Source organism: Streptomyces sp. V2I9 (assembly GCF_030817475.1).
Classification (GTDB): Bacteria; Actinomycetota; Actinomycetes; order Streptomycetales; family Streptomycetaceae; genus Streptomyces.
Window position 1 is genome coordinate 1 of the sequence record NZ_JAUSZJ010000003.1, and the last position, 57,671, is coordinate 57,671.

The window sequence follows — 57,671 nt, forward strand, 5'->3', positions numbered from 1 at the left end:
GCGCGCGGTCCGCTCCGCGGACACGACGCGCCGCCGCTACGCGGCGGGAGCCAGCGCTCCGCGCTGGCCGGCCACTCCGTGGCCGAGCGGACAACTCCGTTGTCCGCAGCTGGAATTCGCTCCGCGAACCCCAGCGTGAAATCCGCTCCGCGGCTTTCACCAAAGACGGCAGCAACAGGGTGGGGGCTTGATTCGGCCGTCAGATCTAATCCAGGGAAAGGAATTGATAATGCATCGATTCTACGCGGCAAATCCAACCGCTGAAACATACTCGTACTGACCCCACTGGGACCCCAGATCCGTAATGATATTCACCCATGCATCGTCCAGAGCTCCCCCGTCCCCCACTGCCCACGCGCGCACCAGAGCATCCCACTGACGGACATTCAAGTTCCGGTATTCCAGAACCCGTTGAAACCTGCGATCGACCTGGGACTGACTGAATGGGTGGATTTCTACCCGCGTGCCGCCCCCACCGTTGAGACGGCGCAGCAGGTAGCGGGCCACGTTCTGCCGGCGCACTGTGTGGTAGGCGGTTTCGATCTGCTGGAGACTTGCTCGGGAGGGGTGGCGTTTTCCTGTCAGCCAGGCCTTGATGGTGCGGTCGGTAACGGTCAGGCCGGCTTCGCGTGCGGCTTGACGGGCGGGTTCCGACTTCGTCAGGTAGTTGAGACGTGCCATGAGGCCACGTTTGGTGGTGATGGGGGTGGTGATGTAGTCGACGAGCTGATCGAGTTGCCGGGCGACGGCTTCGCTGCCTTTGATTCCTCGGGCTCCGTAGTGACCGAAGTCGTATGTTCTTTTCGGCACTTGTGGAAACCTCTTCTGTTCGATCGTCTCAGCTGTTCCAATATTACCTCAATTCAATTGGCAATTCTGAGAGTTGCCCAATCAATGCCATCCGATCCCACTGAGGAAGTCCCGTAAAATCAGGCGTAGCAAGGTTGAGGAGGGCGTTGAACGTGGGTTATTCAGCTCGGCCAGAGCATGGAAGAGGTCTCATCCGATCTCGGTGTCGTGGGCCACGCTCATGCCGAAGTCCGTTGCGCGGTAGCGGCCAACGAGGTGACGCCACCACAGGTCCTGGTCATGGGGATGTCACCGGCTGCTCCACGGACGGGGGTGGCTCGTGGTCAAGGGGTTGGGTTGCTGAGTGGCCCGTGCAGGTGTGTGGGAGGGCATGGTCTCTGTTCGAGGCTGCGGACGAGGGATGTGTCGTAAGTGGTGAAAACTCTGGAGAATCTGAGTTTCAGTCCTGGTCTTCTGTGCGGGGCCGTTGGCTGGGTGGGTCGGGCAGGACGATCTCGGACAGCAATCGTTCTTGCTCGTCCGTGAGTCGGCCGTCGTTCCGCTTGGCCCGGGTCCTGCGGAGCTACGCCCCGATCTCGACGCGCGCGCCGTCGGCCTCGATCCACTCCCGTGCTCCGGGCGTTCGGTTGTGGCGTTCGATGAACGCTCTCAGTAGTTCAGTGTTCTGTTCGAAGGAGCGGCGGGCGTGCATGCCGGCTGAGAGTCGGAGGCGGGCGGGGTCGGCGCCGATCTGAAGCAGCAGCGCGCGTTGGGTGGGCTTGAGGGTTGTGAAGGTGGTGAGTTGGCGCTGTAGCCAGCTCCCGATGTTCATGCCGTCGATGACCGTGTCTCGGCGCAGTGTTGCGAGGTCGTGGCCGGCTTCGATGTGGCGGCGCAGGGTGTGATATTTGCGGTGCCAGTCGGCTCCGTGTGGGAGGAGCCAGTCGGGGTCGAGGGCCGTGAGTTGAGCTTCGCGGTCGGGTGCGAGGCGGCCTTTGCGGGCGGCGGCGCGTTGATCGATGAGGAATTGGCCGCTGGGTCCGGTGGTGGGGATGGCGAGGTGGCCGTGCTGTTTGTACCCCGCCCCATGACCAGCCCGACGACCGCCCCACCACATAGGGCACGGTCTTACAGCGGCTAACACAATGAGGTGGTTCGGTCCTCTTGGCCGTGTCCGCGTCAGGAGTTGAGCGTTGGGCGGATATGGGGACTTCGCCGTGGATCGTGTCGGATGACCTGTGGAAGCGGATAGAGCCGTTGCTTCCGTGCAGGGAACGCCGGTTTCGGCACCCTGGACGGAAGCCGCTGCCGGACCGGCAGGTGCTGTGCGGCATCCTCTTCGTGTTGCACACCGGCATCCAGTGGGAGTACCTGCCCAAGGAGTTGGGCTTCGGGTCGGGCATGACGTGCTGGCGGAGGTTGCGGGACTGGAACGAGGCCGGCGTCTGGCAGCAGCTGCACGAAGTACTGCTGGCCGAACTCAACGCGGCGGCCCGCCTCGACCGGTCGCGTGCAGTGGTCGACTCCAGCCACGTGCGCGCCATAAAAGGGGGAGCCACACGGGACCGAGTCCGGTCGACCGTGGCCGAACCGGATCGAAACACCACCTGATCACCGACGGAAACGGCACACCGCCCGCCGTAATCCTCACCGGCGGCAACCGCAACGACGTCACCCAGCTCATGCCCCTCATCGACGCCATCCCACCCATCAGAGGCAGGATCGGACACCCGCGACGCAAGCCGGACTCACTCTTCGCCGACCGCGGATACGACCACGACATCTACCGCGAACAGGTCCGCCAACGCCGCATCGTCCCGGCCATCGCCCGCCGCGGCACCCTCCACGGCACCGGACTGGGAACCTACCGCTGGGTCGTCGAACGCAGCTCCGCCTGGCTCCACGGCTTCAAACGCCTCCGCATCCGCTGGGAACGGAGAGCCGACATCCACGAAGCCTTCCTCAAACTCGCCCGCTGCCTCATCACCCACCGACAGATCAACTCATTGTGTTAGCCGCTGTTAGTTCAAAGAACTAGGGTGTTGCAACTAGACAGGTAACTGCCAGCCGGGAGCTCGGCCGTCGTCAGGCTGCCCCGTCCTGGTGCCGGGAGTGGCCTCCGGTCGTGTCCACCTCTGCGAGATGTTCGGAGAGCCAGGTGTGGACGGCGATGGCGGTCGTGCTGGAATGATCCTCCAGAACGGTGAAGTGGTCACCGGGCACGGTGATCTCGGAGTGCGGCAGGCTCCATGCCTCGGCGGCCTCGATGCCCGGCAGGCGCTCTCCGGCCCGGACGAAGAGGGTGGGAGCCGCCAGTTCCGTCGGCTTCCAGCGGGCGTAGAGCTCCAGGTAGCCGGCCATCGCGGTGAGCCGGTCGGTCTCGGCCGAGGCGAACTGCGCGGAATTGTCCAGCATGCCCGCGGTCATCGCCGAGAGCGCGGACCCGTCACCGCGGTTGCCGCCGAGGCCGCTGTCCTCGCACGGATAGGTGTCGATCAGTACGACGGCGGACGGCGTCAGGCCCGTGCGCTCCAGCTCCTCGGCGACCGCGTGTGTCACCCATCCGCCTGCCGAGCGCCCCAGCAGGACGAACGGCTCGCCGCCCGCACACGCGCGCACGCCGGCGGCCTGTACCGCCACGAAGGCGTCCCGCGTGGCCGGCAGCGGTTCCCGTGGCAGGAAACCGGGGTTGGGCAGGACCGAAACCGGACGCCGGCCCTGGAGGGCCGCCCCGAAACGGGCGTATTCGTGCGGCCCTGACAGTGCGCTGAGGGCGGGGAAGCAGATCAGGCGGGGCCCGGAACCCCCTGTCGCGAGAGTGACGGCCGAAGGTGGCGAGCCGAGGGCCTCGGGGCCCTCGAACACCTCACGGAAACGTGACGCGATCGTCAGGAGGACCATCCCGTCCCACGCCTTGCCACGGGCGCACGCCGTACGGAAGAGCGCGGACAAGGAGTCGGCGTCCGCGCCCTTCGGAGCCGAGGCCCTTTCCGCGGCACCGCCCTGCCGCCGGGAGGAGGCCCCGCCCGGGGCGGTCCCGGCCGCACCGGGGCCGGTGGTGCCGGGAGCGGCCAGAGGTTCGAGCGCTTCAGGGGCGTCCTGTGACCAGCGTTCCGCCAGGTGGGCGGCGACCCCACGCGGCGTCGGGTAGTCGAACAGGAGCGTGGCCGGCAAGGCCAGTCCCGTGAGCTCCTGGAGCCGGTTGCGCAACTCGACCGCGGCCAGTGAGTCGAGGCCCAGTCCCGCCAGCGCGCGGTCCGCTTCGACCGCGGAATCCTCCGAGCCGTGGCCGAGTGCCAGGGCGGCCTCCGCTCGGACCTGCGCGAGGAGCAGAGCACCGCGTTCGTCCGGAGGCGTGGCGGCCAGCCGACGGCGAAGGGAGTCCTCGGCGTCGGTGCCGAGCCCGGTGAGCGATGCGGAGGTGCTCCGTACGGGCCCCCGGCCCGGTACCCGGGAGAGCGGCGCCCCAGGTGCCCCGGTTGCCGCCGGGTCGAGACGAGCTGCCACCAGGACGGAGTTCCGTCCTTCGACGGCGGTGTCGAAGAGCGAGAGGCCCTCCTCGGTCCGCAGCGAAACGAATCCGGAACGGGCCATCCGGCGCAGGTCCGCGTCCCGGAGCGCGGCCGTCATCCCACCGCTCTGCTGCCACGGCCCCCAGGCGAGAGAAGTGGCGGGCAACCCGAGCGCCCTGCGGTGCCGTGCCAGCGCGTCCAGGAACGAGTTCGCCGCCGCGTAGTTGCCCTGGCCGCCGGAGCCGAACACCCCGGCCACCGAGGAGAACAGGGCGAACACCGCCAGGTCGCTGCCCCGGGTCAGCTCGTGCAGGGCCAGGGCCGCGTCCACCTTCGGCCGCAGTACGCGGTCCAGCCGCTCCTGTGTGAGTGCCGGGATCACACCGTCGTCCAGGACCCCCGCGGTGTGCACCACGCCGGTCAGTGGGTGCGCCTCCGGCACGCCCGCGAGCAGAGCGGCGAGCGCCGTACGGTCGGCGACGTCACAGGCTGCCACCGTGACCTCCGCGCCCAGTCCTGTGAGTTCCGCGCACAGCTCGGCGGTGCCGGGCGCATCGGCTCCGCGACGCCCCACGAGCAGCAGGTGACGCACCCCATGCGCGACCACGAGGTGACGGGCGAACTCCCTGCCCAGCGAACCGGATCCCCCGGTGACCAGGACGGTGCCGTCCGAGCGCAGCCGACGCGACGCCCCATCGGCCGTCTCCGTTGCCGCTTGGGACGCGCGGACCAGTCTCGGTACGTACGCGACACCGTTGCGTACGGCCGTCTGCGGTTCGGGGCTCGTCAGGAGCCGTACCAAGGCCCCCGCGGAGGCGGGGTGGTCATCGACGTCGACCAGCGAGAAGCGGCCCGGGTTCTCGGTCTGCGCCGAGCGGAGCAGACCCCACACAGGTGCGTGGACGAGCGCGGCATCGTCGTCGCGGATGCTTCCGTCCCGCTCGGCTCCGGTGGCGACGACGCCCGAAGTGAGGACGACCAGACGTGAGCCGGCGAGCCGTTCCTCGGCGAGCCAGTCCTGTACGAGACGCAGCGCCCAGCCGGCCGTACGGTGTGCGGCCGACGCGCGGTCCGTTCGGTCGGCCCCGGTGAGCGGAGGGCAGGCGATCATGACGGCAGGTGCGTCTGTGGCCGCCGAGGCCGGATCCGGATAGGCCGTCGGCCCGATGCCCGCCCGCAGGAGTGCGTCGTCCAGCCACGGGCCGGGCTCGCCCAGGAGCCCGTACAGAGGCGGCTTCCCCGGCATCGGGACGGAGGAATCCGGCAGACGCGTCCAGTCCAGGAGGTACAGGCAGTCGCTGTGCGCGCGTACGCCGCTCAACTGCTCGCGGGAGAGCGGCCGCAGGACGAGCGAGTCCACCGTGGCGACAGGGGCTCCGGTCCCGTCGGCCAGCTCCAGCCGGGCTCTGTTCCCCTCCGCCCGGGACACCCGCACCCGCAGTGTGCGGGCGCCGGACGTGTACAGCCGCACACCGCTCCAGGCGAACGGGAGCGACAACAGTGCCCCGGTTCCGCTACCGGTGTCGCCGTCTTCACCGCCCGGGGCAGTCTGGTCCAGCATCAAGGTGTGCAGCGCCGAATCCAGCAGGGCCGGATGCAGGGTAAAGAGGTCGGCGTTTCCGTGTTCCCCCTCCGGGAGTTCGATCTCGGCGAGGAGGTCCTCGCCCAGGCGCCAGGCAGCCCGCAGGCCCTGGAAGGCCGGTCCGTAACGGAGCCCGCTGTGCGCGAGTCCCTCGTAGAAGCCGATACCTGCCTCGGTGCCGGGCGGCAGCGGGACAGCGCCCGCCGGCGGCCAGGGGGACGGCGCGTCCGCGGAGGTCCGCGGTTGCGGAAGGCCGGAGTCCGCAGGGGCCAGGACTCCGGAGGCATGGCGGTTCCAGGGGCCGTCGTCGTATCCGGGAGCGTGCGTCCGCGCGTGGAACACCACGGCCCGGCGCCCGTCCGCGTCCGCTCGCGCCACCTTCACCTGGAGTTCGACCGCCTCGTCGGAGGAGAGCGGAAGCGGCGCAGTCAGCGTCAGTTCCTCCAGTACGGAGGCGCCCACCCGGTCCCCGGCGCGGATCGCCATCTCGACGAAGGCCGTCGCCGGCAGGAGCGCCGTGCCCAACACCGTGTGGTCGGCGAGCCAGGGCTGGTCGCGCAGGGACAGCCGACCGCTCAGCAGCAGGCCGTCGTCGTCCGCCGTCGACGTCACCGCTCGCAGGAACGGGTGGGGCGCGGCGTCCGGCTCCGCCGCGGACCCCGGCGGGTCGGCGTCCAGCCAGTACCGCTCACGCTGGAACGCGTAGGTGGGCAGCGCCGCACGCCGTGCGCCACGCCCGGCGAAGACCGCCTGCCAGTCCACGTGCACACCGTGCGCGTGGAGCGCGGCCACCGTGGCGAGCAGCGCCCCGGCCTCAGGGCGCGGGCCACGAAGCGTCGGGACGGCCAAGGGCGCGGAGCTGTCCGCACGGCCGCCCGAGGTGGCCGTCGGGCCGGGGCTGGGGAAGGCGTCACGTGCCAGGCCCACGAGCACACTGTCCGGGCCGAGCTCCACGAAGTGCGTGGCCCCCCGCTCCCGCAGGTACCGCAGCGTGTCGGCGAAACGGACCGGCCGGCGAACATGGTCCACCCAGTACCGGGGTGAGCAGATCTCCTCGGTGGTCGCGGGCCGGTCCGCCACCGCGGTGACGAGGGGGAGTTCCGGTGGGGAGTAGACGATCCCCCGCGCGACCGCGCCGAAGGCCTCGAGCATGGGTTCCATGTGCGCGGAGTGGAACGCATGGCTCACCCGCAGAAGGGTGGCTCCACGTCCCTGTTCGCGCCAGTGCGCGATGACCTCCAGCACCGCGGGCTCGTTCCCGGAGACGACCACGGAGCGACCGTTCACGGCTGCGATGTCCACCTCCCGCAGTGTGTCCGCTCCGCCCGCCAGATACGCGGTGACCTCGCTCTCGTCTGCCTCTACGGAGGCCATCGCGCCGCCGGCGGGCAGCGCGTCCATCAGCCGGCCCCGCGCCGCGACCAGGGTGCAGGCGTCCGCGAGGGACAGCACACCGGCGACGTGCGCCGCCGCCAGTTCGCCGACCGAGTGACCGGCCACCATGTCGGGACGTACGCCCCAGGACTCCAGCAGCCGGAACAGCGAGACCTCCAGAGCGAAGAGTGCGGGCTGCGCGAAGCGCGTCGTGTGCAGGAGTCCGCCCGCTCGCGAGGCCTCGGTGCCCTTCCGGCCGCCTTCGGCGTTCTCGGTGGCGAACACCACGTCCCGCAGTGGCCGCGGCAGAAGCGGGTCCAGCAGTGCGCAGATCTTGTCGAAGGAACGGGCGTAGACGGGATGGGTCTCGTACAGTTCCCGGCCCATGCCCGCCTGCTGGCTGCCCTGCCCGGTGAACATGAAGGCCACCGGGCCCGCCGGGCGGGGACCGCTCGTGCTCAGGCCCGGCCGGTAGCGGCCTTCCGCCACCGCGTCGAGCGAGGCGAGCAGTTCGTCGCGGTCACCGGCCACCGCCACCGCGCGGTGCTCGAAGTGGGCGCGGGTGGTGGCCAGTGAGAAACCGAGGTCCAGCAGGTCCGCTCCGGGGCGTTCCCTCACGTGGGCGTGGAGTCGCCGGGCCTGCGCCCGCAGTCCCGAGGCGCTCTTCGCCGACACCGGGAATGGCACGGCCGAAACCGGTGCCCCGGCCGTCCGGGCGGCCGGGGATCCGCTGTCCGGGGTCCGCCTGTCCGGGCGGCCCGAGTCATCGGGCTCCTCCACAGGCGCCTGCTCGATCACCACATGTGCGTTGGTTCCGCTGATCCCGAAGGACGACACACCCGCCCGCCGGGGCCGCCCGGTCCGGGGCCAGGGCACCGAACGGGACAACAATGACACCGCACCCGACGACCAGTCCACGCCGGGGTTCGGCTCCTCGGCGTGGAGCGTACGCGGCAGTATGCCGTGCGCGATCGCCTGGACCATCTTCATCACAGCGGCCATGCCCGCCGCCGCCTGCGTATGCCCGATGTTCGACTTGACCGAGCCCAGCCACAGGGGGTGTTCCCGTGCACCGGCCTGCCCGTATGCCTCCAGGAACGCCTCCGCCTCGATGACGTCACCGAGTCGGGTGCCCGTGCCGTGTGCCTCCACTGCGTCGATCTCCGCGGGTTCCAGCCGCGCGTCGGCCAGAGCCTGGCGGATCACCCGTTGCTGCGCCGGTCCGTGCGGGGCGGTGAGGCCGTTGCTCGCACCGTCCTGGTTCACCGCGGAACCGCGCACCACGGCCAGGACCGGGTAACCCGCCCGCCGGGCCTCCGACAGCCGTGTCATCAGCAGCATTCCCGCGCCCTCGGCCCACCCGGTGCCGTCCGCCGCCGCCCCGAACGCCTTGCAGCGGCCGTCGGGAGCCAGCGCGCGTTGCCTGCTGAACTCGATGAAGGACTGGGGCGCCGACATCACCGTGACTCCGCCGGCCAGCGCCAGTGAGCACTCGCCCCTGCGTAGGGCCTGAGCCGCCAGGTGCAGGGCCACCAGCGACGACGAGCACGCCGTGTCCACCGTGACCGCCGGGCCTTCCAGGCCCAGGGTGTAGGCGATACGGCCGGAGGCGACGCTGCCCGCGTTACCGATGCCCAGGTAGCCCTCCACACGTTCCGGTGTGCGGGCGATACGGCCGGCATAGTCGCTGTACATGAGTCCGGCGTACACGCCGGTGGGCGTGGAGCGCACCGTACCGGGTTCGATCCCCGCGTGTTCGAAAGCCTCCCAGGCGACTTCGAGCAGCAACCGGTGCTGCGGATCCATGGCCAGGGCCTCGCGGGGCGAGATCCCGAAGAAGGCCGGGTCGAAGCGGTCGACACCGGACAGGAAGCCTCCCTCGCGTACGTAGGTGCGGCCGGCCCGTCCGGCATCCGGGTCGTAGAGCCCGTCCACGTCCCACCCCCGGTCAGTGGGGAAGGGGGTGATGGCGTCGACACCGTCCTCGACCAGCCGCCACAGGTCCTCGGGGTTCTCCACGCCGCCGGGGAAGCGGCACGCCATTCCTACGATGACCACGGGGTCCTCGTCCGTACCGGTGCCTTCCGGACGGCTGGGCGTGGCGGTCGTCGTCCGGCTGGTGAGCCGTGCCCGAAGATGTGCGGCGAGCTCGTCCGTGGTGGGGAAGTCGAAGGGCGCGGCCTCGGACAGCGGGAGACCGGTCGCCGCCGACAGACGGTTGCACAGCAGCGTCGACGTCAACGAGTCCAGCCCCAGGTCACGGAACGCGGTGCTCCGTTCCACCTCGTCCACGGCGCAGCCGAGCACGGCGGCGACCTCGGCCCGTACCAGAGCTGTCAGGTCCGCTTTCCCTGCCTCCGTCAGCGGGAGGCCCCCGGCCGGCAGAGGGCGCGCGGGCAGGCCGGCGAGCGCGTACCGTCTGACCTTGCCCGAGGCGGTGCGCGGGATCGCGTCCACCTCGTGGAGGGTTACGGGCACCTTGAACGGTGAGAGGTGATTCCGACAGGCGGCGAGGATCTTTCTCCTGTCGAGGACACCGGCCTTCGCCGGAACCAGGTAAGCGGCCGGGACCTCACCGAGTACGTCGTCCGGGACGCCCGCCACGGCGGCGTCCCTGATTCCCGGCAGGGCCAGCAGTACCGCCTCCACCTCGGAGGGATGGACGTTCTCCCCGGCCCGGATGATCAGCTCGCTGACCCGGCCCGTGAGGGTGAGTTCACCGCCAGGGCCGATTCGGGCCAGATCACCGGTTCGGTACCACCCGTCGCGCAGGACCTCGGCGGTGTCGTCGGGACGCTGGTGGTAGCCGGCCATGACACCGGGTCCGGAGACCCACAACTCGCCCTCGCCCGGAACCTCGGTGCCGCTGCTGTCGCCGATACGCGCCCGCATGCCCGGCAGCACACGGCCGCAGGAGCCGGTCGCCCGGGCGGTGCCCGGTGCCGTCATGGTGACGGGCCCCGCCTCGGTGCTTCCGTAGTGATCGAGGAACGGAACCCGGCAGGCTTCCTCGAAGGCCCGCTGGAAAGCGGGAGGCGCGGCCGCGCCTCCGCTGACGCAGCCACGCAGCGCGGGCGCCTCCAGCCCGTGGGTCCCCACGGCGTCGAGGAGTTGGCCGTACGTCGCCGGTACCCCGGCCAGGAGCGTGAAAGGGTCGTCGGTCCGGCGTAGTTCACCCAGCACATCCGCCACGGAGAATCGCGGCAGGAGCAGGGCGGAGGCTCCGGTCACGGTCACCCCGAGAACGCACAGGAGCTGCCCCATGGCGTGGTGCAGTGGGAGGGGCCAGAGCAGGCGGTCATCCGCCGACAGGCCGAGGACGGTGACGAAACCGGCCGCCACCGACGACAGCCGGTTGCGCTGAGTGGACAGCACCCCCTTGGGCAGACCGGTCGATCCGGAGGTGTAGAAGAGCCAGGCCACCTCGTCGAGCCCGAGATCATCAGGAGCCGGCGCGGGCGGCTCGGTGGCGGCCAGGGTCGTGTAACGGAACATGCCCGCTTCGTCGACCGAGTCGCCACTCGCCCTCGCCGCCGGGGATTCGCCTCGCGTCCCGGCATCCTGATCCTCGTCCTCGACGAGCACCACGCTCAGCCGGGGACGCTCCGGGAGCAGCGGCAGCAACTGGCCCAGGGAGGACCGGTCGGTGAAGACGACCCGGGCCCCGCTGTCGTCCAGCAGGTGCGCCAACTCGGCGGTGGTGCTCCGCGGGTCCATCGGCACACCGACCGCGCCCGCCCTGAGGACGGCGAGGACGCTCTCGACGGCCTCCACACGACTGCCCAGGAGGATCGCCGCGCGCTCCCCATGCCGCAGACCGAGGTTGACGAGATGCCCCGCCAGCCTGCCTGTTCGCTGTTCCAGCTGTTCGTAGGTGACACGGGAACGGTCGTCCTGGAAGGCGGTCTTGGTGCCGATAAGCCGGGCATGCTCCCGGAGCAGATCCGGCAGAGGACGGAGAGTGGCCATGTGCGCTGTCACAAGGACGAATACTTCCTCTGGACGGGAGCTGTCGATGATCACGATAGATGACCGGTCCGTCAGGGGGCGGTGCCCGGCGAACCTGCAACGGGTCGGACCACGCGTCGGGTTGCCGAGCCGTGCAGGATGAGAACCGTGTCCTATGTGGTCTCAGCTCATTGAGTCGTTCATGGGGAGGGGTACGTGGAGTTGGATTGTTCCGGACGGGTTGCGGGGGATCGCGGAGCCGCCGACTCCGCCGTCGAAGGTGCGGCCGCAGGGTGGTGGGATGCAGGACTCGCCTGATGAGACGCTGTTCGCCGCGATCATCTACGTCCTGTTCAGCGGATGCGCCTGGCGGGCGTTGCCGCCGTGTTTCGGGATATCGAAGTCGACGGCCCACCGCAGGTTCCTGCTCTGGTCAAGAGCCGGTGTCCGGGGGCGGCTCCACGAGGAGATCTTGCACCGCCTGGACGACGTCGGCCTGCTCGACCTGTTGCGGGCCGTGCTCGACTCCGCCCATGTGAGCGCTGAAGAGGGGGCGAACTCACAGGTCCGAGCCACGTGGACCGGGGTAGGCCGGGCTTTAAGGATGCACGTCCTGTCGGACGTGAACGGACTGCCCCTCCTTGTCGGGATCTCCGCTGCGAACATCCACGACAGCCTTGCGCTGAAGCCCACGGTTCAGGGCCACCAAACGAGACACGGCCCCCACCGCGGTCGCTCCTCCAAGCCCCAGCGCCTGCACGCGGACCATGCCTACGACGTTCCTCACCTGCGGAAATGGCTATGGGGCAAGCACATCGGCGTGCGCATCGCCCGCAAGGGAGTCGAGTCCGGCGAACGGTCGGGCCGCAGCAGACGGGTCATCGAGCGGACCGTGTCCTGGCTGACCGGCTACCGCAGACTCAACCACCGCTACGAACGCCACCCCCGCAACTACCTGGCCCTCCTCGGTCTTGCCGCGGCTACAAACGACTCGCCCGACTCGCCACAGAGGACACGGCCCAAGGCCAACCATGACCTCTACGAATCTCTCCGAGCCCGGTGCTACCGAGAGCGATCGGATCGAGGCGTGGTACCGGTTTGTGCCGCGCGAAGGGTGGCTCCCCTACGACGCTGAAGGGCTCTGGGCCACTCGCCTGAGCGAAGATACCGCCAGGGTGGAGAACGTCCCCTTCTTGCAGGACGGCGTGGCTGAGGGCGAGGTCGTACGGTTCGTGACGGACGCCGACGGACTCCGCCGGGCGAAGGAACGGGTGGAGGCATCAGGTAACCGCACGGTCCGGGTCTTGCCCGTTCCTTCCGGCCCACCGGGGAGAAGTGCTCGGGCTGCGCACGAGCGGCTGTCGCCGTTCGGCCTGGGTGGTGAGGTTTTCGGTGAGGGGTTCCCGTTGGTCGCCGTGAACGTGCCGGCCGAGGCAGACCTGGGTGGGATCAAGGAGTTGCTCGTCCGCGGCCAGGAGGATGGGTGGGGGCACTTCGAAGTGGGTTGTGCTACCGATGCATGGCGCAGCGCGTGGTCCGGTCGGCGAGATCGGCTCCGCTGAGGGCAGGGCGGGGCCGGGGCGCTGCGGCTGGTTCGTCGTGAGGGGCGGGTGCGGTGCCCTGCTCACACGGTTCGGAGGAGTTGTCGTTCTTCCTCGTCCCAGTCGATGCCCGCCATCTCGTGGCCGATCGGGACGGCGGTGAGCGTGCTGGTGAGCCAGTTGTGGACGGGGGCGCGGTGTACGGCGAGGAGGGCGTGGCGCTCCTGGAGGCCGAGGCGGAGGAACAGGGTGCTGTCGGTCGGGTTCTCGGTGGAGGGCCAGATCATCACTTCTCCTTGTCCTACGAGGTCGTTGAGGCCTGCGAGGAGGAGGTCGCGGGAGAAGCTCCACCGGGCCAGGGTGCCGGTGGGCCCGTGGAAGGTGAACTCCACGGCCAGGGGGTCTTCGCGTTCGTAGTGAAGTTCTATGAGGACGGGGATCCAGCCCTCCTCGCCGCCGTGGAGCGAGGCGGGGAGCCAGGCCGGAGGGGCTCCGGATGTGCGGGGGGTGTCGGCTGCCCGTCTTTCCGCAGGGGTTTCCGGTCGGTTTCGGTCTGGTCGGTCGGGGTTCGTCCGGAGTGCGGGGTGTGGCGGTGCTGGAGGGGTGAGCAGTGCGGCAATGCGCGCCAGTCGGCGGCGGAGCGCTGGCAGGAGGTGCATCGGGACTCCGGATGAGAGGGCGGAAGGACAGCCGCTTCCTGACCGTCGAGCTTTTCGCGGTTACCCCGTCTTCGTATGTCTCACTCGTTTCGTGGTGTTCCTCGTCCGTTCTGTTCGTTCCGGGGGTCGGTGTTCGGTGGGTGTTGTCCGTATCGGCCGTCCTGTTCGGGTGGCCGAAACGTTTCACTCCTGGTGGGAGGGGCACTGGGTGGAGCCGTCACCTGTGCGCGTCCGAGTGTGCGAGGGGGCGGGGCGCCGGTGGTCGTGGAGGTGCGATCAGTTGTATGAGGCCTGATTTTCCGTCTTGAAAGGATCCGAACCCATGCCGACAGGTCCTGTTGCGCCCGACGAGGTGGCGGCGGCCGCGAAAGGATTCGCCGAGACGGTCAGGCGTGTCGAGGAGGGGGGACTGAGCTTCCCGTTGCCGGGGTCGGGGCGTACCGCCGAGCGGTTGGCGGCGTTGCGTGCTGTTGCCGAGGCCGGTCTGAGTACGGCGCGTCTGGTCGAGGGGCATGTCGATGCCACCGCCATCCTGGCTGAGCTGGGGGCGCCGTCGCCGGTTCCTGGGGAGCGGTGGGGGGTGTGGGCGGCTGAGCCTCCGGGTGAGGGGCTCATCGCTGTCCGGCAGGGGGCGGGGTGGGTGGTGAGTGGGTTGAAGCGGTACTGCTCGGGTGCGCACAGTTGTACTCATGCTCTGGTGACTGCTCGGGCGGGTGGGTCGCGGAGGCTTTTCGCCGTGCGGGTGGCGGCGGAGGGGTGCAGGCCGGTCGAGGGCACTTGGAGTGCTGTGGGGATGGCGGGCAGTGACACCCCTGATGTGCGGTTCGCGGATGTACCGGCTTCTGCGGTGGGTGAGCCGGAGGCGTATGTGAGCAGGCCCGGGTTCTGGCACGGTGGTGTCGGTGTGGCGGCGTGCTGGTACGGCGGGGCGGTGGCGGTGTCCCGGGTTCTGCGGGAGGCGGCTGCGGATGGTGCCGATCCGCATATCGATGCTCATCTGGGGGCGGTGGATGTGCAGCTGTACGCGGCTGTGACGCTTCTGCGTCGGGCGGCGCGGGAGATCGATGCCGACCCGTATGACGAGCGGGGTGAGGCCCGGTTGCGGGCGATGCGGGTGCGTGCGTTCGTGGAGTCGGTCTGCCGGGAGGTGCTGGACCGGGTGGGGAGGGCGACCGGGGCGGGGCCGTTGTGCGGTGATGCCGGGCATGCCCGTGCTGTGGCCGATTTGGGCGTGTACATCCGCCAGCATCATGCGGAACGTGATCTGGCGGGGCTGGGTGCGTCCTTGGCGAGGCCGGGGGTGCGGCGGTGACGGGCGGTGTCGGGGAGGGTTACGCCGATCCCATTCAGGCGCCCGGTACCTCGGAAGCGGCTTGGCGGGCGTGGCCGGGTTGGGGTGATCTTCCGGAGGCTGTTCTGGGGGGTGTGGGCCGTGTGGTGGTGGTCGCGGCTCATCCGGATGACGAGGTGCTCGGGTTCGGCGGTGCGCTGGCGATGCTGGCGGGGGCGGGGGCGGAGGTGATCGTCGTGGCGGTCACGGATGGTGAGGGTTCTCACCCTGATAGTGGTGTCGTCACCGCGTCCGAGCTGGTTCGGATGCGTACGGCCGAGACGCGTGCCGCGTTGGCGGAGCTGGGTGCGGGGGATGCGACCGTGGTGCGCCTGCGGGTTCCCGATACGCGGGTGGGGGTGTTCGAGGACGAGGTCGTGGCTCGGATCGCGTCGCTGGCCGGCGGGGCGGATCTGGTGGTCGCGCCGTGGACCGGGGATGTGCATGGTGATCATGAGGCGGCCGGGCGGGCCGCTGTGCGGGCGGCGGCTTGTGTGGGTGTTCCGTGCTGGCTCTATCCGGTGTGGATGTGGCACTGGGCGGTGCCGGGCGATTCGCGGGTTCCCTGGGGGCGTGCGGCCGTCGTTCCGTTGTCCTCGGCGGTGTTGGAACGGAAGAGGGCGGCGGTGGGGCGGTTCGTCAGCCAGATCGCTCCGCTGGGGCCGGGGCCGGGTGACGCGGCGATCCTGCCTCCGGATGAGCTGGCACACCATCTGCGCGACCGGGAGGTGGTCTTCCGGTGAGCGGTGACCGCCCCGTGTCCGGGGTTTCCGGTGCTTCGGATGCGTCTGATGCGTCCCGGTCGCCGGATGTGTCGGGTGGGGCGGGGACTCCGGCCTCGTACTTCGAGGGCATGTATCGCGGTGCCCGGGACCCCTGGCACCTCGCCGAGCGGTGGTACGAGCGGCGCAAGTACGATCTCACGCTGGCGAGTCTGCCGTTGCCGCGTTACCGGCGTGCTTTCGAACCTGCTTGTTCTGTGGGTGAGTTGACGGTGCGTCTGGCGGAGCGGTGTGATCGGGTCGTGGCGTGCGACCGGGTGGAGTCCGCGGTCGCGACCGCGGGCGGGCGTACTTCCGCTCTGCCTCATGTGGACGTGTGCCGTATGGCCGTTCCCGAGCAGTGGCCTGCTGGGCGTTTCGACCTGATCGTCCTGTCCGAATTGCTCTACTATTTCGACGCGCCCGCCCTGCACCGTGTCCTGGATCTCGCTGTGGGTGCTCTGGAGCCCGGCGGCACCCTGGTCACGGTCCACTGGAACCATCCGGTTCCTGATCACCGGGGTACCGGCACCACACTGGCCCGTACGGTCGGTTCCCTCTCCGGGCTGTCTCTGACGGCCGACCACCGTGAGGACGACTTCGTGCTTCAGGTGTACGAGCGCACCGGCCCCGGTGGTGCGGCCGTTCCTTCTCCCGCGGCCCGTGAAGGACTCGTGTGAGCGCGCGGGGCGGTGTTGCCGCCGTGGCCGTCGTCGTCCCGGCCCGTGACGAGGAGGATCTGCTGCCGGCCGCGCTGGCTTCGGTGCGTGCGGCGGCGGAGCATCCCGGTGTCGGGGCGGTGCCTGTGCTCATCGTGGTCGTGGCCGACTCCTGTACGGATGCCACCGCCGCGGTCGCCCGGGCCGCGGGCGCTCTCGTCGTTCCGGTGGGTTTCCGGAGCGTCGGCCGTGCCCGGGCCGCCGGTGTCCGCGCGGCGCTCGGCGTCTTCGGCGACGTCCGGGACCGTGTGTGGGTCGCTTCCACGGATGCCGACAGCGCTGTGCGGCCGGACTGGCTGGCCCACCAGCTGGCCCGTGCCGCCGAAGGGTGGGACGCGGTCGTGGGTACGGTGATCGCGGGGTGCTGGCCGCCGGGCGAGCCTGATCTGGCCGTCCGCTACCACCGCCTGTACGAGGCGACCCGTCCGTCGGCCGGCCGGCCCTGGCGTCACCCTCATGTGCATGGTGCGAACCTGGGTGTCGGCAGCCGTGCCTATGCGGTGGCGGGTGGTTTTCCGCCTGAACCGCTCGACGAGGACCGGGGGCTGGTCGAGGCGTTGGAACGTACGGGCGCACGCATTCTGCGTACCGCCGATTGTCCTGTGGCCACGTCGACCCGTGCGACGCCTCGTGCTCGCGGGGGTTTCGGTGATCACCTGGCAGGGCTGGGGCGGCGGGCTCCGCTCGCCGCGGCGGGCGGGGAGGCCGCGGGTTGAGCGCGTCCCCGCACCTGTCCCGGAGCGTTCTCGGGGCGTTCTCGGGGTCGGCCAGACGCGGGTGGCCGGCCAGGTGCCCGGTAGGGGCTTGCGGGGGTGCCGTGACGCCCGCCGGTGACTCCGGTGGGTGAGGTCCTGGGTGGTGCGCTGGTCAGGTGGTGTCCCGGAGCGGTGGTTCAGGTCTGGTCGGGGTCGTCGAGCTGCGAGAGCCCGTCGCGCCACCGCCGGGTGCGGTCGCGGGCGGTCTGCTCCCACCATGGGTCGCCTCGCTCCCCGAGCGCGACCTTGGCCTGCTGGACCCGTTCGCGTGCCCGTCGCAGGGCGGCCTCGTCCGCGGTGCGTTTGGCTTCCCGTACCGCCCGGCGCGCCGCCATCAGGTGGGAGCGCAGCGCTGCGGCCGCTTCCTCGGGGATGTCCGGGTCGGTCGCCCGCCGGCGCCGGCCGTCGACGATCACGTACCGTCCGTCTTCCGTCCGCTCCGGGCCGCTGTGCTCCGATGGCATGCCCTCATGATGCGCCGCACGGCCGCGCGGGGCCCGTTTCGGCAGGGCTGCCCGGCCGGGGTGGGGGCGCGTGGCTCGTTCTTTCAGCTTGTTGTTCAACCTCGGCGTGAGATGAGACGAACGAGCGTCTCGGTGGGCCGGCAGAGCCATGCGAACAGGGAACTTGAACCGTTCCGGGTTCGGTAGAGACTTGATTCCGTGAAGGGTTGAGTCCTGGCGCGCCCCTCCTCCTGTCCCGTTGGGCTGCGCAAAACGAGCGGTACGTATGGTCGCCGAGGTCCGTGGTGACGATCCGAACGAGTCGGCCGCGCTGCGGGCGGGCCGCCGCGTACGACGCGGGCCCGCCGGAGGGCAGGCGCGCAGCGCGTCGGGCCCCGCCCGCCCAGGGCACCGCTCCCACGGCGGCCCGAGCTCTTGGTCGACCTCGACCCGCCCCGCGTCTTCTACACCGACTGGGACAGCCCGGTCGGCGCCATGGTGGGCGGCCATATGCGTGGGCGGACCGCGGACCGGTCCGTGCCCGGTCGTGTTCCGGTGCGGCCGGACCGCGGACGGCCCGGCCGCGTTCTGCCCGTCAGCGGTGGTGCTTGCGCGGTCGCGGCGCCTCGATCTTCTCGAAGCGGGGGCCGTCCCCGTCCACGACGCGCTGCCAGGCGCGCCGGTAGAGGTCGGCGGCGGGTTCGGTGGGGACGACGACGCCGAGGGGCGTGTTCTCGCCGTCGAGGAGGGGGTGGAGCGGCAGCTTCCATCGTTCGAGGGGGATGTGCGGCTTGGGGAGGGAGACCCATTCCCCCGGCAGGAACAGGGTGCGGGCTGCGCGGGTGCGTTTGCCTTCCACCACGAGGCCGGTCGCCGCGAGCCGGTCGCGGGCGGTGCGGAGCCGGGCCGTACCGCCTCGCTGCCTCGGCCAGCCGGTCCAGAGGGCGGTGTTGCGGTCGGTCGGGTCGGGCATGGCGAGCACCATCAGGTAGAGAACGGCGGCGTCCTCGTGGATGCCGTACTTCTCGGCCGCCTCGGCGACGAGGGCGGGGGCGGAATGACCGGGGTGCTGCGGCCACCACCGGCCGTCCTCGTCGCGTGCGCCGGCCCCCGGCTCTCCGGGATCGGCGAGCAGCGCCGCGAACCGCTCGTCGCCGAGCAGGCGGAGCGCGGTCTCCTCCGCTCCCCGGGGGCCGCTGCCGAAGAGGGCCTTCAGGAGCGGTTCGCCCTCGTCCTCGCCGGACACCACCGAGCGGAAGGACGCGTGCGGGTTGCGGGCCTCCTTGCCTACGACGACCGGGCCGTAGCGCACGGCGTGCTCGCCGACGTCCACGGGCTCCCCGAGCAGCCGCTGCAGCTTCTCCGTATCGGCGTCGCGGACCTTCAGCGCGATCATCACCTCGGGGTCGGCCACGCGGTCGCGTACCGCTGCCAGGGCTCCGGCGAGAGCCGTACGCACCGGATCACCGACGGGGAGCCGGTGGGCCAGACAGGCCGTCAGGGCCACCGTCCCCTTCAGCACCCCGATGTCCACGGCGGGCGTCCCCTGCAAGGCGCCGATGCCGTAGTACTCCTCATCGATCACAGCGCTGTGGAACCGCGGGTCGGTGTCCGCGTGGAGGAACGCGGGCACCGCGTCGTAGGGCCGCCACCAGCTCTCGCCCAGGGTCTCGGCCGCCAACCGGAGCGGCTCCTCGGGGACGGGAGTGCGTCGGCCGACCATGCGGTTCCAGACCTCCGCAGCCGCGACCGCGTCGGGGCCGTCCGTCCACAGCCGGGTCGGGTCGGTGGGCAGGAGCGCGTCCAGGACGGCCCGCCGGACGTCGGGGGCGGCCAGGGACCGCAGCAGGTCCTTGGCCAGGCGTACGTCGGCAGGCTGCACGCCGATGGTCTTGAGCGTCTCGGCGGGCATGGCCCGGTCGTCGTCGATACGCGGCATCCCGGCGACCAGGAGCCGGGCCATGGTCGGGGTGGCCCCGGTGAGCCGCGCGAAGGTCTCGGCGGCCTCGGGGAACCAGGGGGCGGGGCCGCGTTCGGCGAGTTCGGCGAGGAGCACGGCGCTCCAGCCGGGAGCGCGCTTCGGATCCGGCACGAACGGGCCGTCGGCCACCGGCAGGTAAGGGGTGGGCGTCTCGAACCGGCCCGCCGGATCGTGGTGGAGAGCTCTCCGGGCCTGCGACCGGCCCGAGGGGAGAGCCCACTGCGGGGCGTGCTCCCACGCCCTGCAGAAGAGGAGGAAGGCGCCGTCGCCCACGACGCGGACGGTCGGCGGGAACTCGGCAGCGTACAGCTCGCGGGGGTCTGTGAGCAGGGCCGTGTCCGCTTCCAACAGGACGACGCGCCAGTGTGCGGGATTCAGTTCGGAGAGCCCTCGGGCGGTCGCTTCGGCGAAGTACGCGTGCTGCGCCGCGCGGTCGACGTCCGGAGTGGCCGGGGAAGCGGCCCGCAGGGCGAGCGGGGCCGCCATCGAGGGCAGGTCGCGCCAGTTCAGGACGTCGATCGGGTCCAGGGACGCCGGCCTGTCGTCCGGCTCGGTCCCGATGGGCGTCCGGATCAGGTCGCCGATCAACCCCAGGGCTTCGAAGAGGTCGTGTTCGTATGAGCTGAGGTGACGGCCGGCGACCAGGTCGAGGCCGCCCACCGCCCTGGCGAGGGTCTCGTCGTCGGGAGGCTCGGGCAGGTCGCCCCGGGGGGCCGCGCCCACCGACTCCGCCCGCGGGCCGTTCGGCTCCGGTGCGCCTGGTCCGGAAGTGGCCGTCCGCGGTCCGCCCGTCTCCGGCACACCCGCCCGCGCGGCGTTCTCCGTCGGGTCGCATTCCGGACCGCCGCCCCCCTCGCCACGACCCGCCTCCCGGACGTCTTCCTCCCGCGCGTTCTCCTTGGCGTCCCCGGCGGCGAGGACGGCGGCGTCCAAACGGGCGCGCGCCGCGTTCAGGACGCTCTGGTACTCGGCTGCGTGCCGCACCATTCCGGCGATGCCCGTGCGCAGCGCGTGGTGGCCCACCTCCGGCAGCAGCGTGCTGATCAGGTCGACCAGCCGGCTCGGGCCGCACGTGCCGGACGCCTCGTCCCCGGCATCCTCCTGCCGCTCGGCGACGGCGGCGGCCAGCAGTTCCGCCACGGTCTCCTCGCCGATCCGGCGGAGCGCCGCGGAGCCCTGAGGGTCGCGGGGCCGCAGCAGGTGCCAGAAGTGCAGGGGTGGCAGAAGCCGGGTTCCGGCGGCGAAGCCGACGGCACCGCCCTCTCCCCGCGGAACCACGGCCACCACGCGGCCGTCGCCCTCGCCGTCGAGCACCTTGATGGTGCCGTACTCACAGGTCACCGCCAGCAAGCGGCCGGTTCCGGGGAACTCCAGCACATGCCGGGGAGGTTCCGCCCCCTTGGGCAGGACGACGGCGCGTCCGGCGAGGTCCTCGGCCCGCATGGAGCCGTCCGGCAGTTCCAGCACGCGCCAGCCGATCAGGCCGCCCACCGGCGCGCACAGCGGCCCCGGTCCGGCGGAGAAGGCCGGCAGCAACCGGGCCGCCAGCAACCGGCTCCCCGGCGGGGCGGCGCGCAGGCCCTCGCCGAACCAGTCCGGCATACCGGTCTCGCCCACCGTGTCGGTGACCGGATCGTACGTGTACCACCGGGGCTCCCGGTGCGGGTGGTCCCCGTCCCGTGCCAGTACCCAGAACGACGTCCCGTCGCTGAGCAGCTCCCGCTCGTACGGGAAGGCGGAATCCCCCGGACGCACCACGCCACCCCCGGTGGCCCGTCCTCCGCCGGGCAGCGGCAGGGTGCACACCCCTATGCCCTCGTCGCTCCAACGGATCTCGCTCATGCGGGGGATCGGGTACCCGGAGGGGGCCGGCTCCGGGGCACTGCGCGGCCAGTGGACGTACGCGCCGGACCCGTCCACCGGCTGCCAGTACACGCCCAGTTCACCGTCGACGTAGTGGCACTCGATGTGGGCGAGGCGAGGCGTCCCGGCCGGGACCTCCAGCGTGTGGGTGAGTACGGCGCCTTCTCCGCCGATCACCCTGATCTGCCTGTTCGCCCGGAGGACGAGGTGGGGCCAGGCGTCGGCGACCGTGATCGCCTCCAGCGGGTCCGGCGTCTCCAGCGCCGCGACCGCCTCGTCCCAGGCGGGCCAGCCCAGTTCGTCGAGTATTCCGGACCGCAGGGCGCGGGTGAGGGCGGGGGCGAGACCGGGGGCCAGGGCGGCCCGTACCTCCGCCTCGGCGACGGCCAGGATCTCTCCCGACAGCTCCCGCAGTCTGTACAGAGGGGTGGAGTACCGCGAGGAGAAGGCGCTCAACTCGGCGGGAAGGTACGCGCGGGCCGTCTGTGCCACCCAGTCGGCGAGCATCGGCCGCCCGCCGGGGGATGCGGCCAGCAAGGCGTGTTCCCTGCCGCCCACATACCGGTCGCAGCCCCTTCGGAAGGCCGGGCGGAAGCGGACGTCGGCCCGCAGGGCGAGGAGATCGCTCCGGTCGTCCTCCTGTGCCCACGCGTCCAACTGGATCTGCGCACAACAGCATCCCGGGGCGGACAGCGCTATGCCCAGGGCCAGGAGCCGGTCGAGGAGGACGGCGTCCATGGGTGCGGGGAGCGAGGCGTCGGTGGCGGCCAGTTCGGTGCGCAGGACGTCGGCCATCCGGTCGAAGAGCGGGTACAGATCGCGGGGCGGCACGGCCTCCAGCAGCCTGCTCGCCCAGCCGGCGGTGCCGTCGGGAGGGCGTACGTCCGAGGGGAGCGCGGGGTCGAACAGCCCGGCGAGAGCGCCGGTTTCCTCCAGCAACTCCGCCCAGTACGTGAGCTCGTGAGGCTTCCAGCCCGCGGGCATCATGCCCAGCAGGACGCCGCGGAAGGCGGGCTCCCGCCGGGTGAGTTCCAGCAGCGCCTTCCTGTTCGCCTTCCACCAGCTCGTGGGGGCCTTGGCCGTGCCCGGCTGCACCAGCATCTGCCGCAGATGGTCGACCTCCACGTCGAACGCGCCCTTGCCCGCGGCCGCTTTCGCCAGCCTGCGCAGATCGCCCACGGCGGGGCCCGAGGGGGCCGATCCGTGTGCCGCGAGCCGTACGAAGAGCCCGCGCACGTGCCGCAGCGCCCTGCCGGGCGTCAGCCGGGAGCGGGACGACAGTCCCTTCGCGTAGCTGGAGAGCATGGCCGGCTGCACGGCGTCGGCCAGGGAGAACTCGAGGAAGACCGTGTCCATGCGCTCCTCGTCGAACGGCAGCCCGTGCGCGGTCTCCGCCTTGCGCGCGTGGGAGAACATCATGGAGGCGTACGACTTCTCGTCGGCGTCCAGGAACACCCGGCCCGCCTGCTCGTAGAAGGTGGGGAGCACGTGCGGTACGGCGCCCGCGAGTTCCCGGCCGATCTCCTCGAAGGACGCGCGCGCCCGCTTCGGTCGGGACTTCGCCGTCCGCGAGATCTTCTCCATGCGTTCGAGGAGGGACATGGCGAGGTGGCCGTCCTCGGGGTGGTGGACGAGAACCCATTCCGGGAAGCCCAGCGCCCGCGGCTGTCCCACCCCGACCTCCACCGGCTCGCCCTCGGCCTGCAGGCCGAGGAATCCCGTACCGGGGTCGTCTCCTGGTTCCACGGATACCAGGCGTACGACGACCTGGTCGTCGGCGAGCGCGGGATGCCGGTAGGTCTGGGCGACCACGGGGACGGCCCGGGCGCCGCCTGTGGCGGTGCCCGGCGGCAGGACCGCGCCGGCCCGCAGCAGTTCCTCCACGCCCCTCGTGCCGCCCTCCGTGGGGGTGTCCGTCTTCGTGCTGTCCATGGTGTCGGTGCCTTCTTTCGTGGCTGTGCTGGGGCGTGCGAGGACCTGTGTCCCCGGGGCCCGCCCCGTCGGTGCTGGTCTCGTCCTGTGCGGCGGGCAGGGGCATCCTCGGGGCGCCCGTTCGCTCGCCCCCGGCGTCGCGTGCCGTTCAGCCGGCGGGGTGGTCCGCGGTCACCGTGCGTCCGGCGTGCAGGGCGGCGGCCATGCGCATCCCCTCGGACCAGGCGATGGGGCCGACGTCGGTGAGTGGCAGCGGGGAGCCGTGGGGGTCGCTCCAGACCACTTCGCCGGCCGTCGCCCCGTCGGCGTTGTTGTAGGCGTTGCCGATGTGGACCGCCGCGGTGAGGGTCCGTCCCGCTTCCTGGACGCGGACGGTGGCGTGGTCGCCGCCGACCTTGTGGCCGAGGGCGGTGGCCCGACCTGCCAGGCGGTACCAGGACGCGTAGTACGCGCCGGCGAACGTCGCGGCCTCGTCCGCGAGGGCGTCGGCCGCCTCCGGCTTGCGCCAGGTGGGCCGGTGGAGCTGCTCGACCCGTTGGGAGACACCGAACTCGGCTGCGTGAGACCGCAGTTCCTCCAACTGCGGAAGGAGGACCGGGTGCGGCAGGGCCACCGTGGGGGACGAGATGCGAAGGGTGTCACCGCCGGTCGTCACCACGAGCGGCAGCCCGCCGGCGTCCCCGGTCCTTTCGACGCCCCGCAGGAATCCGGTCTCTTCGGGGTCCCCGCCGACCACGACGAGATCGCGCAGCGTGTTGCGCCATGCCTCGTCGGGCCATACCTGCGCCAGCAGGGCGGTGGGCACGGGCAGCGAGGACACCATCCAGGTCTCCACCTGCTTCACGCACCCGGCCGCGTGCCACTCCATCCACTCGGCGAACCGCTGGAGTCCGATCACCGCCGGATCGTCCCGTATCTCTTCGGGCAGGCTGCTCGGCCGCCGGTCCGCAGCGGACCTCGCCACCACCCGCCCCTCCCTGAGCGCGATCTCGTATGTGTCACCCGCGGCCAGCCAGCCCATGTGCGTCTCCGTCTTTCCCTGTACCCGAATTCGGCACAGCGCCCCCCGGGGGCACCGCTCGCCTGTGACGATGCCCGAAGACTAGTCACGGGCGCCGACATCACCGCTTCGTCGAAATCCGGCGGGGCGTCACATCGGTGCGTGCCGGGCGGTGCAGCAGCCGCACGCCCGGGCGGGGCCTCCGTCTCCGCGCGTCAGCGCGGGGAACCGTCCGGTCGGTCGGTGGCGAAGTGGCGGCGGGCCGTTTCGATGTGGGCGAGATACTGGTGGGTCCAGGCGCACATGCCGTCGATCGTCACGCGCAGGGCCTGTCCCGCCTCGGTGAGGGTGTACTCGACGCGCGGGGGTACGACGGGATGGACCGTGCGGACGACCAGTCCGTTGCGCTCCAGCATGCGCAGGTTCTGGGTGAGCATCTTGTGGCTGATGCCCTCGACCCCGTCCCGCAGGGTGCCGAAGCGGGCGGTGCGGTCACCGATGGTCTCGATGATCAGCAGGGCCCACTTGTTGGCGATGTCCGAGAAGACCTCCCGCGCCAGGGAGTCGGCGCGGCTCAGGTCCGCCTGGTCGGGCGAGCCCGGGTAGGCCTTGGTCACCATCAGGTTCCTCCGTAACGAAAAAGTGCGTTCTTCCAGCTCAACGCTAAGTCTCCTATGGTTACCGAGTATCCACAAGAGACCGGGAGCGACCCGGTCCGGTGGGCTCGGGCCCACGAGCCCCACGCACGTACGGAGATTCGACGATCATGACCATCACCCTGGTGAACCCTGACGGACTGCCGAAGATCGACGCCTACCACCAGGTGTCCATCGCCACCGGCTCGCGGCTGGTCTCCGTCGCCGGACAGGTCTCCTGGGACGCCGAGATGCGCACCGTCGGCGCGGGCGATCTCGCCGCCCAGGTCGAGCAGAGCTACCTCAACGTCGCCACCGCCCTGGCCGGCGCCGGAGCCTCCTTCGCCGACGTGGTGAAGCTGACCGTCTACGTCGTCGACTGGACGCCCGACAAGATGGCCGCCTTCGGCGAGGGCGTGACCCGGGCCGCCGCGAAGCTGGGCGGCGCCGTCCCCGCTCCCCCGGGCACCCTGATCGGCGTCGCGGCCCTCTCCTCCCCCGACCACCTCGTCGAGGTCGAAGCCACCGCCGTCCTCGGCTGAACGGCCGCCGACCCGGTCACGACGTCCGGGGAGACGGCGGAGGAGCGAGGGCCGACAGCCCATCGATGTCCTGCCCTGGCTCGTGCGGCGGCCCAGGAGCACACAGGGGCGAGGTCCTCGACGAGACGGGCCCCGGCGTGTCGGGGAGTCGACGGGGTGGGCAGGGCAGGGAACACCCCACCGCACGGACGGGGGCTGCGCTGTCCTCGTATGCTGCGGCGGTCGGGTGATCGTGTGGGAGGGATTTGTCGTGGTGCGGCCGTTGGAGCAGGGAGACCCGAGGGCCCTGGGTGACTACCAGGTGGTGGGGCGCCTGGGGGAAGGGGGGATGGGCCGGGTCTTCCTGGGGCGTTCTCCGGGCGGCCGCCCGGTGGCGATCAAGGTGGTGCACACCGCGCTGGTGCACGAGCCGGAGTTCCGGGACCGGTTCCGCCGCGAGGTGCAGGCGTCCCGCAGGGTCGGAGGAGCTTTCACCGCTCCGGTGATCGACGCCGACACGGAGGCGGAACAGCCCTGGATGGTCTCCAGTTACATCCCCGGCCCCTCACTCCACCAGGAGGTCGCCGAGAAGGGGCCCCTGCCGCCGGTGACACTGACCGCGCTGGCCGCGGGCCTCGCGGAAGCACTGGCCTCCATCCACCGGGTCGGCCTGGTGCACCGCGACCTCAAACCCTCCAACGTACTGCTCGCCGACGACGGACCCCGCGTCATCGACTTCGGTATCGCCCGGGCCTTCGACGCCACCGGTCTCACCAGGACCGGGGCCACCATCGGCTCGGCCGGTTTCATGTCCCCCGAGCAGGTCGGGGGCGGCGAGGTCACCGCGGCCACCGACGTCTTCTCCCTGGGCGCGGTGCTGGCCTTCGCCGCCACCGGCGTCGGCCCGTTCGGTGTGGGGCCGGCGCCGGTGATGCTCTACCGCGTGGTGTACGAGGAACCCGTCCTGGAGGCCGTCCCGGACCCCGCGCTGCGTTCCCTGGTGGCCGACTGCCTGGCCAAGGACCCGGCCCTCCGCCCTACCCCGCGCCAGTTCCTGCGCAGGGTGGCCCCGGCCGCCCCCCGGGCCGGTCGCACCACCGTGGGCGGGGCGGGCACCGGGGAGCAGGCCGGAGTGCCCACGCGGCGCGCCACCCTCGCGGAGATGTTCACCCAGTACGCCGGGGCGCCCCTCACACCGCCGGCGGCGTCCGGCGGGCAGCAGGCCGCGCCGGGGGACCCCCGCCGCTCCGTGGGCCTCAACACAGCGCCCCCGGCCGCCGAGAGGATCGCGGAAGCCGCGGGCTCGCCGACCCTCGCAGACCCGCCAGCCCCCGCCGGGGCCCACGAGGAGGTGGTGGCTCCCGCAGCTCCGCCGCCCGCGCCCGGCTTCGGGCCGGCGGTGGTGGTGCCGCGACCGCGTCCCGTCGGGGCCTGGCCGCTCGACGAACGCTCCGGAACGCGAGCGTCCGACGCCACCGGGCGCCGTCACGCCGTGGCCACGGCGGTCAGGTGGGGTGAGCGCCCCGGACAGGGGGCCGAGTTCAACGGGTTCACCAGCGAAGTGGTCACCGACGCCGCGGTGATCGACACCGTCCGCGGCAGCTTCACCGTCAGCGCATGGGTCCGGCTCGGTGTGATACCCCCGCACTTCGTCACCGCGGTCAGCCAGGACGGCGAGGAGACCAGCGGTTTCTACCTCCAGTACTCCTCCCACGAAGGCCGCTGGGCCTTCGCCCGCCCGGACCTGCGCGTCGCGTCCAGGACCCGGCCGGTCGCCGGGGAATGGACCCACCTGACCGGTGTCTGCGACAGCTTCGCCGGGGAACTGCGTCTCTTCGTGAACGGCGTCGAGGAGGGAGCGATCCACGACCGCAGGCCGACGCCGTCCGAAGGCCCCTTCGTCATCGGCCGTGCTCGCTACGGCCGGATACCGGTCGATCACTTCCCGGGCAGCATCAAGGACGTCATGGTCTTCGACCGCGCCCTCACCGAGAGGGAAGCCCGCAGCCTGTCCCGACCATGATCCAGCCGCGGCCCGGCGCATGCGCTCATGCCGCGCTGCCACGGAGCACGATCTTCAGTAACGGAGCAGTGATGGCGCGCCGGAATGAGCCCGCGCGAATTTCCTGGAGGAGAGGAAGACACCGTGGAGCGACGGCCCGGGGTCCGCTGGCATCACGCCGCAGCCGACCTCGCCGACTTCGCGATAGTGAGCTGGGCCGCAGACCCCGCCCGCGTCGCGGCCCTGCTTCCGGACGGCTTCGAGCCTGATGTGAGGGAGGGCGTCACCCTGGTGTCACTGGTGGCTTTCCGCGATCACCGGTTCCACTTCCGTTTCGCCCCGCCGGCCGCGCTCTCCGCGGGGCAGGTGAACTACCGCACCTATGTACGGCACGCCGGACAGAGCGGTGTCTGGTTCTTCGGGACTTCCCTGGGCAGCCGGCTCGTTCACCTGCCGGCCACACTGTGGAAAATGCCCTGGTACCACGAGCGCGTCGAGGTCCGGGCGACCTGGGAGGGCGACAAAGCCCGGACCTGGCGGCTGCGTACGCACGGCGACTGGGGGGCCGCAGGGATCACGCTGCGGGGCAGGGACCGCCCGCAACCGCCGCCGCCAGGGTTCGCCACGGCCGACGAGGTCAGCCGCATACTGACCGACCCCGCCCTCGGCTGGTACGCCCGCCGCGACGGCAGCGGCGTCGGACGCTATTCGGTGTGGCACGAACCCCTGATGCTGGAGGACGCCGAAGTGGAGTCCGCCCACAGCCAGGTCTTCACCGATCTCGGCCTCATCTCTCCCGGCCAGGCACCCTGCCACGCGGGGCTGCAACGGCACTCCGTGTTCGACATCCACACCCCGCCCAGACGGCAGCTCGCTTGGTGAACAGGCCCGTCGACTCTCCCGGGCAGTACCCCGCCCTGACGAGCACAGCGGTCGAACGGAGCGGGAAAACCCGGGCGGCGTACGACAGCCGACGGTCAGGAAGATGCCCGCACTTCCTTGGCCGCGTTGCGGTCGGTCATGTCGGCCGGGGTGACCATGACGAACAGAGGCAGGCCCTTGGTGTCCACGACCAGGTGCCGCTTGCGGCCGTTGACCTCCTTGCCGGCGACGTAGCCGCGGGAGTCCTTCCCCTCGGCGTCGGCGGCCTCGACCGACCGGGAGCCGATGACGGTGGCCACTGCTCCGGGTGCCCGGCCCGTCTCGAGGCGGATGCGCTTGCGGAGCTGGTCACGGATCTGTCCGATGACGCCGGCCGCGGCCCAGCGGGCCATGACCCCGTAACCCGTGCGCCAGGGTGGTCCACGATCTCGCGGCGCGGGTGCTTCTCCGGGCGCCCGCCTGCCTTGGTCTCGCAGGCCGTGGCACCGGCAGCAGCACTTCGATCAGCGCCCATTCGCCGTCCCAGGTGTCCGAGGGGTAGCAGCGTCGCCGCGACAACGGCTTCTCCTCCCTCAAGCAGCCTGAACTTGACTTCGCGTGTCACTGGCGTCAGGCGATCTCCGGACGTCGGCGTTGATCTTCCGGTGGGAACGTGAGTCGATCGGCGAACGGGCCATCACCGAGCTCCACATTGCCGTACGCCCCCGGCCTGCGCAGCACAAGGTTGAACTGATCGACGAGGTAGTTACGCATGTCGTCCGATGATGCGAGCAGCGTGCCCACGGCCATCCGGACAGTCTGGCCCTACAGCCCCGGCAGACGGGCCGGCAGGCGGCAGAGGTCAGGACTCGCCCGAAGCGCTGGTGCACATACCTCTGCACTCCGTGTGCAGCCGGAGGAGTACCGGAGAAGCTCGCGGGAGGTCTCCATCGCGCTCATGACGTACACCGGCGCGTCGCCGGGCAGGGCCAGGTCGGCGACCGGGGCGTGCATGTCCGCATGGCCGAGAGTGAAGTCGCGGGTGCGCGGGTCCCGTTCCGACAGGAGGAGCGGGACCGTCGGTGGTGGCGGGGTGTTCACCGGTGCAGTCTGTCGTCGGAAGGCTGTCGGTGCCATCGGATTCGCTCCGGGTGGTAGGGGTCTGCTGACGTAGGTCACCACCCACTTCTCCGGCCGTGAAGAACAAGCTGAGCGCCGTGTTTGTGCTGCGGCTCCCGCTTCGGTCGTTGCCTCGTCGTCCCCGCACCCGGCACCCGTACGACGGAGAACGTAGGTGGGAGCCGGTGCGGTTGCGGGTGGTCCGCGTGCTTGTCGGAGATCGGCAGCAGAGGCCGCCGGTAGGGTTCCGCGATATGACCGTCGCTCGTTCCGTCGCCTTGTTCGCCGTCGCCGCTCTCTTCGAGATCGGCGGTGCCTGGCTCGTCTGGCAGGGCATCCGCGAGCACAGGGGCTGGGTGTGGGTCGGTGCCGGCGTCATCGCCCTCGGTCTGTACGGGGTGGTCGCCACGCTTCAGTCCGACGACGACTTCGGCCGGATTCTCGCCGCCTACGGGGGTGTTTTCGTCGCCGGGTCGATCGCCTGGGGTGTGGTCGCCGACGGTTACCGTCCTGATCGGTGGGATGTCGTCGGGGCGCTCGTCTGCCTTGTGGGCATGGCTGTCATCATGTATGCGCCCCGTAGCCGCTGACCCGCGCCGTCTGTCCCGCAGCGCCTGGTCGCTGCGGGCTTCTCCGCGCCGTTTGTGGGATCCGGGGGGGCGGCTGGGTCTTCGGGGTGGAGTTCACGGCCGGACGGCAACAGCCGAGTGTCACGGGGCGTGGGTGCTCCGCGGGAGCTGGGCCGGGGCGTTGACGAAGCCGGCAGGGGTCATGCGGCGAAGCCGATGTTGGTGCAGTACTCGTATGCCCCGTACTGGGATCCCAGGTCGGGGAGGATGTCGTCGGTCCAGGCCGCGTCCAGTCCGTGGTGGTCTCCGGTCGCCCACGCGGCGATGATCCGGTCCCAGCGGCGCACGTTCATGTGCCGGAAGGGGACGTCGCGCTGGAGCGGGCGGGTGACGCCGGACTGGTTGAGGGGGTGGATCTCGACCCTGGTGCCGCCGTTGGCGTTGAGGCGCTTGAGCAGGTGCCGGGCCACGTTCTGCCGGCGCACCGCCCGGTAGGCGTCGTCGATCTTCTTCAGGTTCTTCTTCGAGGGGTGGCGCTTGCCTTCCAGCCATGCTTTCAGGGTGCGGTCGGTCACCGTCAGCCCGGCGTCCTTGGCGGCCTGACGGGCGTGGGCGGATCTCGTCAGGTATTTCAGGCGTGCCATCAGGCCGCGTTTCGCGGTGACGGGGGTGGTGATGCCGCCGGCGAGGTCGTCGAGTTTCCGTCCGACGAGTTCGCTTCCCTTGACGCCGCTGGCGCCGAACTTTCCGAAGTCGTTGTTCCTTTCCGGCATCTACCGCTCCTCCCCCGTCGTGTCGGTGCCCGCGGTGTAGAGGTCTTTGACCTTGACCTCGGTGACTCCGCGGCCTTCGGGAAAGACGCGGCGCCAGTCGCCGATGACGTGGAGTTCGTCGGTGCCCATCGCGCGGACGACGGTGAGTCCTTCGTCGTGGGCTTTGAGCGCCTTCGTCCAGAGGTTGGCGAAGGCCTGGGAGCGGATGATGTGCATCCAGTCCGGCCGGTACAGCTCCCGGTTGTAGTTCGACTCCCCCATGGTGGAGACGAACTTCGCGTACATGGCTTTCACGTACTCCAGGGTGACGGTGTCATTGGCGGCGATGGCGGTGTCGCGGGCGTCCTTGAGGGTGATGCGGAACTTCTCCAGCAGGTTCTCCGTCGCCCCCGACGTGTAGGACTCGTGGACTTCCGGTGCCTCGCACAGCCCGTACTTCGGGCCGGACAGGCGCAGCAGGAGGCGCAGGGTGGGTTCGGTGACCCACAGGGGTCCGGGTTCGTCGCGTTCGCCGATCGGGTTGGGCAGGACGGCGCCGTGCTCCCAGGGGGGTGGGGTGATCAGGTGGACTCCGGCGCGGCGGCGGTCGTGCGGTATGCCGGTGGTGTGCTCGAGCTGCCCGATCGGCAGGTGGGTCTTGAGGGCGGACAGGTAGGCGCCGTTGATGTCGAGTGCTGTCACCTCATGAACGCCGGGCGGCAGTTCGGCGCGGGTCCATTTGGGGCGGGCCTCCCAGATCCGGTCAGCGCCCCGGGAGGTCTGTTTCTTCAGGATGTCGGGGATCCAGGGGTGGGCGATCACGTCGTACCGGGCGCCCTTGCGGGTCTCGTCCAGCAGGCGCATCGTGTCCGGGATCGCCTTCTTCAGCAGCGCCGCGGTGGCGGCTTCCCTGTCGCCCTGGTGCGCGGCGAGCGCTTCCGCGACCGCCGCGTGGATCAGGTTTTCCGGGCCGGGGGGTTCCTGGAATGCGCGGCGGGCCGGGCCTTTGGCATGCTCCGGCGGCTTCGAGGCCGGGGCGTGCCGGTCGGCGGCCGGGGGCGGCTGTGTCTCGGCTGTGCTGTTCTGGCATTCGGCCGGGTTGAGGTGCTGGGCGAAGCCCTCCACTCGCTGTCCGGCGGGCTGTCCGCACAGTACGCAGGGTTGCGGGGTGGTGAGTGTCTCGACTTCGTCCCCGTGCTCGAATTCGCCCCACTGGCCGGGTTCGTCCCCCTGGCCGGGTTCGTCCTCGTGCTCGGGCTCGGTGGGGGCGGGTTCGGTGGGGGCGGGAGCGTCCGGGAGGGGTGGGGGCGTGGTGGGTTTCGCCGCGGGCCCGGTTCCGGGTGTGGTGTCGGTGGTGAGTTTGGCGCTCAGCCCGTCCAGGAGGTAGGCGTACTTGGCGCGTACCTCGCCGGCCGGGTCCCGGCCGGTTTCCCAGGCGCTGACCGTGGAGGGGCTCACGCCGAGGGCGCGGGCCACCTGTGCCTTGGAGAGGTGGGCCTGTTCGCGCAGGGTGCGGCGGGTGTCGGGGTCCGGGAGGTCGGTCCGAGGTCCGACGGAGTCGAGGAGCGAGTCGATCGCGTCGAAGTCACTCACCGGGGCGCTCCCTTCAGATGTAGGTGACGGGGTTGCGGGACAGGTGCGGGCTCCTGGTGGGGTGGCCGACCCGGTCGTCGCCGCGGAGCAGTTCTCCCTGGAGGGCGTAGCGGTCGCCGTGTTTGGAGATTCCGGTGATCGTGGCGACGGCGAGGACGGTGCCCTCGGTGTTGATGATCTGTACCTCGTCCTGGGCGAGAGCGCGGTCGGCGTTGAACTTCCAGATGCCGCGGCCGGCTTCCCAGACTTCGTCCTCGTTCATGCCGGGGCGCCATCCGATGGTCGTCCGTCCGAGCATGTCGCCGGGGCCCGCCTCGCGTTCGGGGCCGATCTGGATCTGCAGCATCTGTCCACCTCCCGGAACGTGAACTTTTTAACTTGTTGCAAAGTTATCACCCGTGGTGAGGTGCTGTGCGGCGTCCGCACCGGCACCTGGACGCGTCCGGTGTGCGTCCGGTGCGGTGCTCGGCCCCTGATGTTCGCGCCGGGTGCTGTCCCGTCGTGGCCCGCCGGTGGCGGCGGCAGGTCACCGCGGCTGCCACCGGCACCGGCACGACGACTTCTCACCGCCGCTCCCCCGCGGTCCGGCTGCCGCTTCTCCCGGACGGGGTTCGGGCTGCGGCGGGGCGGGGCGGCTGAAGCCTGGCTCGCGGCCCGAGCCTCTGTGTCCGCCCCTGCGGGGGGCGTTTCAGGTGCGGTGCGGGTCATTCGGGTGCTCCGTCGCCGAGCTGGTCGCGGATCAGGTTGATCAGCTCGTCGTCGTCCGCGGCCTGGATGCGGTCGGTCGCGGTGTTCTCCGCGGCGGCCGGCCGGTCGGCGGTCCATCGGTCGAGGAATGCCTGCAGGCGGACGGTGACCCGTGCCCTGGACAGTCCGTCCGGCGGCGAGTCGGCCATGGCCGCTTCCAGGGTGTCCAGTGCCCCGATGAGCGGCTCGATGTCGGTGGCCGGGCCGGCGCCGGGGAGTGTGGCGTGCAGGTGGTCGGCGAGGGCGGCGGGTGTCGGGTAGTCGAAGACGATCGTCGAGGGGAGGGGTGTGCCGCACTGGCGTGCCAGCAGGTCGCGGAATTCGACGGCGGTCAGCGAGTCGAAGCCGAGGTCCTGGAAGGGGCGGGTGCTGTCGATCTGCTCGTGGGCGGCGTAGCGGAGTACGACGGCCAGTGCGCTTCTGATCACCTCTGTCAGTTCGGTGAGGCGTTCGGCGGTGGTCAGGGTGGCGAGTCGGGCTCGCAGGCCGGTGTCGGTCTCCTTCTCGGTGGGTGGGTCGGCCGGTGCCGGGGTGGCGGCTTCGGGCAGTTCGCGCAGGAGGGGGCTGGGCCTGGTGGAGGTGAATGCCGGGGTGAACCGGGTCCAGTCGACGTCGGCGACGGTCAGGTTCGTTTCGCCGCTGTCGACCGCCTGGGCCAGTGCGGCGATCGCGAGGGCCGGGTCGAGGGGTGCCAGGCCGCGGCGGCGCAGGAATTCTTCCGCTTCCCCGGAGACTGCCATGCCGGCTTCGGCCCAGGGGCCCCAGGCGATCGAGGTGGCGGCCCGGTTGTGGTGGGCGCGGCGTCGGGCGAGGGCGTCGAGGTAGGCGTTGCCGGCTGCGTAGAGTGCTTGGCCGCCGCTGCCCCAGGTGGCGGCGATGGAGGAGAAGACGACGAAGAGTTCGAGGTCGGTGTCTTCGGTGAGTCGGTCGAGGTGGGTGGCGCCGAGCATTTTGCCGTCGGTGATCTTCGTGATGTCGGTGAGCGGGGTGGTTGCGACCGGGCCGGTTTGGGCGGTGCCGGCGGCGTGGACGATGCCGAGCAGGGGGCGGTCGGCGGGTATGGCGGCGAGCAGTTCGGTGACCGCGTTCGGGTCGGCGATGTCGCAGGGGGTGATGGTGGCCTGTGCGCCGAGGTTTCTCAGTTCGGTGAGCAGGTCGTCGGCTCCGGGTGCCTGTGTGCCGCGGCGGCTGGTGAGGAGCAGGTCCGACACTCCGCGTTCGGCGAGCCATCGTGCGACCGAGGCGCCCAGTGCGCCGGTGCCGCCGGTGATCAGGACCGTGCCGGGTCGGGAGGGTGTCCAGGCCGGTGCGGTGGGGTCGGACCGGTCGGCTCGGATGAGGCGGCGGGCGTGGAGCCGGCCGTCGCGGAGGGCGAGTTGGTCTTCGTCCGTGTCGCCGCGTAGTGCGGTGGCGAGGTGGGTGAGGTCGTGGTGGCCGTGGGTGGGGAGGTCGATGAGGCCGCCCCAGCGGTGGGGGTGTTCCAGTGCCACGGTTTGTCCGAAGCCCCAGAGTCGTGCGTGTTCGGCGCGGGTGATGGGGTCGGTCGTGTCGATGGCGACGGCGCCGCGGGTCAGGGTCCACAGGGGGGCGGTGAGTTCGGTGTCGCCGAGGGCTTGGACGAGGGTGAGGGCCACTGCGAGTTCGGCTCGGTGGCCTGCCGGGTGGACGATTCCGCGGAGGTCGTCCGTCGCGGTTGCGGCGAGTCGGGTGGCCAGTCGGTGCCGGTCGGGGTGGGTCGGGTCGATGGTCAGGGGGAGGACGTGGGCTCCGGCGGTGCGGAGTGCGTCTTCGATGTCGGTGTTGTCGTCGCCTGTCTCGGTGACGAGGAGCCAGGTGCCGTCGAGGGTGGTGGCGGGGGTGGCGACCGGGGTCCATGCGACCTGGTAGCGCCAGTTGTCGACCGTCGCGCGCTGTTGTGAGTGCCGTCGCCAGGACGAGAGTGCGGGCAGGACTTCGGCCAGGGCCTCGGGTGGTGCGGGGAGCCGGAGGGTGTCGGCGATCTCGGTTGCGTCCTGGCGTTCGACCGCCGCCCAGAACCGGGATTCGCCGGGGGGCAGGGCCGGTGCGGGGGCCGGGGCCGGGGTCGCCGGTTCGGGCCAGTAGCGGTCGCGCTGGAAGGCGTAGGTGGGCAGGGTGATCTGCCGGCCGGGTGCGGGTACGGCCGCGTTCCAGTCGACGTCGGCGCCGAGGGCCCATATCCGGCCGAGGGCGGCCCACGCTGTGCGTACCTCGTCGCGGTCGCGTCGCAGGACGGGGGCGAAGGCGCCGGTCGCGCCGGACCGGCGGGCCATCGCGCACAGCACGCCGTCGGGGCCGAGTTCCACGAAGCGGGTGACGCCGTGTTCGGTCAGCCGGTGTACGGCGTCGGCGAATCGGACGGTTTCGCGTACCTGTCGGATCCAGTAGTCGGGGGTGGTCGGGTCGGCTCCGGCCATGGCGGGGATGAGGGGGATGCGGGGTTCGGCGAAGGTCATCGAGCCGGCGGTCTTCGCGAATTCGGCGAGCATGGGTTCCATCAGGGCCGAGTGGAAGGCGTGGGAGACGGTGAGGCGGCTGGTCCTGCGGCCTTGGGCCGTCCACTTCCCGGCGAATTCCTCGACCGTGCGGGTGTCGCCGGAGACCACCACCGAGGTCGGGCCGTTGACGGCGGCGATGTCCAGGCGGCCTTGGACCGCTTCGAGGACGTCCTCCTCGGTGGCTTCCACGGCGAGCATGGCCCCGCCGGCGGGGAGGGCCTGCATCAGGCGGCCGCGTTCCGCGACGAGGGCGCAGGCGTCGGTCAGGGAGAGGATTCCCGCGCAGTGGGCGGCGGCGATCTCTCCGACCGAGTGTCCGAGCAGGACGTCCGGGGTCACTCCCCAGGATTCCAGCAGCCGGAACACGGCGACCTCGACGGCGAACAGTCCGGCCTGGGTCCACATGGTGTCGTCCAGGCCGTCGCCGTCGAAGACGACGTCGCGCACGGGGCGTTCGTGCTTCAGGTCGAGCTCGGCGCAGACCGCGTCGAAGGCGTCGGCGTACGCCGGGAACGTCTCGTACAGTCCCCGTCCCATGCCGGCGCGCTGGGTGCCCTGGCCGGTGAAGAGGAACGCGGTGCGGCCTTCGCCGGCGGTCTCCGAGATCAGGTCGGTGGCGGGTTCGCCGGCGGCGAGTGCGGTGAGGCCTGTGAGGAGGTCGTCGTGGCTGTCGCCCAGGATGACCGCGCGGTGCTGGAGGTCGGCGCGGGAGAGCAGGGATCTGGCGATGTCGGCCGGTGCCGGGGGTTCGGGGTGTGTGGAGAGGGTGTCGTGCAGTCGCCGGGCTTGTGCGGCGAGTGCGGTGGCGGTGCGGCCGGATATCAGCCAGGGCGGTGTGGTTCCGGCGGCCGGGTGGCCGGCCGGGGTTTCGTGCGGGTGGCCGGCCGGGGTTTCGTGGTGGGCCGGGGCCGGTTCGGCTTCCAGGATGATGTGGGCGTTGGTGCCGCTGATGCCGAAGGAGGAGACGCCGGCTCGGCGCGGGCGGCCCGTTTCGGGCCACGGTCGTGCCCGGGTGAGGAGTTCGACCGCGCCGGCGGTCCAGTCGGCCTGGGGGGTGGGTTCATCGGCGTGCAGGGTGGGCGGCAGTGTGCCGTTGCGCATGGCCAGGACCATCTTGATGACGCCGGCGACGCCGGCGGCGGCCTGGGTGTGGCCGATGTTGGATTTGATCGAGCCGAGCCAGAGCGGGCGGTCGGTGTCGCGGTCCTGGCCGTACGTCGCCAGGAGTGCCTGGGCCTCGATGGGGTCGCCCAGGCGGGTTCCGGTGCCGTGGGCCTCGACCGCGTCGACGTCGTCCGGGGCCAGGCCGGCCGTGGCGAGCGCCTGGCGGATGACCCGCTGCTGGGCGGGCCCGTTGGGGGCGGTCAGACCGTTGGACGCACCGTCCTGGTTGACCGCGCTCCCCCGCACCACCGCGAGGACTTCGTGGCCGTTGCGGCGGGCGTCGGAGAGCCGCTCCACCAGGAGGACGCCGGCGCCTTCGCCCCAGCCGGTGCCGTCGGCGTCGGCGGAGAAGGCTTTGCAGCGTCCGTCGTGGGCGAGGCCGCCCTGCCGGGCGAACTCGGTGAACGCGGCTTCGGTGGACATGATGGACACGCCGCCGGCGAGTGCGAGATCGCATTCGCCGCGCCGCAGGGCCTGGGCGGCGAGGTGGAGCGCCACCAGGGAGGACGAGCAGGCGGTGTCGATGGTGAGTGCGGGTCCTTCCAGGCCGAAGGCGTAGGAGACCCGGCCGGACAGTACCGCGGCCGCGTTGCCGGTGGCGGTGTGGGCGTCGAGGCCCGGGTCGCCGGCTCCGGCCAGCACCACGGGGTAGTCCTGTCCGTTGGTGCCGACGAACATGCCGATGGACCGGCCGCGTACGGCGTGGGGGTCGATTCCGGCGGATTCGAAGGTTTCCCACACGGTTTCGAGGAGGACTCGTTGCTGGGGGTCCATGGCCATGGCTTCGCGTGGGCTGATGCCGAAGAGTCCGGCGTCGAAGTCCGCGGCTCCGTCGACGAAGCCGCCGCGCCGGGCGAGGGTGTCGGGCAGTGCGGTGAGGTCCCAGCCCCGGTCGGTGGGGAAGGCGGTCATGGCGTCGACCTTGCCGATGAGCAGGTCCCACAGGTCGTCGGGGCTGGTGACGCCGCCGGGCAGCCGGCACGCCATGCCGACGAGTGCCAGGGGCTCGTCGGGGTCGGTGGCGGTCGGTGCGGGGGGGGTGGCGGCCGGGGTGTGGGGGTGTTCGTCGCCGAGGAGTTCTCCGCCGAGGAACTGTGCCAGTTCGGTGGGGGTGGGCCGGTCGAAGACCAGGGAGGCGGGCAGTCGCAGTCCGGTGCGGGTGGCGGCGAGGTTGCGGAATTCGACGGCTGCCAGGGAGTCGAAGCCGAGGTCCCGGAACGCCTGGCCGGCGCCGACCGCTTCGGCCGAGTCGTGTCCCAGGACGGTTGCCGCCCAGGTGCGGACCGCTGCGAGCAGCAGTGCGTGGCGGCGGGCTGCCGGGGCGGCGGTGAGTTCCGCGCGGAGCTGCTGGGCGGGTGTGGTGTCGGTGGCCGGGGTCCGGGCGGAGGCTGCTTCGGGCAGTTCGGTGAGCAGGGCGCCGGGGCGTGTGCCGGTCGGTCCGGCGGCGTACCGCGGCCAGTGGATGTCGGCGATCATCGGGTCCTGGTCGCCGGTGAGGGCTCCTGCCAGGGCGGTGAGGGCCAGTTCGGGGTCGAGGGGGGACAGGCCGCCGCGTCGTAGCCGGTCGGTGACCGTCGGGTCGTCGGCGGCCATGCCGTCCCGGGCCCAGGGGCCCCAGGCGATCGAGGTGCCGGGGAGTCCGCGGTGCCGGCGGGTGTGCATCCACGCGTCGACGAAGGCGTTGGCGGCGGCGTAGTTGCCCTGTCCCGCGCTGCCGAGTGTCGCGGCGAGCGAGGAGTAGGCGACGAAGAAGTCCAGTGGTGTTCCGTGGGTCGCTTCGTCCAGTGCGACCAGTCCGGATGTTTTCGCCGCCAGGACGGTGTCGAAGCGTTCGGGGGTGAGCGTGTCGAGTGTGCCGTCGTCCAGTACTCCGGCGGCGTGGACGACTCCGATCAGGGGGTGGTCGTCGGGGAGGCGCTCGAGTGCGCCGGTCAGGGTGGTGCGGTCGGTGATGTCGCCGGTTTCGACGGTGACCTTGGTGCCGCGGGCGGCGAGTTCGGCGACGAGTTCGGGGATGCCCGGTGCCCGGGTGCCGCGTCGGCCGATGAGGACGATGTGGGGTACGCCTCGGTCGGCGAGCCAGCGGGCGGTCGTCGTGCCGAGTGCTCCGGTGCCTCCGGTCACCAGTACGGTGCCGGGCCGGGACGGCGTCCACGGGGTGGTGCGGGTGGTTCCGGCGCGTACCAGGCGGCGGCCGTAGACGCCGGCTGCGCGGACCGCGATCTGGTCCTCGCCGGTGTGGCCGCCGAGGACGGCGGCGAGGCGTGCTCCTGCCCTGGTGTCCAGTACGGGCGGGAGGTCGATCAGGCCGCCCCAGCGGTCGGGGTGTTCCAGTGCGGCGACGCGGCCGAGTCCCCAGATCTGGGCGGGTTGCGCGGCGGGGGCGGTGTCCGACGGTCCGACGGAGACGGCGCCGGTGGTGAGCGCCCAGAGGGGGGCGTCGATCTCGGCGTCGCCGAGGGCTTGGAGCAGGCGCAGGGTGAGCCGGAGGGAGGCGGGTGTCGTGGAGTGGGTGGTGGGGTCGTCGGCCCAGGCGGCGAGGGAGATCACTCCGCTGAGCGGGCCGGTTCCGGCGAGTTGTGCGGCGAGGGCTGCTCGGTCCGTGCCGGTGGGGGTGAGGTGGACGGTTTCGGCGCCCGCGTCGGCGAGTGCGGAGGACAGCTGCCGGGTGGGGGCGGGGGTCGGCTGTTGTTCGGGGGTGATCACCAGCCAGCGGCCGGTCAGTACGGGGGTTGTGGGCAGGTCGGGGACCGGGCGCCAGGTGGTGAGGTAGCGCCAGGAGTCGATCGCGGACTCCTTCTGCTGCTGTCGCCGCCAGGTGGAGAGGACCGGGAGTGCCGCGCCGAGCAGGTCCGGGGTGCTGGGGTTGTCCAGGAGGTCGGCGAGGGCGTCGATGTCCTGGTGTTCGACGGCGTCCCAGAAGCGGGAGTCCGTGGTGCGGGGGGCCGGCCGCGCGGCCTCGGCGGTGGTGGTGCGGGGCCAGTACCGGTCGCGTTGGAAGGGGTAGGTGGGCAGGGTGGTGCGGCGGCCGCCGGGGGTGAGTGCGGACCAGTCGGCGTTCGCGCCGTCGGTCCACAGCCGGGCGAGGGCGTGCAGCGCGGTGGTGGTGTCGTCGCGGTCGGCCCGGAGGACGGGGGCGGCGGTGGCGTCGAGGTCGGCCTGTCGGGCCATTCCGCACAGCACTGCGTCGGGGCCCAGTTCCACCAGGCGGGTGATGCCTTCCTGTCGCAGCGTGTCGACCCCGTCGGCGAAGCGGACGGTTTCGCGGACGTGTCGTACCCAGTAGTCCGGGTTGGAGAGGAGTCCGGGCGCGGCGAGCCGGCCGGTCAGGTTGGACACGAGGGGGATGCGGGGCTCGGCGAAGCCGGTCTGCTTCAGCACCGTGGCGAATTCGGCGAGCATGGGTTCCATCAGGGCCGAGTGGAAGGCGTGGGAGACCGTGAGGCGGTGGGTGCGGCGCCCCTGCGCCGACCAGGTCGCGGCGAACCCGTCGACCGTGGCGGTGTCGCCGGAGACCACCACCGAGGTCGGCCCGTTGACCGCCGCGATGTCCAGACGGCCCTGTACGTCGGCGGCCACCTCTTCCTCGGTGGCCTCCACCGCGAGCATCGCCCCACCCGCAGGCAGAGCCTGCATCAGACGACCGCGGGCCGCGACGAGCCGGCACGCGTCCACGAGCGAGAACACCCCCGCACAATGAGCCGCCGCGATCTCCCCCACCGAATGCCCCAGCAGGACATCGGGAACCACACCCCACGACTCCAACAACCGGAACACGGCGACCTCCACCGCGAACAACCCGGCCTGGGCCCACACCGTGTCGTCCAGACCACCACCACCGAAGACGACCTCACGCACCGGACGCTCCAGATACGCATCCAACTCCGCACAGACCGCATCGAACGCACCCGCATACACCGGGAACGCCTCGTACAACCCCCGGCCCATACCCGCACGCTGAGCACCCTGACCGGTGAACAGGAACGCGGTCCGGCCCCGGCTGGTCTCCGCCGCGTGGGTGTGCGGGGCGGTCGAGCCGTCGGCCAGTGCGGCGAGGCCGGTGAGGAGTTCGTCCCGCTCGGTGCCGAGGACCACCGCGCGGTGGTCCAGGGCGGCGCGGGTGGTGGCCAGCGACCAGGCGACGTCGTACGGGTCGGCGGGGTGCCGGGTCAGCAGTCCGCGCAGTCGGGCGGCCTGGGCGCGCAGTCCTTCGGCGGTCTTCGCGGACAGTGTCCAGCCCAGGGGGCGCGGGGTGCGGGCGGGTGCGGGTGCCCGGTCGTCGGGGGCCGGGGCGTTCTCCAGCACGATGTGCGCGTTGGTGCCGCTGATGCCGAACGAGGACACGCCGGCCCGGCGGGGCCGGTCGGAGTGCGGCCAGGGGCGGGCTTCGGTGAGGAGTTTCACCGCGCCGGCGGTCCAGTCGACGTGCGGGGTCGGTTCGTCCACGTGGAGGGTCGCGGGGAGGGTGCCGTGGCGCATGGCCATGACCATCTTGATGACGCCGGCGACGCCGGAGGCGGCCTGGGTGTGGCCGATGTTGGATTTGATCGAGCCGAGCCAGAGGGGGTGGTTCTCGTCCCGGTCCTGCCCGTAGGTCGCCAGGAGTGCCTGGGCCTCGATGGGGTCGCCCAGGCGGGTTCCGGTGCCGTGGGCCTCGACCGCGTCGACGTCGTCCGGGGCCAGGCCGGCCGTGGCGAGCGCCTGGCGGATGACCCGCTGCTGGGCGGGCCCGTTGGGGGCGGTCAGCCCGTTGGACGCACCGTCCTGGTTGACCGCGCTCCCCCGCACCACCGCGAGGACTTCGTGGCCGTTGCGGCGGGCGTCGGAGAGCCGCTCCAGGACCAGGACGCCGGCGCCTTCGCCCCAGCCGGTGCCGTCGGCGCTGCCGGCGAAGGATTTGCAGCGTCCGTCGGAGGCCAGGCCGTCCTGGCGGGCGAACTCGGCGAACGCGGCGGGTGACACCATGACCGTCACCCCGCCGGCGAGGGCCATCTCGCATTCGCCGTTGCGCAGCGCCTGGGCCGCCCAGTGCAGGGCCACCAGGGACGAGGAGCAGGCGGTGTCGACGGTGACGGCCGGGCCCTCCAGGCCGAAGGTGTAGGCGACGCGGCCGGAGATCACGCTGTTGGCGGTGCCGGCCAGGCGGTATCCGTCGGCGCCTTCGAGGTCGTCGCCCGGGCCTCCGTAGCCGGAGGCGGAGGCGCCGGCGAAGACGCCGACGGGGCGGCCGCGCAGGGAGCGCGGGTCGAGTCCGGCCGATTCGAACGCTTCCCAGGAGACTTCGAGGAGGAGCCGCTGCTGGGGGTCCATGGCGAGGGCTTCGCGTGGGCTGATGCCGAACAGGGCGGCGTCGAACTGGGTGGCGTCGTCGACGAATCCGCCGCGGGCGGCGGTGCCGGTCACGATGTCGCTGGGCCATGCGCGGTCGGCGGGGAACTCGGCGATGCCGTCGATGCCGTGGGCGACGAGGTCCCAGAGTTGCTCGGGGTCGCGTACTCCGCCGGGGTAGCGGGCGCTCATGCCGACGATCGCTATGGCGTCGTCCTCGACGCGGGCAGTGGGGGTGGGGGTGGGGCCGGTGGCCGGGGCGGGGTGTTCGAGCAGTTCGGCGGTGAGGTGGTCGGCCAGTGCGGTGGGGTTGGGGTGGTCGAAGACCAGGGTGGCCGGCAGGGCCAGTCCGGTGTCGGCGCCCAGGAGGTTGCGCAGTTCGACGGCGGTGAGCGAGTCGAAGCCGAGGTCGCGGAAGGAGCGTTCGGGTTCGATCGCTTGAGGGGAGGGGTGGCCGAGGGAGACGGCGGTGCGGGCCCGGATCAGGTCGAGGAGCATGCCGTGGCGGCGGGCGGCGGGTGCTGCGGCCAGTTCGTCGCGGAAGGTGGAGCTCCGGTCGGTGGTGGGGGCCGGGGCGAGGGCTGTGGTGGCTTCGGGCAGGTCGGTGAGCAGTGCGCTGGTGCGGCCGGAGGTGAAGGCGGGGGCGAAGCGTTCCCAGTCGACGTCGGCGACGGTCACACAGCTCTCGTCGAGTTCCACCGCGCGTTGGAGGGCGCGGACGGCGAGGTCCGGTGCCATGGCGTTGAGGCCGTGGCGGTGGAGGTATGCCTCGGCTCCGTCCTGTCCGGCCATGCCGTCGCCTTCCCACGGGCCCCAGGCCACCGAGGTGCCGGTGTGTCCGTGTGCGCGGCGCTGTTCGACGAGGGCGTCGAGGTGGGCGTTGGCGGCGGCGTAGACGCCTTGTCCGCCGCTGCCCCAGGTGGCGGCGATGGAGGAGAAGACGACGAACAGGTCGAGGTCGGTGGTCCGGGTCAGTTCGTCGAGGTGGGTGGCGCCGGTCGCCTTGGCGGCCAGGACGCGGGTGATCTCGGTTTCGTCGGTGTCGGCGAGCGGTACGGCCTGGGGGGCGCCGGCCGCGTGCACGATGCCGGTCAGGGGGTGTTCTGCGGGGATGGTGTCCAGGGCGGCGGCCAGCGCTGTGCGGTCGGTGACGTCGCAGGCGGCGATGGTGACCCGGGTGCCGTGGGCGGCGAGTTCGTCGGCCAGGGCGGTGGCGTTGGGGGTGTCGGGGCCCCGGCGTCCGAGGAGCAGCAGGTGGGGTGCGCCTCGTTCGGACAGCCAGCGGGCCACGTGGGTGCCGAGGGCTCCGGTGCCGCCGGTGATGACGATGGTTCCGGTGGGTGTGTAGGGGGTGGTGGCGGGTTCGTGGGTGGTGGCGCGGGTCAGGCGGCGGCCGTAGGCGCCGGAGGTGCGTACGGCGATCTGGTCCTCGTCGGTGCCGCCGGCCAGTACGGACAGCAGGGTGCGGGTGGCGCGGTCGTCGAGTTCGGCCGGGAGGTCGATCAGGCCGCCCCAGCGGTGGGGCTGTTCGAGTGCGGCGACGCGGCCGAGTCCCCAGGCTTGTGCGTGGGGGACGTGGCGCAGGGGGTCGGAGCGGCCGATCGACACCGCCCCGCTGGTGAGCATCCACAGGGGTGCGTCCAGGCCGGTGTCGTCGAGGTGTTTCAGCAGTGCCAGCGAGGCGGTGACCGTGTCGGTGGTGGGGGCCAGGGCGATGACGGCGGTGACGTCGGCGGAGGCGCCCGGTTCCTGGCGGCCGGTTTCGGGGTCCAGCAGGGTGGCTTGTGCGCCGGCGGTGCGGAGTGCGTCGGCGATGCGGGCGGCCTGTTCGGCGTCGGCCGGGTCGGCTGCGACGAGCCAGGTGCCGGTGAGTGCGGGGGTGGTGGTGAGGTGGTTGAGGGGGGTCCAGGTGACGCGGTAGCGCCAGGATCCGATCACTGATTCCTGGTGGCGGGAGCGCCGCCACCGGGAGAGGGCGGGGATGACGGCGTTCAGGTGGGGGGAGGCGTCGGGCAGGTCGATGGTGTCGGCGAGTTCGGTGAGGTCGGTGCGGTCGACCGCGGCCCAGAAGCGTGCTTCGTCGGCGTCGGCGGGGGTGGCCGGGTGGGTCGTCGGGGTGTGCGGCTGGGGCCAGTAGCGTTCCCGTTGGAAGGCGTAGGCCGGGAGGGGGGTGGGGCGGCCGGTGGGCAGGACGGTCTGCCAGTCGATGGTGGTGCCGGTGGCCCAGAGGCGGCCGAGGGCGGTCAGGGCGGTTTCGTGTTCGTCCCGGTCGCGGCGGAGTACGGGTGCGAACACGGCGTCGGGGATGCTCTGTTGTGCCATGGCGCAGAGCACTGCGTCGGGGCCGACCTCGACGAAGCGGGTGACGCCGCGGTCGGCAGCTTCGTGTATGCCGTCGGCGAATCGGACGGTTTCGCGTACTTGGCGCACCCAGTATTCGGGGGTGGGGAGCGTGGCGTCCGTCATGGCGGGGATGACGGGGATGCGGGGTTCGGCGTAGCTGACGGTTTTCACGGTGGTGGCGAATTCGGCGAGCATGGGTTCCATCAGGGCCGAGTGGAAGGCGTGGGAGACCGTGAGGCGGTGGGTGCGGCGCCCCTGCGCCGACCAGGTCGCGGCGAACCCGTCGACCGTGGCGGTGTCGCCGGAGACCACCACCGAGGTCGGCCCGTTGACCGCCGCGATGTCCAGACGGCCCTGTACGTCGGCGGCCACCTCTTCCTCGGTGGCCTCCACCGCGAGCATCGCCCCACCCGCAGGCAGAGCCTGCATCAGACGACCGCGGGCCGCGACGAGCCGGCACGCGTCCACGAGCGAGAACACCCCCGCACAATGAGCCGCCGCGATCTCCCCCACCGAATGCCCCAGCAGGACATCGGGAACCACACCCCACGACTCCAACAACCGGAACACGGCGACCTCCACCGCGAACAACCCGGCCTGGGCCCACACCGTGTCGTCCAGACCACCACCACCGAAGACGACCTCACGCACCGGACGCTCCAGATACGCATCCAACTCCGCACAGACCGCATCGAACGCACCCGCATACACCGGGAACGCCTCGTACAACCCCCGGCCCATACCCGCACGCTGAGCACCCTGACCGGTGAACAGGAACGCGGTCCGGCCTTCGCGGACGGTGCCCGTGACGACGTCGGCGGCGGGGTCGCCGCAGGCCAGCGCGGTCAGTCCCGCGAGGAGTCGGCCGTGGCCGTCGCCGATGACCACCGCGCGGTGGTCCAGGGCGGTCCTGGTGGTGGCGAGCGACCAGGCGACGTCGTGTGCGGGGGTGTCGGTTGCGGTGAGGGCGGTTGCCAGGCGTTCTGCCTGGGCGCGCAGTCCTTCGGGGGTGTGTGCGGAGATCGGCCAGCCGAGGGGGCCGGGCGGGGGTGCGGGGGTGGGGTGGGAGGGTGCGGGTGCTGCGGCTTCCAGGATGACGTGGGCGTTGGTGCCGCTGATGCCGAACGAGGAAACGCCGGCCCGGCGGGGCCGGTCGGAGTGCGGCCAGGGGCGGGCTTCGGTGAGGAGTTCGACCGCGCCGGCGGTCCAGTCGACGTGGGTGGTGGGTTCGTCGGCGTGCAGGAGCGTCGGCGGGAGTTCTTCGTTCCGCATCGCCAGCACCATCTTGATGACGCCCGCGACGCCGGCGGCGGCCTGGGTGTGGCCGATGTTGGATTTCACCGAGCCCAGCCGGAGCGGGCGGTCCGGGTCGCGGTCCTGGCCGTACGTCGCCAGGATTGCCTGGGCCTCGATCGGGTCGCCGAGCTTGGTGCCCGTCCCGTGGGCCTCGACCGCGTCGACCTCCGGTGCGGTGAGCCGCGCGTTGGCCAGGGCCTGGCGGATGACGCGTTCCTGGGAGGGGCCGTTGGGGGCGGTCAGTCCGTTGGACGCGCCGTCCTGGTTGACCGCGCTCCCCCGCACCACCGCCAGGACCTCGTGGCCGAGGCGTTCGGCGTCGGACAACCGCTCCACGAGGAGCAGGCCGACGCCCTCGGACATACCGGTGCCGTCGGCGCGGGAGGAGAACGCCTTGCAGCGTCCGTCGGAGGCCAGGCCGCGCTGGCGGTCGAACTCGGTGATCACGCCGGGGGTCGCGAGGACGGTCACGCCGCCGGCGAGGGCCATCTCGCACTCGCCGTTGCGCAGGGCCTGGACGGCCAGGTGGAGTGCCACGAGGGAGGAGGAGCAGGCGGTGTCGACGGTGACGGCCGGGCCCTCCAGGCCGAAGGTGTAGGCGAGGCGGCCGGAGGCCACGCTGGTGGTGGTGCCGGTCATCAGGTGGCCGAGTGCGTTGTCCGGGAGTTGCATGCCGACGCCGTACTGGGCGTGGGCGGCACCGATGAACACTCCGGTGGGGGTGCCGTGGGCGTCGGAGGTGGCGATTCCGGCGGACTCGAACGCTTCCCAGGCGGTTTCGAGGAGCAGTCGCTGCTGCGGGTCCATGGCGAGGGCCTCGCGCGGGGAGATTCCGAAGAGTGCGGCGTCGAACTCCGTCGCTCCGTCGAGGAATCCGCCGCGTGCCGCTTCGGCGGCGACGATGTCCAGCGGCCAGCCCCGGTCGGTGGGGAAGGGGGTGGTCGCGTCGACGCCTTCGCGGACGAGGGGCCACAGGTCTGCCGGGGAGGTGACTCCGCCGGGCAGCCGGCAGGCCATGCCGACGATCGCGATGGGTTCGCCGGGGGCGGCGGCGGCCGTGGGGCGGGGGGCCGGTGCGGGGGCGGGTTCGCCGCCCAGGAGGGTGCTGAGGTGGTCGGCCAGGGCGGTGGGGGTCGGGTGGTCGAAGACGAGGGTGGCGGGGAGCCGGAGGCCGGTGGCGGAGTTGAGCCGGTTGCGGAGTTCGACGGCGGTGAGCGAGTCGAAGCCGAGGTCGCGGAAGGCGTGGCGGGCGCCGACGGCGTCGGCCCGGGCGTGGCCCAGTACGGTCGCGGCGTTGCCTCGGACGAGGTCGAGTACGAGGTCGCGCCGGTCGGGGGCGGACAGTCCGTGCAGCCGGGTGGCGAGCGCGGTGTGGTTCTCCTCGGTCCGGCCGGCTGCGCGCCGGCCGGTGGGACGGATCAGGCCGCGCAGCAGTGCGGGGACCTCGCTGCTGCGGGTGAGGTCGAGGGGGATGGGCAGCAGGTGCGGGGTGGGTGAGGCGGTCGCGGCGTCGAACAGTGCCAGGCCCTGTTCGGTGCCCAGGGTGGCGACCTTGCGGTTCGGGGTGGGGGTGGTGGCGTCGAGCAGGTGGCCGGTCATGGTGCTGGCCTGCTGCCAGAGGCCCCAGCCGAGGGACTGGGCGGGCAGCCCGTGGGCGCGGCGGTAGGAGGCGAGGCCGTCGAGGAAGCTGTTGGCGGCCGCGTAGTTGGCCTGGCCGCCGGTGCCGAGGGTGGCGGAGGCGGAGGAGTAGAGGACGAACAGGGCCAGGTCGTGGTCGGCGGTCAGTTCGTGGAGGTTGAGGGCGGCGTCGACCTTGGGGCGGAGCACCGCCTCGACCCGTTGGGGGGTCATCGCTGCGAGGACGCCGTCGTCGAGGACGCCGGCGGCGTGTATCACGCCGGTCAGCGGGTGCTGGTCCGGTAGCGCGGCGAGTACGGCGGCGAGTGCGGTGCGGTCGGCGGCGTCGCAGGCCGTGACGGTCGCGCGGGCGCCCAGGGCGTGGAGTTCGGCGAGGAGTTCGCTCGCGCCGGTGCTGTCGGGGCCCTGGCGGCTGAGGAGGGTGAGGTTGCGTACGCCGTGTTCGGTGACCAGGTGCTTGGCGAGGAGGCCGCCGAGGGTGCCGGTGCCGCCGGTGATGAGGACCGTGCCGTCGGGGTCGAGCGGTGTCGGCACGGTGAGTACGTTCTTGCCCACGTGCCGCGCCTGGCTGATGTGCCGGAAGGCGGGTACGGCGTCCCGTACGTCCCAGGCGGTGACCGGCAGGGGGTGCAGTGCGCCGGTGTTGAAGAGGTCGAGGATGTGGCTGAGGATCTCCCGGACCCGGTCGGGGCCGGCCTCGGCGGGGTTGAAGGCCTGGTAGCGGACGCCGGGGTGGTCGGCCGCGACCTGTGCGGGGTCGCGGAGGTCGGTGCGGCTCAGGTCGGCGAACCGGCCGCCGTCGCCGAGGAGGCGCAGGGAGGCGTCGACGAATTCGCCCGCCAGGGAGTTCAGCACCACGTCCACGCCGTGGCCGCCGGTGGCGGCCCGGAAGTGTTCTTCGAACGCCAGGGTCCGGGAGGAGGCGATGTGGGTGTCGTCGAGTCCGGCGGTGCGCAGGGTGTCCCACTTGGTGGGTTTGGCGGTGCCGAAGACCTCCAGGCCGAGGTGGTGGGCGAGTTGGACGGCTGCCATGCCCACGCCGCCCGCGGCGGAGTGCACCAGTACCGATTCGCCCGGCCGGGCGTCGGCCACGTCCACCAGCCCGTAGTAGGCGGTGGCGAACGCGACCGGTACGGCGGCCGCGCGGGCGAAGGACCAGCCCTCGGGGATGGGGGCCAGCAGGCGGTGGTCGGTGACGGCGGCGGAGGCCATGCCGCCGGTGAAGAAGCCGAAGACCCGGTCTCCGACGGTGAGTCGGGGGACGCCGGGGCCGATCTCGGTCACGATGCCGGCGGCTTCGGCGCCCATCCGGGCCTGGTCCGGGTACATCCCGAGTGCGAGGAGTACGTCGCGGAAGTTGACGCCGGCGGCGCGTACGGCCACCCGTACCTGGCCGGCGGTGAGGGGGGCGTCGGCGTCGGGTGCGGGGATCGGCGCCAGGTTGTCGAGGGTTCCCTCGTCGGTGACGTCCAGTCGCCAGGCGTCGGGGCCGGCGGGGAGGGTGAGGTTGTCGTCGGTGTGGGGGCGGGCGAGGCGGGGTGCCCGTGCTTCGCCGTCGCGTACGGCGAGTTGGGGTTCGCCGTCGGTGAGGGCCCAGATCGGCCAGATGTCGTCGTCGGTTCCGGCGGGGTCGCGGTCCAGCAGGACGATGCGGCCGGGGTGTTCGGACTGTGCGGAGCGCAGCAGGCCCCAGGCCGCCGCTCCGGCGAGGTCGGTCACGGTCTGGCCGGGCAGGGCGGGGACGGCTCCGCGGGTGACGACCACGAGGCGGGTGTCGGGGTAGCGGTCGTCGGTGAGCCAGTTCTGGACGGTGTGGAGCACGTCGCGGGTGGTGCGGTGGACGGTGTCCGCCGACAGGTGTGTGCCGGGGGCGGGGAGGGTGAGGACGGCGACGGGGGGCGGTGCGGTGCCGGGGTCCGGGATCGGTCCGGCGGGGTCGAGGCGCAGCCACGGGGTGGTGTCGGGCGGGGTGGTGCCGGGGTCGGGCAGCCTGGTCCAGTCGAGGGTGAACAGGGCGTCGCGCAGGTGCTGTTCGCTGTTCTGCCGCAGGTTTTCGGGGGTGATCTCGCGCAGGACGAGGGTGTCGACGGTGATGACGGGGGCGCCGGTGGGGTCGGTGGCCCGGACGTTCAGGCCGTCGGAGGTGGTGGTGAGGGTGACGCGCAGGGTGGTCGCTCGGGTGGCGTGGAGTGTGACGCCGTTCCATGCGAAGGGGAGCCGGGTGCCGGTTCCGCTGCCGGTGCCGGTGGTGACCGCGACGGCGTGCAGGGCCGCGTCCAGCAGTGCGGGGTGGATGCCGAATCCTGCGGCGTCGACCGTGTCGGGGAGTTCCACCTCGGCGTGGAGGATGTCGCCGTCGCGCCATACGGCCCGCAGGCCCTGGAACGCGGGGCCGTAGCCGTAGCCGGCGTCCGCCAGTTCGTCGTAGAAGCCGGCCGTGTCCACCGGGCGTGAGCCGGGGGGCGGCCAGGTCGTCGCTTCCGCTGGGGTGTTCGCGGGGGTCTCGCCGAGCAGGCCGGTGGCGTGGCATTGCCATGGGGCGTCGTCGGAGGGCCGGGAGAACACTTCGACGGGGCGGGCGCCGGTTTCGTCGGGGGTGCCGACGGTGACCTGGAGGGCGGCACCTGCCCGGGTGGGGAGTACGAGCGGTTTCTGCAGGATCAGTTCGCGCAGGAATCCGCTGCCGACCTGGTCGCCGGCGCGGAGGGCCAGCTCCGCGAAGGCGGTGCCGGGCACGAGGATCTGTCCCCGTACGGTGTGGTCCTGGAGCCAGGGGTGCGAGGACTGCGACAGTCGTCCCGTCAGTACGGCGCCGCCGTTCGGCAGGGCGACGGACGCGCCCAGCAGGTGGTGGTCCAGGCTTTCCTGTCCCACGGCCGACACGTCGCCGGAGGCCACCGGGCGGGGCCAGTAGCGTTCGTGTTGGAAGGCGTAGGGCGGGAGTTCGACACGGTGTCCGGCCGGGAGGACCGAGGCCCAGTCCACGTCCGCACCCGCGACCCAGGCCTCGGACAGCGCGGTCAGGAAACGCTCCCCACCACCCTCACCACGACGCAGCGAACCCACCACCACCACATCCGCACCCACCGCCTCGGCCGTCTCCTGCACACCGACCGCCAGAACCGGATGAGGACTGCACTCCACGAACACCGACCGCCCATCGGCCAGCAACGCACGCGTCGCATCCTCGAACCGCACCGTCGAGCGCAGATTCTCGAACCAGTACCCCGCACCCATCGACGCCGTATCGACCACACCACCCGTCAACGTCGAATACAACGGCACCCCGCACGACACCGGCACCACACCCGCAAGATCCGACAGGATCCGCTCCCGCAACTCCTCCACCTGCACCGAATGCGACGCATAATCCACCGGAATACGGCGAGCCCTCACCCCCCGCACCTCACACAACCCCAACAACTCCTCCAACGCCTCCGCCCCACCCGACACCACCGTCGACCCCGGACCGTTGGCCGCCGCCACCGACAACCGCCCACCGAAACCACCGATGAGCCCCTCCACCACCACCCGGCCCTCCGCGACCGACACCATCCCCCCACCACCGGACAACGACACGATCGCCCGGCTCCGCAACGCCACCACCCGCGCCCCGTCCTCCAACGACAGACCACCCGCCACCACCGCCGCAGCGATCTCCCCCTGCGAATGACCCACCACCGCCGACGGAACCACCCCACACGCCCGCCACAACCGCCCCAAAGACACCATCACCGCCCACAACACCGGCTGCACCACATCCACCCGGCCCAGCAGACCCTCATCACCACCCTCCATCACCTCCAGCAACGACCAGTCCACCCACCGCCCCAGAGCCCTCTCACACTCCACCAACGACTCCCGGAACACCCCCGACCACCCAGCCAGCTCACGCCCCATCCCCACCCACTGCGAACCCTGACCCGGAAAGACGAACACCACGTCTCCGGGGGTCACTCGGCCCGATACGAGGCCCGGCGACGCCAGGTCCCGCGTCGCCGCGTCCAGGGACGCGGCCGCGCTGTCGCGGTCCGCGGCCAGCACGACGGTGCGGTGTTCCAGGGCGGCGCGGGACAGCAGCGAGTGGCCCACGTCGGCCAGTCGGGGGCCGGTGGTGGCGGAGATCAGCGTGTGCAGGCGGTCCGCCTGTCCCGCGAGGGCGGTTTCCGACTTCGCCGACAGGACCAGTGGGACCGGCCCGGAACCCTCGGGCTCCGGCGCCCCGGCACGCACCTGCTCCGGGTCCGGCTGTGGCTGTGGCTGTGCCTGTTCGATGATCACGTGGGCGTTGGTGCCGCTCATCCCGAACGACGACACCCCCGCACGGCGCGCACGGCCCGTCTCCGGCCACGCCCGCGACTCCACCGCCAGCCTCACCCCACCGGCCGACCAGTCGACGTGCGGGGTCGGCTCGTCGACGTGCAGGGTGGCCGGAATGGTCCCGGCGCGCAGGGCCTGGACCATCTTGATGACGCCGGCGACGCCGGCGGCGGCCTGGGTGTGGCCGATGTTCGACTTCACCGAGCCCAGCCACAGCGGCCGGTCCTCGTCACGCCCCCGGCCGTAGGTCGCCAGCAGCGCCTGCGCCTCGATCGGGTCACCCAGCCTGGTCCCGGTGCCGTGCGCCTCCACCACGTCCACGTCCGAGGTGGAGAGTCCCGCGCCGGCCAGGGCCTGGCGGATGACGCGTTCCTGGGAGGGGCCGTTGGGGGCGGTCAGCCCGTTGGACGCGCCGTCCTGGTTGACCGCGCTCCCCCGCACCACCGCCAGGACCTCGTGGCCCAGGCGTTCGGCGTCGGACAGGCGCTCCAGTACCAGGACGCCGACGCCCTCGGACCAGCCCGTGCCGTCCGCCGCGCCGGCGAACGCCTTGCAGCGCCCGTCGGCGGCGAGGCCGCCCTGACGGCTGAACTCGGCGAAGATGCTCGTGCCCGTCATCACGGTCACGCCGCCGGCCAGTGCCCTGTCGCACTCGCCGTTGCGCAGCGCCTGCACCGCGAGATGCAACGCGACCAACGACGACGAGCACGCCGTGTCCACGGTCACCGCAGGCCCTTCCAGGCCGAACGTGTACGCCACCCGGCCCGAGATGACGCTGTTGGAGCCGCCCGCCAGCACGTGTCCCTCCGCGCTGGTGAAGAGGTCGGTGCCCTGGCCGTAGCCGGAGGTCGAGGCGCCGATGAGGACGCCGGTGCGGGTGTGGTTCTGCGAGAGCGGGTCGATGCCGGCGTGCTCGAAGGCCTCCCAGGCGGCTTCCAGCAGCAGTCGCTGCTGGGGGTCCATGGCGAGGGCCTCGCGCGGCGATATCCCGAAGAGTGCGGCGTCGAACTCCGTCGCCCCGTCGACGAATCCGCCGCGGCGGGCGTAGCCGCCGTCGGCGTCCTCGGGCCAGCCGCGGTCGGTGGGGAAGTCCGAGACGACGTCGCGGCCCGAGGCCACCACGTCCCACAGTTGCCCGGCCGAGTTGGCTCCGCCGGGGTAGCGGCAGCTCATGCCGACGATCGCTATGGGTTCGTCGGTGGTCGCGGAGGGGTGCGCCGGGGCCGGGTCGGCGGCCTCGGAGGTGTCGCCGAGGAGCCGGCCGAGGAGGTGGTCGGTCAGCGCGATCGGCGTCGGGTGGTCGAAGACCAGGGTGGCGGGGAGGGGCAGCCCGGTCTCGGAGGTGAGCAGGTTGCGCAGTTCGACGGCGGTCAGCGAGTCGAACCCGAGGTCGCGGAAGGCGCGGCGGGGCTCCACCACGGCGACGCTCGTGTGCCCCAGGACCAGCGCGGTGTGGGCGCGGACCGCGTCCAGCAGCAGCCGGTGGCGTTCGGAGGCGGGGGCGGCGGTGAGCGTGTCGCGGAGTTCGGTGGAGGGGGTGGCGGTGTCGGTGGTCCCGGTGAGCGGTTGCTGTGCGTCGGGGAGTTCGGACAGCAGGGGGCTCGGGCGTGCGGAGACGAACGCCGGGGTGAACAGGTTCCAGTCGACGTCGGCGACGCTCACGGTGGTCTCGTCGTGGTCGACGGCGGTCGCAAGGGCCCGCAGGGCGATGTCGCGGTCCATCACCGACAGGCCGCGGCGGCGCAGGAAGCCGGCGACCTCGTCGTCGGCGGCCATGCCGACCTCGGCCCACGGTCCCCAGGCGATCGCGGTGGCGGTCAGGTCTCGGGCGCGGCGGTGCTCCACCAGGGCGTCGAGGTAGGCGTTCCCGGCGGCGTAGGCGCCCTGGCCGCCGCTGCCCCAGGTGGCGGCGATGGAGGAGAAGACGACGAACAGGTCGAGGTCGTCGGTGAGTTCGTCGAGGAGTGCGGCGCCGGTGACCTTGGCGCGCATCACCTCGGCGACGGCCTCCTCGTCGGTGTCCAGCAGCTGGGCGGAGACTCCGAGGCCGGCGGTGTGCACGACACCGGTGAGGGGGAATTCGGCGGGTACGGCGGCCAGTGCCGCGGCGAGTGATTCGCGGTCGGCCACGTCGCAGCCGACGACGGTCACGCGGGTGCCGGACGCTTCGAGTTCGGCGGTGAGTTCGCTCGCGCCGGGTGCGTCGGCGCCGCGGCGGCTCAGCAGCAGCAGGTGCGGTGTCCCGCGCCGGGCGAGCCATCGGGCGACGTCACCGCCCAGCCCTCCGGTGCCGCCGGTGACCAGTACGGTGCCGGGGGTCGTCCAGCGGGGTGCGGTGCCCCGGGGCAGGGGGGCGCGTACGACGCGGCGGCCGTAGGCCTTTCCGTCGCGGAGGGCGACCTGGTCCTCGTGGGTCGTGCCGCCGAGCAGCGCGGCCAGCCAGGGGCCGGTGGTGGTGTCGCTGTGGGCGGGCAGGTCGATCAGTCCGCCCCAGGTGGCGGGGGCCTCGAGTGCGGCGACCCGGCCGAGTCCCCACACGGGTGCCTGTTCGGGGTGGAGCAGTGGGTCGCCGTCGCCGGTGGACACCGCGCCGCGGGTCAGGCACCACAGGGGGGCGGTGAGCCCGGTGGCGGCCAGCGCCTGGTAGGTGCGCAGCAGCGGTGCGAGGCCGGTGGGGTCCCAGGGGCGTGGGTGGGTGCCGCCGAGGAGGGTCACGATGCCGTCGGGGGCGGCGGCGGTCAGCCGTTCGGTGAGGGTGGCCCGGTCGTCGTCGGGGGTGAGGGTGAGTTCGGTGACCTGTGCTCCGGCGGTGCGCAGGGCGTCGGCCACGTCGTGGGCGGGGTCGCTGTCGTCGGTGGTGACGAGGAGCCAGGTTCCGGTGAGGGAGGTGCCGGGGGTGGTGGTCAGGGGGGTCCACCGCGTCCGGTAGCGCCAGGACGCGAGGGTGGATTCCTGGCGCAGGGACTGGCGCCAGGCCGACAGGGCGGGGACGAGGTTCGTGAGGGTTTCGGGGGTGTCGCGCAGGTGGAGGGTGTCGGCGAGTTCGGTGAGGTCGGCTCGTTCCACCGCTTCCCAGAACCGGTCCTCGTCCGGGGAGGCGGACGGCTGGGCGGTGTCCGTGGCGGTGGGGGCGTCGGGCCAGTAGCGGCGGCGCTGGAAGGCGTAGGTGGGCAGGTCGATCCTGCGGCCTTCGGGGAGCAGGGTGTGCCAGTCGAGGTCGGCGCCGGAGGTCCAGAGCCGGGCGAGTGCGGTCAGTGCGGTGGTGGTGTCGTCCCGGTCCTTGCGCAGGAGGGGTGCGAACACGGCGTCGGCGGCGGTCTGCTGGGCCATGGCGCAGAGCACTCCGTCGGGGCCGAGTTCCACGAAGCGGGACACGCCCTGTTCCCGTAGCCGTGTCACTCCGTCGGCGAACCGGACCGTGTGCCGTACCTGCCGCACCCAGTACTGCGGGTCGGACATCAGTCCGGGTTCGGCCAGGTCGCCGGTGAGGTTGGAGACGATGGGGATGACGGGGTCGGCGAAGTCCAGTGTCCGTATCGCGTCGGTGAATTCGGCCAGCATGGGTTCCATGAGGGCGGAGTGGAACGCGTGGGAGACGGTGAGCCGGCGGGTGCGGCGTCCCTGTTGCGTCCAGTGGGCCGCCAGTGCGTCGATGGCCTCGTGGGAGCCGGAGACCACCACGGAGGTGGGGCTGTTGACGGCGGCGATGTCGGCCTGGCCGGTGAGGGTGTCGAGGACCTCGGTCTCGGTCGCTTCGACGGCGAGCATGGCTCCGCCCGAGGGCAGTGCTCCCATCAGCCGGGCGCGTGCGGTGACGAGTCGGCAGGCGTGCGGCAGGGAGAGGACTCCGGCGCAGTGCGCGGCGGCCACCTCGCCGATGGAGTGGCCGAGCAGCAGGTCGGGGGTGAGGCCCCAGGACTCCAGCAGTCGGAACGCGGCGACCTCGACGGCGAACAGGCCGGCCTGGGCCCATGCGGTGTGGTGCAGTTCGGGGCCGCCGTCGAACACGACGTCCTTGAGGGGGCGGTCGCCGTCGGGGTCCAGTTCCGCGCACACCGCGTCGAAGGCGCGGGCGAACGCCGGGAAGGTTTCGTACAGTCCGCGGCCCATGCCGGCGCGTTGTGAACCCTGGCCGGTGAAGAGGAATCCGGTCCTGCCCTCGTCCGCCGTTCCGGTGACGACGCCGCCGGCGGGGAGGGCGGCGGCCACGGCCTCCAGGCCCGCGCGCAGTTCGGTCTCGTCGGCGCCGAGGACCACGGCGCGTCGGGTGAGCGCGGCCCGGGTGGTGGCGAGCGACCAGGCGACGTCGGCGGGGTGTTGCGGGAGGCGGTGGGTGAGGCGTTCGGCCTGTGCGCGCAGTGCTTCGTTCGTCTGTGCGGACAGGGGCCAGAGCAGGGGTGCCGGGTGGGGGTCGGTGGTGGGGGTGGTGGGCTGCTGGGCCGGTGTGTCCTCGGGGGTGTGTGCCGGTGCTTCTTCGAGGATCAGGTGGGCGTTGGTGCCGCTGACGCCGAACGCGGAGACGCCGATGCGGCGTGGTGTTTCGTGGCGGGGCCAGGGGCGGGCTTCGGTGAGCAGGCGGACGCCGCCGCCCTCCCAGGTGACGTGGGGGGTGGGGACGTCGGCGTGCAGGGTGCGCGGGAGTGTGCCGTGGTGGAGTGCCAGCACGCTCTTGATGACGCCGACCACGCCGGAGGCGGCTTGGGAGTGGCCGAGGTTGGACTTGGCGGAACCGAGCCACAGGGGGCGGTCGTCGGTGCGGTCCTTGCCGTAGGTGTCCTGCAGTGCTTCGAGTTCGATCGGGTCGCCGAGCGCTGTTCCGGTGCCGTGTGCCTCGACGGCGTCGATGTCGGCGGTGGTGAGCTGGGCGTTGGCGAGTGCCTGGCGGATGACGCGCTGCTGGGAGGGGCCGTTGGGTGCGGTGAGGCCGTTGGACGCGCCGTCCTGGTTGACCGCGCTGCCCCGGATGACGGCGAGGACGTCGTGGCCGTTGCGGCGGGCGTCGGAGAGCCGTTCGATGAGCAGGACGCCGACGCCTTCGCTCCAGCCGGTGCCGTCCGCGTCGGCGGAGAACGACTTGCACCGCCCGTCGGAGGCCATGCCGCCCTGCTTGCCGAATTCGGTGAAGGCCGCCGGGGTGGTGATCACGGCGACGCCGCCGACCAGCGCGCGGCCGCATTCGCCCTGCCGCAGCGACTGGACCGCCAGGTGGAGGGCGACCAGGGAGGAGGAGCAGGCGGTGTCCACGGTGACGGCCGGGCCTTCCAGGCCGAACACGTAGGAGAGGCGGCCGGAGAGCACGCTGCTGGCGGTGCCGGTCAGCTGGTAGCCCACGGTGGAGTCGGGCATCCGGCCCACCGTGTCGTATCCGGAGGGTGAGGCGCCGACGAAGACGCCGGTGTCGCTGCCGGCGAGGGTGTGCGGGTCGATGCCGGCGCGTTCGGCGACCTCCCATGCCGCTTCGAGGAGCATGCGCTGCTGGGGGTCCATCGCCAGGGCCTCGCGCGGGTTGATCCCGAACAGTGCGGCGTCGAACTCGGCTGCGTCGGGGACGAATCCGCCGCGGCGGGTGTAGCCGCCGGTTTCCTCCACGGTCTGGGTCCAGCCGCGGTCGTCGGGGAAGTCGACGATCGCGTCGGTGCCGTCGGCGAGGAGGCGCCAGAGGTCATCGGGGGCGCTGACGCCGCCGGGCAGTCGGCAGCTCATCGCGACGACGGCGATGGGTTCGCGGGCCGCCCTGCGCATCTCCCGGTTCTGCTGGCGGAGCCGGTCGACTTCCTTGAGCGAGGCCCGGAGTGCCTCGACGGCCTTGTCGCTGCGAGTGTTCATCGAGTTCTCCACGGGCTCAGGCATCGTCTCGGTCGGCGTTCAGCGCCATGTCGATCAACGCGTCGGCGTCCAGTTCGTCGATCGAGTCGCCGTCAGGGGTCGGGGCGGGTGTGTCGTCGGTGCCGTCGGCCAGGCGCAGGAGGGTGTCCATCAGGCCCTCCGCGCGTAGTCGGGCGATCGGAATGGTCGCCAGTGCGTTGCGGACGGCGTCCTCTGCCTGCTCGGTGGGCTGGGGTCCGGCGGCCGGTTCGT

Annotated in this window: 24 protein-coding genes and 2 pseudogenes (1 of these 26 running past the window's edge); 11 read left to right on the forward strand and 15 right to left on the reverse strand. The window is 71.8% G+C overall.

Annotation, left to right across the window (positions count from 1 at the left end; all coding sequences use genetic code 11):
- Window positions 1-240 precede the first annotated feature (240 nt).
- Window positions 241-810, reverse strand: a complete 570-nt coding sequence (locus QFZ71_RS30000) for a transcriptional regulator (protein ID WP_307671642.1) — start codon at window positions 808-810, stop codon at window positions 241-243.
- 562 nt (window positions 811-1,372) lie between these two features.
- Window positions 1,373-1,906: a helicase associated domain-containing protein gene (locus tag QFZ71_RS30005; protein ID WP_307671643.1), complete on the reverse strand. Its 534-nt coding sequence runs from the start codon at window positions 1,904-1,906 to the stop codon at window positions 1,373-1,375.
- A gap of 69 nt (window positions 1,907-1,975) precedes the next feature.
- Here QFZ71_RS30005 and QFZ71_RS30010 point away from each other — a divergent pair.
- A pseudogene (locus QFZ71_RS30010) lies at window positions 1,976-2,804 on the forward strand (IS5 family transposase).
- Between the two features lie 70 nt (window positions 2,805-2,874).
- Here the strand turns inward: QFZ71_RS30010 and QFZ71_RS30015 are convergent.
- Window positions 2,875-11,226 (reverse strand): type I polyketide synthase, encoded by an 8,352-nt coding sequence (locus QFZ71_RS30015; protein ID WP_307671644.1) that lies wholly within the window; start codon window positions 11,224-11,226, stop codon window positions 2,875-2,877.
- 181 nt (window positions 11,227-11,407) lie between these two features.
- Between QFZ71_RS30015 and QFZ71_RS30020 the strand changes: the two genes are divergently transcribed.
- Together QFZ71_RS30020 and QFZ71_RS30025 are read left to right on the forward strand one after the other, a co-directional pair.
- Entirely contained in the window at window positions 11,408-12,340 is a 933-nt protein-coding gene (locus QFZ71_RS30020; RefSeq protein WP_373465225.1) for an IS5 family transposase, read from the forward strand.
- Window positions 12,237-12,767, forward strand: coding sequence for a DUF4265 domain-containing protein (locus tag QFZ71_RS30025; protein WP_307671646.1), 531 nt, complete (start codon window positions 12,237-12,239; stop codon window positions 12,765-12,767). Before QFZ71_RS30020 ends, QFZ71_RS30025 begins: the two co-directional genes overlap by 104 nt.
- 62 nt (window positions 12,768-12,829) lie before the next feature.
- On the opposite strand, the gene QFZ71_RS30030 is transcribed toward QFZ71_RS30025, so the two are convergent.
- Window positions 12,830-13,405, reverse strand: a complete 576-nt coding sequence (locus tag QFZ71_RS30030) for an SsgA family sporulation/cell division regulator (RefSeq protein WP_307671647.1) — start codon at window positions 13,403-13,405, stop codon at window positions 12,830-12,832.
- Between the two features lie 322 nt (window positions 13,406-13,727).
- Here QFZ71_RS30030 and QFZ71_RS30035 point away from each other — a divergent pair, with 322 nt between their 5' ends.
- The 4 genes from QFZ71_RS30035 (at window position 13,728) to QFZ71_RS30050 (ending at window position 16,931) form a co-directional block, all read left to right on the forward strand.
- Window positions 13,728-14,717, forward strand: coding sequence for an acyl-CoA dehydrogenase (locus tag QFZ71_RS30035; protein WP_307671648.1), 990 nt, complete (start codon window positions 13,728-13,730; stop codon window positions 14,715-14,717).
- On the forward strand, window positions 14,714-15,478 hold the full coding sequence (locus tag QFZ71_RS30040) for a PIG-L deacetylase family protein (protein ID WP_307671649.1): 765 nt from the start codon (window positions 14,714-14,716) through the stop codon (window positions 15,476-15,478). The genes QFZ71_RS30035 and QFZ71_RS30040 overlap by 4 nt, the downstream gene beginning before the upstream one ends.
- Window positions 15,479-15,588: 110 nt before the next feature.
- The gene (locus tag QFZ71_RS30045) at window positions 15,589-16,176 is read left to right on the forward strand and encodes an SAM-dependent methyltransferase (RefSeq protein ID WP_307671674.1); all 588 of its coding nucleotides are present in this window, start codon (window positions 15,589-15,591) and stop codon (window positions 16,174-16,176) included.
- The gene (locus QFZ71_RS30050) at window positions 16,173-16,931 is read left to right on the forward strand and encodes a glycosyltransferase (RefSeq protein WP_307671651.1); all 759 of its coding nucleotides are present in this window, start codon (window positions 16,173-16,175) and stop codon (window positions 16,929-16,931) included. The genes QFZ71_RS30045 and QFZ71_RS30050 overlap by 4 nt, the downstream gene beginning before the upstream one ends.
- A gap of 176 nt (window positions 16,932-17,107) precedes the next feature.
- Here the strand turns inward: QFZ71_RS30050 and QFZ71_RS30055 are convergent, their stop codons facing one another.
- The 4 genes from QFZ71_RS30055 to QFZ71_RS30070 all read right to left on the reverse strand — a co-directional run bounded on the left by QFZ71_RS30055 (window position 17,108) and on the right by QFZ71_RS30070 (window position 24,809).
- A complete protein-coding gene (locus tag QFZ71_RS30055; protein WP_307671652.1) occupies window positions 17,108-17,434 on the reverse strand; it encodes a hypothetical protein in 327 nt (108 codons plus the stop codon).
- Window positions 17,435-18,008: 574 nt separating this feature from the next.
- The gene (locus tag QFZ71_RS30060) at window positions 18,009-23,189 is read right to left on the reverse strand and encodes a DNA-binding protein (protein WP_307671653.1); all 5,181 of its coding nucleotides are present in this window, start codon (window positions 23,187-23,189) and stop codon (window positions 18,009-18,011) included.
- Between the two features lie 148 nt (window positions 23,190-23,337).
- Window positions 23,338-24,210: a DUF4132 domain-containing protein gene (locus QFZ71_RS30065; protein ID WP_307671654.1), complete on the reverse strand. Its 873-nt coding sequence runs from the start codon at window positions 24,208-24,210 to the stop codon at window positions 23,338-23,340.
- A gap of 194 nt (window positions 24,211-24,404) precedes the next feature.
- Complete coding sequence (locus tag QFZ71_RS30070; RefSeq protein WP_307671655.1) at window positions 24,405-24,809, reverse strand: helix-turn-helix domain-containing protein; 405 nt, start codon at window positions 24,807-24,809, stop codon at window positions 24,405-24,407.
- A gap of 146 nt (window positions 24,810-24,955) precedes the next feature.
- On the opposite strand from QFZ71_RS30070, the gene QFZ71_RS30075 reads away from it, so the two are divergent.
- The 3 genes from QFZ71_RS30075 (at window position 24,956) to QFZ71_RS30085 (ending at window position 28,229) form a co-directional block, all read left to right on the forward strand.
- Window positions 24,956-25,366, forward strand: coding sequence for a RidA family protein (locus QFZ71_RS30075; protein WP_307671656.1), 411 nt, complete (start codon window positions 24,956-24,958; stop codon window positions 25,364-25,366).
- Between the two features lie 250 nt (window positions 25,367-25,616).
- On the forward strand, window positions 25,617-27,368 hold the full coding sequence (locus QFZ71_RS30080; protein WP_307671657.1) for a LamG-like jellyroll fold domain-containing protein: 1,752 nt from the start codon (window positions 25,617-25,619) through the stop codon (window positions 27,366-27,368).
- A gap of 123 nt (window positions 27,369-27,491) precedes the next feature.
- Window positions 27,492-28,229: a DUF2071 domain-containing protein gene (locus QFZ71_RS30085; protein ID WP_307671658.1), complete on the forward strand. Its 738-nt coding sequence runs from the start codon at window positions 27,492-27,494 to the stop codon at window positions 28,227-28,229.
- 110 nt (window positions 28,230-28,339) lie between these two features.
- Here the strand turns inward: QFZ71_RS30085 and QFZ71_RS30090 are convergent.
- Window positions 28,340-28,787, reverse strand: a pseudogene (locus QFZ71_RS30090) (transposase); the annotation flags it as partial.
- Window positions 28,788-28,838: 51 nt separating this feature from the next.
- The gene (locus QFZ71_RS30095; protein ID WP_307671659.1) at window positions 28,839-29,018 is read right to left on the reverse strand and encodes a hypothetical protein; all 180 of its coding nucleotides are present in this window, start codon (window positions 29,016-29,018) and stop codon (window positions 28,839-28,841) included.
- A gap of 563 nt (window positions 29,019-29,581) precedes the next feature.
- On the opposite strand from QFZ71_RS30095, the gene QFZ71_RS30100 reads away from it, so the two are divergent.
- Window positions 29,582-29,917: a YnfA family protein gene (locus QFZ71_RS30100; RefSeq protein ID WP_307671660.1), complete on the forward strand. Its 336-nt coding sequence runs from the start codon at window positions 29,582-29,584 to the stop codon at window positions 29,915-29,917.
- Window positions 29,918-30,096: 179 nt separating this feature from the next.
- Here QFZ71_RS30100 and QFZ71_RS30105 read toward each other — a convergent pair whose 3' ends face one another.
- From QFZ71_RS30105 to QFZ71_RS30125, 5 genes are all read right to left on the reverse strand, one after another.
- Window positions 30,097-30,669: a transcriptional regulator gene (locus tag QFZ71_RS30105; protein ID WP_307671661.1), complete on the reverse strand. Its 573-nt coding sequence runs from the start codon at window positions 30,667-30,669 to the stop codon at window positions 30,097-30,099.
- A complete protein-coding gene (locus tag QFZ71_RS30110; protein WP_307671662.1) occupies window positions 30,670-32,241 on the reverse strand; it encodes a DNA-binding transcriptional regulator in 1,572 nt (523 codons plus the stop codon). It abuts the gene before it with no gap.
- Between the two features lie 13 nt (window positions 32,242-32,254).
- Window positions 32,255-32,587: a hypothetical protein gene (locus QFZ71_RS30115; protein ID WP_307671663.1), complete on the reverse strand. Its 333-nt coding sequence runs from the start codon at window positions 32,585-32,587 to the stop codon at window positions 32,255-32,257.
- Between the two features lie 358 nt (window positions 32,588-32,945).
- On the reverse strand, window positions 32,946-57,419 hold the full coding sequence (locus QFZ71_RS30120) for a type I polyketide synthase (protein WP_307671664.1): 24,474 nt from the start codon (window positions 57,417-57,419) through the stop codon (window positions 32,946-32,948).
- A gap of 16 nt (window positions 57,420-57,435) precedes the next feature.
- Window positions 57,436-57,671, reverse strand: partial view of a type I polyketide synthase gene (locus QFZ71_RS30125; RefSeq protein WP_307671665.1) — the final stretch only. Its footprint extends 10,687 nt past the window's final position; the window shows 236 of its 10,923 coding nt (coding positions 10,688-10,923); its start codon lies off the right edge, out of view — the gene reads right to left on this strand; its stop codon occupies window positions 57,436-57,438.

What these genes read in the sequence shown, in the direction of transcription:
- QFZ71_RS30005 (WP_307671643.1), bottom strand. Translation starts at nt 1,906, where the DNA reads ATGTGGTGGGGCGGTCGTCGGGCTGGTCATGGGGCGGGGTACAAACAG.
- QFZ71_RS30015 (WP_307671644.1), bottom strand. Translation starts at nt 11,226, where the DNA reads ATGGCCACTCTCCGTCCTCTGCCGGATCTGCTCCGGGAGCATGCCCGG.
- QFZ71_RS30020 (WP_373465225.1), top strand. Translation starts at nt 11,408, where the DNA reads ATGGGGAGGGGTACGTGGAGTTGGATTGTTCCGGACGGGTTGCGGGGG.
- QFZ71_RS30025 (WP_307671646.1), top strand. Translation starts at nt 12,237, where the DNA reads ATGACCTCTACGAATCTCTCCGAGCCCGGTGCTACCGAGAGCGATCGG.
- QFZ71_RS30030 (WP_307671647.1), bottom strand. Translation starts at nt 13,405, where the DNA reads ATGCACCTCCTGCCAGCGCTCCGCCGCCGACTGGCGCGCATTGCCGCA.
- QFZ71_RS30035 (WP_307671648.1), top strand. Translation starts at nt 13,728, where the DNA reads ATGCCGACAGGTCCTGTTGCGCCCGACGAGGTGGCGGCGGCCGCGAAA.
- QFZ71_RS30045 (WP_307671674.1), top strand. Translation starts at nt 15,589, where the DNA reads ATGTATCGCGGTGCCCGGGACCCCTGGCACCTCGCCGAGCGGTGGTAC.
- QFZ71_RS30055 (WP_307671652.1), bottom strand. Translation starts at nt 17,434, where the DNA reads ATGCCATCGGAGCACAGCGGCCCGGAGCGGACGGAAGACGGACGGTAC.
- QFZ71_RS30060 (WP_307671653.1), bottom strand. Translation starts at nt 23,189, where the DNA reads ATGGACAGCACGAAGACGGACACCCCCACGGAGGGCGGCACGAGGGGC.
- QFZ71_RS30065 (WP_307671654.1), bottom strand. Translation starts at nt 24,210, where the DNA reads ATGGGCTGGCTGGCCGCGGGTGACACATACGAGATCGCGCTCAGGGAG.
- QFZ71_RS30070 (WP_307671655.1), bottom strand. Translation starts at nt 24,809, where the DNA reads ATGGTGACCAAGGCCTACCCGGGCTCGCCCGACCAGGCGGACCTGAGC.
- QFZ71_RS30075 (WP_307671656.1), top strand. Translation starts at nt 24,956, where the DNA reads ATGACCATCACCCTGGTGAACCCTGACGGACTGCCGAAGATCGACGCC.
- QFZ71_RS30095 (WP_307671659.1), bottom strand. Translation starts at nt 29,018, where the DNA reads ATGGCCGTGGGCACGCTGCTCGCATCATCGGACGACATGCGTAACTAC.
- QFZ71_RS30100 (WP_307671660.1), top strand. Translation starts at nt 29,582, where the DNA reads ATGACCGTCGCTCGTTCCGTCGCCTTGTTCGCCGTCGCCGCTCTCTTC.
- QFZ71_RS30105 (WP_307671661.1), bottom strand. Translation starts at nt 30,669, where the DNA reads ATGCCGGAAAGGAACAACGACTTCGGAAAGTTCGGCGCCAGCGGCGTC.
- QFZ71_RS30115 (WP_307671663.1), bottom strand. Translation starts at nt 32,587, where the DNA reads ATGCTGCAGATCCAGATCGGCCCCGAACGCGAGGCGGGCCCCGGCGAC.
- QFZ71_RS30120 (WP_307671664.1), bottom strand. Translation starts at nt 57,419, where the DNA reads ATGAACACTCGCAGCGACAAGGCCGTCGAGGCACTCCGGGCCTCGCTC.